At 72.3% G+C, this 55949-nt stretch carries 58 protein-coding genes and 1 pseudogene (2 of these 59 cut by a window edge); 23 read left to right on the forward strand and 36 right to left on the reverse strand.

What is annotated here, in order from left to right:
• Positions 1-53, reverse strand: partial view of an acyclic terpene utilization AtuA family protein gene (locus tag AB0C16_RS04760; protein ID WP_357678895.1) — the 5' portion only. It extends 538 nt beyond the left edge of the window; 53 of the gene's 591 nt are visible here — the first part of the coding sequence; it begins with the start codon at positions 51-53; its stop codon lies beyond the left edge, outside the window.
• Between the two features lie 162 nt (positions 54-215).
• Between AB0C16_RS04760 and AB0C16_RS04765 the strand changes: the two genes are divergently transcribed.
• Positions 216-1070 (forward strand): hypothetical protein, encoded by an 855-nt coding sequence (locus tag AB0C16_RS04765; protein ID WP_357678897.1) that lies wholly within the window; start codon positions 216-218, stop codon positions 1068-1070.
• A gap of 83 nt (positions 1071-1153) precedes the next feature.
• Here the strand turns inward: AB0C16_RS04765 and AB0C16_RS04770 are convergent, their stop codons facing one another.
• The 7 genes from AB0C16_RS04770 to AB0C16_RS04800 form a co-directional block, all read right to left on the reverse strand.
• Positions 1154-1465, reverse strand: coding sequence for a DUF6401 family natural product biosynthesis protein (locus AB0C16_RS04770; RefSeq protein ID WP_357678899.1), 312 nt, complete (start codon positions 1463-1465; stop codon positions 1154-1156).
• Between the two features lie 228 nt (positions 1466-1693).
• Entirely contained in the window at positions 1694-2671 is a 978-nt protein-coding gene (locus AB0C16_RS04775; protein ID WP_357678901.1) for a Xaa-Pro peptidase family protein, read from the reverse strand.
• On the reverse strand, positions 2668-3585 hold the full coding sequence (locus AB0C16_RS04780) for an ABC transporter ATP-binding protein (protein ID WP_357678902.1): 918 nt from the start codon (positions 3583-3585) through the stop codon (positions 2668-2670). Before AB0C16_RS04780 ends, AB0C16_RS04775 begins: the two co-directional genes overlap by 4 nt.
• Positions 3582-4508 carry an ABC transporter ATP-binding protein gene (locus tag AB0C16_RS04785; RefSeq protein ID WP_357678904.1) on the reverse strand — a complete coding sequence of 309 codons (927 nt, stop codon included), beginning with the start codon at positions 4506-4508 and terminating at the stop codon, positions 3582-3584. Before AB0C16_RS04785 ends, AB0C16_RS04780 begins: the two co-directional genes overlap by 4 nt.
• The gene (locus AB0C16_RS04790) at positions 4505-5371 is read right to left on the reverse strand and encodes an ABC transporter permease (RefSeq protein WP_357678906.1); all 867 of its coding nucleotides are present in this window, start codon (positions 5369-5371) and stop codon (positions 4505-4507) included. The genes AB0C16_RS04785 and AB0C16_RS04790 overlap by 4 nt, the downstream gene beginning before the upstream one ends.
• Complete coding sequence (locus tag AB0C16_RS04795) at positions 5368-6396, reverse strand: ABC transporter permease (protein ID WP_357678908.1); 1029 nt, start codon at positions 6394-6396, stop codon at positions 5368-5370. The genes AB0C16_RS04790 and AB0C16_RS04795 overlap by 4 nt, the downstream gene beginning before the upstream one ends.
• 11 nt (positions 6397-6407) lie before the next feature.
• Positions 6408-7982, reverse strand: a complete 1575-nt coding sequence (locus tag AB0C16_RS04800) for an ABC transporter substrate-binding protein (protein ID WP_357678910.1) — start codon at positions 7980-7982, stop codon at positions 6408-6410.
• A 108-nt stretch (positions 7983-8090) separates the two neighbouring features.
• Here AB0C16_RS04800 and AB0C16_RS04805 point away from each other — a divergent pair, with 108 nt between their 5' ends.
• Positions 8091-8726 carry an Lrp/AsnC family transcriptional regulator gene (locus AB0C16_RS04805; RefSeq protein ID WP_357678912.1) on the forward strand — a complete coding sequence of 212 codons (636 nt, stop codon included), beginning with the start codon at positions 8091-8093 and terminating at the stop codon, positions 8724-8726.
• Between the two features lie 72 nt (positions 8727-8798).
• Here the strand turns inward: AB0C16_RS04805 and AB0C16_RS04810 are convergent, their stop codons facing one another.
• On the reverse strand, positions 8799-9146 hold the full coding sequence (locus tag AB0C16_RS04810; protein WP_357678914.1) for a hypothetical protein: 348 nt from the start codon (positions 9144-9146) through the stop codon (positions 8799-8801).
• Between the two features lie 265 nt (positions 9147-9411).
• Between AB0C16_RS04810 and AB0C16_RS04815 the strand changes: the two genes are divergently transcribed.
• The 4 genes and pseudogenes from AB0C16_RS04815 to AB0C16_RS04830 form a co-directional block, all read left to right on the forward strand.
• Positions 9412-10191, forward strand: a complete 780-nt coding sequence (locus AB0C16_RS04815) for a hypothetical protein (protein ID WP_357678916.1) — start codon at positions 9412-9414, stop codon at positions 10189-10191.
• Positions 10192-10193: 2 nt separating this feature from the next.
• Positions 10194-10700, forward strand: coding sequence for a hypothetical protein (locus AB0C16_RS04820; protein WP_357678918.1), 507 nt, complete (start codon positions 10194-10196; stop codon positions 10698-10700).
• 214 nt (positions 10701-10914) lie between these two features.
• Positions 10915-11916, forward strand: coding sequence for a hypothetical protein (locus AB0C16_RS04825; protein WP_357678920.1), 1002 nt, complete (start codon positions 10915-10917; stop codon positions 11914-11916).
• Between the two features lie 81 nt (positions 11917-11997).
• Positions 11998-12168, forward strand: a pseudogene (locus AB0C16_RS04830) (lytic polysaccharide monooxygenase); the annotation flags it as partial.
• 105 nt (positions 12169-12273) lie between these two features.
• Here the strand turns inward: AB0C16_RS04830 and AB0C16_RS04835 are convergent.
• The 4 genes from AB0C16_RS04835 to AB0C16_RS04850 form a co-directional block, all read right to left on the reverse strand.
• Entirely contained in the window at positions 12274-13188 is a 915-nt protein-coding gene (locus AB0C16_RS04835) for a pirin family protein (RefSeq protein ID WP_357678922.1), read from the reverse strand.
• 105 nt (positions 13189-13293) lie between these two features.
• Positions 13294-14415, reverse strand: a complete 1122-nt coding sequence (locus AB0C16_RS04840; RefSeq protein ID WP_357678924.1) for an MBL fold metallo-hydrolase — start codon at positions 14413-14415, stop codon at positions 13294-13296.
• Positions 14416-14531: 116 nt separating this feature from the next.
• Complete coding sequence (locus AB0C16_RS04845) at positions 14532-15263, reverse strand: DUF3152 domain-containing protein (RefSeq protein WP_357678926.1); 732 nt, start codon at positions 15261-15263, stop codon at positions 14532-14534.
• A gap of 110 nt (positions 15264-15373) precedes the next feature.
• Positions 15374-15805: a type II toxin-antitoxin system PemK/MazF family toxin gene (locus tag AB0C16_RS04850; protein WP_357678928.1), complete on the reverse strand. Its 432-nt coding sequence runs from the start codon at positions 15803-15805 to the stop codon at positions 15374-15376.
• 131 nt (positions 15806-15936) lie between these two features.
• Here AB0C16_RS04850 and AB0C16_RS04855 point away from each other — a divergent pair, with 131 nt between their 5' ends.
• Positions 15937-16707, forward strand: a complete 771-nt coding sequence (locus tag AB0C16_RS04855; protein WP_357678930.1) for an acyl-CoA thioesterase domain-containing protein — start codon at positions 15937-15939, stop codon at positions 16705-16707.
• A gap of 244 nt (positions 16708-16951) precedes the next feature.
• On the opposite strand, the gene gndA is transcribed toward AB0C16_RS04855, so the two are convergent.
• Positions 16952-18376, reverse strand: coding sequence for an NADP-dependent phosphogluconate dehydrogenase (gene gndA / locus AB0C16_RS04860; RefSeq protein WP_357678931.1), 1425 nt, complete (start codon positions 18374-18376; stop codon positions 16952-16954).
• 236 nt (positions 18377-18612) lie between these two features.
• Positions 18613-19302, reverse strand: coding sequence for an HAD family hydrolase (locus tag AB0C16_RS04865; protein ID WP_357678933.1), 690 nt, complete (start codon positions 19300-19302; stop codon positions 18613-18615).
• Positions 19303-19423: 121 nt separating this feature from the next.
• Between AB0C16_RS04865 and AB0C16_RS04870 the strand changes: the two genes are divergently transcribed.
• Positions 19424-19825 (forward strand): hypothetical protein, encoded by a 402-nt coding sequence (locus tag AB0C16_RS04870; RefSeq protein ID WP_357678935.1) that lies wholly within the window; start codon positions 19424-19426, stop codon positions 19823-19825.
• Between the two features lie 158 nt (positions 19826-19983).
• Positions 19984-22464, forward strand: coding sequence for an ATP-dependent Clp protease ATP-binding subunit (locus AB0C16_RS04875; RefSeq protein ID WP_357678937.1), 2481 nt, complete (start codon positions 19984-19986; stop codon positions 22462-22464).
• A gap of 167 nt (positions 22465-22631) precedes the next feature.
• Here AB0C16_RS04875 and AB0C16_RS04880 read toward each other — a convergent pair whose 3' ends face one another.
• From AB0C16_RS04880 to AB0C16_RS04915, 8 genes are read right to left on the reverse strand one after another with little or no spacing between them, the layout of a single operon-like run.
• Entirely contained in the window at positions 22632-24272 is a 1641-nt protein-coding gene (locus tag AB0C16_RS04880) for a putative PEP-binding protein (RefSeq protein WP_357678939.1), read from the reverse strand.
• On the reverse strand, positions 24265-24546 hold the full coding sequence (locus AB0C16_RS04885) for an HPr family phosphocarrier protein (RefSeq protein ID WP_357678941.1): 282 nt from the start codon (positions 24544-24546) through the stop codon (positions 24265-24267). Before AB0C16_RS04885 ends, AB0C16_RS04880 begins: the two co-directional genes overlap by 8 nt.
• 12 nt (positions 24547-24558) lie before the next feature.
• Positions 24559-25563, reverse strand: coding sequence for a zinc-dependent dehydrogenase (locus tag AB0C16_RS04890; RefSeq protein ID WP_357678943.1), 1005 nt, complete (start codon positions 25561-25563; stop codon positions 24559-24561).
• A complete protein-coding gene (locus AB0C16_RS04895; RefSeq protein ID WP_357678944.1) occupies positions 25560-25985 on the reverse strand; it encodes a PTS sugar transporter subunit IIA in 426 nt (141 codons plus the stop codon). The genes AB0C16_RS04890 and AB0C16_RS04895 overlap by 4 nt, the downstream gene beginning before the upstream one ends.
• Positions 25978-26286 carry a PTS lactose transporter subunit IIB gene (locus tag AB0C16_RS04900; protein ID WP_357678946.1) on the reverse strand — a complete coding sequence of 103 codons (309 nt, stop codon included), beginning with the start codon at positions 26284-26286 and terminating at the stop codon, positions 25978-25980. The genes AB0C16_RS04895 and AB0C16_RS04900 overlap by 8 nt, the downstream gene beginning before the upstream one ends.
• Before the next feature lie 2 nt (positions 26287-26288).
• Positions 26289-27473: a PTS mannitol transporter subunit IICB gene (locus AB0C16_RS04905; RefSeq protein WP_357678948.1), complete on the reverse strand. Its 1185-nt coding sequence runs from the start codon at positions 27471-27473 to the stop codon at positions 26289-26291.
• Between the two features lie 53 nt (positions 27474-27526).
• Positions 27527-28501 (reverse strand): 1-phosphofructokinase, encoded by a 975-nt coding sequence (gene pfkB / locus AB0C16_RS04910; protein WP_357678950.1) that lies wholly within the window; start codon positions 28499-28501, stop codon positions 27527-27529.
• A 37-nt stretch (positions 28502-28538) separates the two neighbouring features.
• Positions 28539-29300 carry a DeoR/GlpR family DNA-binding transcription regulator gene (locus AB0C16_RS04915; protein ID WP_357678952.1) on the reverse strand — a complete coding sequence of 254 codons (762 nt, stop codon included), beginning with the start codon at positions 29298-29300 and terminating at the stop codon, positions 28539-28541.
• 88 nt (positions 29301-29388) lie between these two features.
• Between AB0C16_RS04915 and AB0C16_RS04920 the strand changes: the two genes are divergently transcribed.
• Complete coding sequence (locus AB0C16_RS04920) at positions 29389-30345, forward strand: hypothetical protein (protein ID WP_357678954.1); 957 nt, start codon at positions 29389-29391, stop codon at positions 30343-30345.
• Between the two features lie 184 nt (positions 30346-30529).
• Here AB0C16_RS04920 and AB0C16_RS04925 read toward each other — a convergent pair whose 3' ends face one another.
• Positions 30530-31135 (reverse strand): SAM-dependent methyltransferase, encoded by a 606-nt coding sequence (locus AB0C16_RS04925; protein WP_357678956.1) that lies wholly within the window; start codon positions 31133-31135, stop codon positions 30530-30532.
• A 127-nt stretch (positions 31136-31262) separates the two neighbouring features.
• Here AB0C16_RS04925 and AB0C16_RS04930 point away from each other — a divergent pair, with 127 nt between their 5' ends.
• Entirely contained in the window at positions 31263-31673 is a 411-nt protein-coding gene (locus AB0C16_RS04930; protein ID WP_357678958.1) for a hypothetical protein, read from the forward strand.
• Between the two features lie 5 nt (positions 31674-31678).
• On the opposite strand, the gene AB0C16_RS04935 is transcribed toward AB0C16_RS04930, so the two are convergent.
• The 3 genes from AB0C16_RS04935 to def all read right to left on the reverse strand — a co-directional run bounded on the left by AB0C16_RS04935 (position 31679) and on the right by def (position 33055).
• Positions 31679-32017 (reverse strand): MmcQ/YjbR family DNA-binding protein, encoded by a 339-nt coding sequence (locus tag AB0C16_RS04935; protein ID WP_357678960.1) that lies wholly within the window; start codon positions 32015-32017, stop codon positions 31679-31681.
• Positions 32018-32026: 9 nt separating this feature from the next.
• Positions 32027-32443, reverse strand: a complete 417-nt coding sequence (locus AB0C16_RS04940; protein ID WP_357678962.1) for a CBS domain-containing protein — start codon at positions 32441-32443, stop codon at positions 32027-32029.
• Between the two features lie 87 nt (positions 32444-32530).
• Positions 32531-33055: a peptide deformylase gene (def, locus tag AB0C16_RS04945; protein WP_357678964.1), complete on the reverse strand. Its 525-nt coding sequence runs from the start codon at positions 33053-33055 to the stop codon at positions 32531-32533.
• A 147-nt stretch (positions 33056-33202) separates the two neighbouring features.
• Here def and AB0C16_RS04950 point away from each other — a divergent pair, with 147 nt between their 5' ends.
• Positions 33203-33997, forward strand: coding sequence for a methyltransferase domain-containing protein (locus tag AB0C16_RS04950; RefSeq protein WP_357678966.1), 795 nt, complete (start codon positions 33203-33205; stop codon positions 33995-33997).
• A 417-nt stretch (positions 33998-34414) separates the two neighbouring features.
• Positions 34415-34840 carry an archease gene (locus AB0C16_RS04955; protein WP_357678968.1) on the forward strand — a complete coding sequence of 142 codons (426 nt, stop codon included), beginning with the start codon at positions 34415-34417 and terminating at the stop codon, positions 34838-34840.
• A 171-nt stretch (positions 34841-35011) separates the two neighbouring features.
• Here the strand turns inward: AB0C16_RS04955 and AB0C16_RS04960 are convergent, their stop codons facing one another.
• Together AB0C16_RS04960 and AB0C16_RS04965 are read right to left on the reverse strand one after the other, a co-directional pair.
• Positions 35012-35533: a hypothetical protein gene (locus AB0C16_RS04960; RefSeq protein WP_357678970.1), complete on the reverse strand. Its 522-nt coding sequence runs from the start codon at positions 35531-35533 to the stop codon at positions 35012-35014.
• Between the two features lie 11 nt (positions 35534-35544).
• Positions 35545-36516 carry a hypothetical protein gene (locus AB0C16_RS04965; RefSeq protein WP_357678972.1) on the reverse strand — a complete coding sequence of 324 codons (972 nt, stop codon included), beginning with the start codon at positions 36514-36516 and terminating at the stop codon, positions 35545-35547.
• A 139-nt stretch (positions 36517-36655) separates the two neighbouring features.
• Between AB0C16_RS04965 and AB0C16_RS04970 the strand changes: the two genes are divergently transcribed.
• Positions 36656-37582 (forward strand): GNAT family N-acetyltransferase, encoded by a 927-nt coding sequence (locus AB0C16_RS04970; protein ID WP_357678974.1) that lies wholly within the window; start codon positions 36656-36658, stop codon positions 37580-37582.
• A 133-nt stretch (positions 37583-37715) separates the two neighbouring features.
• Here AB0C16_RS04970 and AB0C16_RS04975 read toward each other — a convergent pair whose 3' ends face one another.
• Genes AB0C16_RS04975 through AB0C16_RS04985 form a run of 3 tightly spaced genes read right to left on the reverse strand, consistent with a single transcriptional unit; the run spans position 37716 to position 38816 of the window.
• Complete coding sequence (locus tag AB0C16_RS04975; RefSeq protein WP_357678976.1) at positions 37716-37985, reverse strand: hypothetical protein; 270 nt, start codon at positions 37983-37985, stop codon at positions 37716-37718.
• Positions 37957-38181 (reverse strand): nucleotidyltransferase domain-containing protein, encoded by a 225-nt coding sequence (locus tag AB0C16_RS04980; protein ID WP_357678978.1) that lies wholly within the window; start codon positions 38179-38181, stop codon positions 37957-37959. The genes AB0C16_RS04975 and AB0C16_RS04980 overlap by 29 nt, the downstream gene beginning before the upstream one ends.
• Positions 38178-38816, reverse strand: coding sequence for a nucleotidyltransferase domain-containing protein (locus tag AB0C16_RS04985; protein ID WP_357678980.1), 639 nt, complete (start codon positions 38814-38816; stop codon positions 38178-38180). Before AB0C16_RS04985 ends, AB0C16_RS04980 begins: the two co-directional genes overlap by 4 nt.
• Before the next feature lie 62 nt (positions 38817-38878).
• Between AB0C16_RS04985 and AB0C16_RS04990 the strand changes: the two genes are divergently transcribed.
• Both AB0C16_RS04990 and AB0C16_RS04995 read left to right on the forward strand, forming a co-directional pair.
• Positions 38879-40735 (forward strand): propionyl-CoA synthetase, encoded by a 1857-nt coding sequence (locus AB0C16_RS04990; RefSeq protein WP_357678982.1) that lies wholly within the window; start codon positions 38879-38881, stop codon positions 40733-40735.
• Positions 40736-40937: 202 nt separating this feature from the next.
• Positions 40938-44066 (forward strand): hypothetical protein, encoded by a 3129-nt coding sequence (locus AB0C16_RS04995; RefSeq protein ID WP_357678984.1) that lies wholly within the window; start codon positions 40938-40940, stop codon positions 44064-44066.
• 129 nt (positions 44067-44195) lie between these two features.
• On the opposite strand, the gene AB0C16_RS05000 is transcribed toward AB0C16_RS04995, so the two are convergent.
• A complete protein-coding gene (locus AB0C16_RS05000) occupies positions 44196-45353 on the reverse strand; it encodes a HAMP domain-containing sensor histidine kinase (protein ID WP_357678986.1) in 1158 nt (385 codons plus the stop codon).
• The gene (locus AB0C16_RS05005; RefSeq protein WP_357678988.1) at positions 45350-46006 is read right to left on the reverse strand and encodes a response regulator transcription factor; all 657 of its coding nucleotides are present in this window, start codon (positions 46004-46006) and stop codon (positions 45350-45352) included. The genes AB0C16_RS05000 and AB0C16_RS05005 overlap by 4 nt, the downstream gene beginning before the upstream one ends.
• A 153-nt stretch (positions 46007-46159) precedes the next feature.
• Here AB0C16_RS05005 and AB0C16_RS05010 point away from each other — a divergent pair, with 153 nt between their 5' ends.
• The 6 genes from AB0C16_RS05010 to AB0C16_RS05035 all read left to right on the forward strand — a co-directional run bounded on the left by AB0C16_RS05010 (position 46160) and on the right by AB0C16_RS05035 (position 53719).
• Positions 46160-47581 (forward strand): hypothetical protein, encoded by a 1422-nt coding sequence (locus AB0C16_RS05010; protein WP_357678990.1) that lies wholly within the window; start codon positions 46160-46162, stop codon positions 47579-47581.
• Between the two features lie 23 nt (positions 47582-47604).
• A complete protein-coding gene (locus AB0C16_RS05015) occupies positions 47605-48678 on the forward strand; it encodes a sensor histidine kinase (protein ID WP_357678992.1) in 1074 nt (357 codons plus the stop codon).
• The gene (locus AB0C16_RS05020) at positions 48675-49325 is read left to right on the forward strand and encodes a response regulator transcription factor (protein WP_357678994.1); all 651 of its coding nucleotides are present in this window, start codon (positions 48675-48677) and stop codon (positions 49323-49325) included. The genes AB0C16_RS05015 and AB0C16_RS05020 overlap by 4 nt, the downstream gene beginning before the upstream one ends.
• 75 nt (positions 49326-49400) lie before the next feature.
• Positions 49401-51434 (forward strand): MMPL family transporter, encoded by a 2034-nt coding sequence (locus tag AB0C16_RS05025; RefSeq protein WP_357678996.1) that lies wholly within the window; start codon positions 49401-49403, stop codon positions 51432-51434.
• A gap of 48 nt (positions 51435-51482) precedes the next feature.
• Positions 51483-52373, forward strand: a complete 891-nt coding sequence (locus AB0C16_RS05030) for a hypothetical protein (RefSeq protein ID WP_357678998.1) — start codon at positions 51483-51485, stop codon at positions 52371-52373.
• Between the two features lie 461 nt (positions 52374-52834).
• Positions 52835-53719 carry a hypothetical protein gene (locus AB0C16_RS05035; RefSeq protein ID WP_357679000.1) on the forward strand — a complete coding sequence of 295 codons (885 nt, stop codon included), beginning with the start codon at positions 52835-52837 and terminating at the stop codon, positions 53717-53719.
• Between the two features lie 6 nt (positions 53720-53725).
• On the opposite strand, the gene AB0C16_RS05040 is transcribed toward AB0C16_RS05035, so the two are convergent.
• Together AB0C16_RS05040 and AB0C16_RS05045 are read right to left on the reverse strand one after the other, a co-directional pair.
• The gene (locus AB0C16_RS05040) at positions 53726-54859 is read right to left on the reverse strand and encodes a UDP-N-acetylglucosamine--N-acetylmuramyl-(pentapeptide) pyrophosphoryl-undecaprenol N-acetylglucosamine transferase (protein ID WP_357679002.1); all 1134 of its coding nucleotides are present in this window, start codon (positions 54857-54859) and stop codon (positions 53726-53728) included.
• 4 nt (positions 54860-54863) lie between these two features.
• The gene (locus AB0C16_RS05045) at positions 54864-55916 is read right to left on the reverse strand and encodes a formylglycine-generating enzyme family protein (RefSeq protein ID WP_357679004.1); all 1053 of its coding nucleotides are present in this window, start codon (positions 55914-55916) and stop codon (positions 54864-54866) included.
• Between AB0C16_RS05045 and AB0C16_RS05050 the strand changes: the two genes are divergently transcribed.
• On the forward strand, positions 55915-55949 hold the 5' portion of the coding sequence (locus AB0C16_RS05050; protein ID WP_357679006.1) for a Ppx/GppA phosphatase family protein. 916 nt of this gene lie beyond the right edge of the window; only the first 35 of its 951 coding nucleotides appear in the window; it begins with the start codon at positions 55915-55917; its stop codon lies beyond the right edge, outside the window. The two genes, AB0C16_RS05045 and AB0C16_RS05050, sit on opposite strands and share 2 nt — an antisense overlap.

The raw sequence follows: 55949 nt of genomic DNA on the forward strand, positions 1-55949 counted from the left end.
CAGGCGACGATGTCCCTCGATTCGGCGACGCCCCAGCGGCCGATCCGCAACATGGGGCATGACTACCCGTTGACCGATGCGATCACACACGGTGACCATTATTTGACCACGTGAGGGGCCGGATGGCGGCTCGGAAACCTCGCCTCGTCGCTGTGCGTGTGTGAGATATCGCCCTCGGGGTAGCGCGGTGCGGTGAAGCCTCGAAGGAGGAAACCGTGGATATCAACATAGGCCAAGGCCTCACGGATGTTTGGCGGCAGATTGCCACTTTCGTCCCGAGGCTGGTCGCCTTTCTCGTCATACTCGTCATCGGCTGGTTCATCGCCAAGGTGCTGGGCAAACTCGCCGAGAAGATCCTGGAGAAGGTCGGCTTCGAGCGGGCGGTGCAGCGCAGCGGCATGAGCCGCGCGCTGGAGCGCAGCAAGTACACCGCCAGCGGCCTGGTCGCGAAGGTGGTCTACTACGCCATCCTGCTGGTCACGCTGCAGATAGCGTTCAGCGTCTTCGGGCCCAACCCGATCTCGTCGCTGCTGAACGCCGTGGTGGGCTGGCTGCCGTTGGCGATCGTGGCCATCATCATCGTGGTGATCGCCGGCGCGATCGCCAGCGCGGTCAGGGACGTCGTCTCCGGCGCGCTGGGCGGCCTGTCCTACGGCCGCTGGCTCGGGGCGGCCGCCGCGGTGTTCATCTGGGCGCTGGGCATCATCGCCGCCCTCAACCAGATCGGCGTGGCCACCACCGTCACGACGCCGGTGCTGATCACCGTGCTCGCCACGGTCGGAGCCATCGCCGCGATCGGCTTCGGCGGCGGCCTGGTGCGGCCCATGCAGCAGCGCTGGGAACGCTGGCTGGGCACCATCGAGCAGCAGGTCCCACAGGCCAAGGCTCATGCCGAGGCCTACCAGAGGGGACGGCAGGACGCCCGGCAGATGGCGCCGGTCAGTGAGCCTGCCGGTGAGCCTGCCGCACCCGTCCACGGCGAGCCGGGCGGCACCCGCACCGAGCCGGGGAGCACGACCCCCCGCACCGATCCGGGGAGCACGACCACCCGGGACCGCCCGGACTTCTGAGCCGCCTGACAGTGACCGGGACACACCAGTCCCGGTCACTTCCATGTCGCCCTCCGGCAGCGAGCGTCTGGCCGGAGATGGGATCAGGCGGGAGACTCGTCGGCCAGCAGGCTCAGCTCGCGGGCCAGCCAGCAGATCGCGGTCAGCCGCACGGCGACCGCGTCGTTCTCGCCGATCGGCCTCCAGTTCAGGTGACGCAGCTCGTCGGCGAACCCCAGCAGGTAGTCGCCGAGCGTCTCGCGGTCGAGCGGGATCGTGTCGCGGAGCGCCGCGGCGTGCTGGTCCACCGCCGCCACCAGACCGGGCTCGACGGCCATCCGGGCCAGCTGCCCGTGCCCCACCGTGTCCATCAGCCACCGCAACGGCGAAGTCGCCCATCCATCCTCAAACAACACCCAAATAACCATAATGTCCGGTTATGGGTGCTCACCCCAGTCCGCGACCGCCGGGGCCGCTGCGAGCGCGAACGCCGGGCCGCTTCCTGGCGCGGATGACCCGGCCGGCACGGGGCAGCGGCGGGGCGGATGACCGGCCGGCACGGGGCAGCGGCGGGGCGGATGACCGGTCGGCACGGGGCAGCGGCGGGGCGGATGACCGGTCGGCACGGGTCAGCGGTGGCACGGTCAGCGGTCGAGGACGTGCAGCGCGTGCGGGGTGGTGGTGAGCGCGAGTGGACCGTCCGGGGTGCAGGCGACCACGTCGGCCAGCCGGGCGCCGAACAGGTCGGGCACGTAGATCGCCGGTTCGAGGCAGAGCGTCATCCCGGGCTCCAGCGCGGTGCCGTCGCCCGGCCGCAGCTCCGGGCCCTCGTCGTGCCCCAGGCCGATCCCCCTGCCGAAGCGGGCCGCCGCGAAGTGGCCGTAGCCGCTGCCGTCGATCACGTCCCTGATCGTGACGGCCACCTCGGCGGCCGTGGCGGATCGCCCGACCGACCGGAGGGCCGCGCCGTGGGCGGCGAGCACCACCGAGTACATCGCCTCGAAGTCCTCCGGCGGCTCGGCGACGGCGAAGACGCGGGCCACCTCCGCGCAGTAGCCGTCCCACCGGGCGCAGAGCGAGACCAGCAGCGCGTCACCCGGGTTGATCACCCGCTCGTCCGGCAGGTGGTCCGGCCGGGCGGTGTGCTCGCCCGCCGCGACCCGCAGCGACAGCACCTCCTCGCAGCCCGTCTCCAGCAGCAGCATCCGGAGCCGGGCCGCCATCGCCCGCTCGGTCGCCCCGAACCACGCCAGCTCCCGCACCTGCCCGAGGACCGCCTCCGCCGCCCCGGCCGCCCGCCCGATGGCCTCGACCTCCCGTGGCTCCTTGCGCAGCCGCAGCGGCTCCAGCACGACCGCGGCCGGCACCAGCTCGGCCTCGATCGCCAGCGCGAACAGCTCGCGAACCCGCATCTCCGGATCCACCCCCACCCGCCGCACCCCGGCCGGGAGGAGCCGGCCCGGGTCGGCGGTCTCGGCGAGCGCGTCCGCGGTGACCACCAGGTACGGGCCGTGCCGACCGCCCAGGAACCTGAAATCGGGGGAGGGGCGCAGCACCAGCGCGTCGAGACCGGCCTCGGCCATGGCCGCGCGCACGGCGGCCACCCGCGTCCCCGTCGTCATTCGGTCGCGTGGTCCGGCTCGTGCAGCCAGCAGGCGACCGGGCCGAAGTCGGGCTCCTTGTCCCGGCACACGTCCATGACGAGCGGGCAGCGCGGGTGGAACCGGCACCCTCCCGGCGGATTGGCCGGATCGGGCACGTCGCCCGGCAGCTCGGCGGGCAGCACGCCCATGCCGTCGGGCCGGGGAATGGCCCGGAGCAGCGCCCGCGTGTACGGGTGCCGGGGGTCGGCCCACACCTCTGCCGTGTCGCCCACCTCGACGATCTTGCCGAGGTACATGACGGCGATCCGGTCGGCGATCAGCCGCACCACCGACAGGTCATGGCTGATGAACAGCAGGCCCGCGCCCGCGTCCACCGCCAGATCCCGCATCAGGGTGGCGACCTGCGCCTGGGCCGAGGCGTCCAGCGCGGAGATGGGCTCGTCGCCGATCAGCAGCCGCGGCCTGGCCGCCAGCGCCCGGGCGATGGCGATGCGCTGCCGCTGCCCGCCGGAGAACTCGTGCGGGTGCCGGTCGGCGAAGTCACGCGGCAGCCCCACCCGCTCCAGCAGGTCGGCGGGGGTGGCGGAGGTGTCACGCGCGGTTCGCAGCCCGTCGGCGATCTGGTCGCCCACGCGGCGGCGCGGGTTCAGCGACGCGTACGGGTCCTGGAACACCATCTGGATGCCCGTCTCCCGCCTGCGCCGCAGCCCCAGCGGGCTGACCGGCCGGCCCTCGAAGGCGATGGAGCCCTCGGTGACCGGGTTCAGCCCGCAGACCGCGCGGGCCAGCGTCGACTTGCCGCAGCCCGACTCGCCGACCAGGCCGACGACCTCGCCCGGGCTGACGGTCAGACTCGCTCCCGCCACTGCCCGCACGACCGGGCGGCCGGGGGAGCGGTGCTCCACGACCAGGTCCCTGATGTCCAGCGTCATACGGTCTCTCCCGGCGGCGAATCGGGCGGCAAGTCAGGCGGTGAGTCGGGCAGCGAGTCGGGCAGCGAGTCGGGCAGCGAGTCGGGCAGCGCGCCCGGCAGTGAGTCGCGCAGCGAGTCGGGCGGCGAGTCGGGCGGCGAGTCGGGCAACGCGTCGGGCAGTGAGGCCAGCAGCGAGCGGGTGTAGGGGTGGGCGGGCTCGCGCAGCACCCGGCCGCGCGGCCCGGTCTCGACGACCAGGCCCTCCCTCATCACGCTCACCTCGTCGGCGATCGCCGACATCACGCCCAGGTCGTGGGTGACGAGCAGCACCGCCAGCCCGAGCTCGTCGCACAGGCCGCGCAGCAGCCGCAGCACGCCCGCCTGCACGGTCACGTCCAGCGCGGTCGTCGGCTCGTCGGCGATCAGCACCTTGGGCGAGCAGGCCAGCGCGACGGCGATCGCGACGCGCTGGCGCATGCCGCCGGAGAACTGGTGCGGGAACCGCCCGTACGCCTCCTCGGCGCCCGGGATGCGCACCTTGGCCAGCAGCTCGATGGCCCTGGCCCTCGCCTCGGCCTTGTTCACTCCGAGGTGGTGGCGCATGTGCTCGGTCAGCTGCCTGCCGACCGTGAGCATCGGGTGCAGGCTGGTCGCCGGATCCTGGAAGACCATGGCCACCTCGCCGCCGCGTACCCGGTTGAGCTCCTTGGGCGGCAGCGCCAGCAGGTCGCGGTCGCCGAGCGCGACGCGGCCGGTGGCCCGCGCGCCGTGCGGCAGCAGCCCGAGCACGGCCAGGCCGGTCATGGTCTTGCCCGATCCGCTCTCCCCGGCCAGACCGTGCACCCGGCCCTCCGCCAGGGACAGGTCGACGCCCCGCAGGATCTCCCTGCCGCCGATCGACACCTTCAGCCCGCTGATGTCCAGCGCACTCCGGGAGGTCACAGCGCACGCTCCTTGATGGCTCGGGCCGTACGCGGGTCCAGGGCGTCGCGCAGCGTGTCGCCGAGGAAGTTGAACGCCAGCACCACGGTCAGGATCGCCAGCCCGGGGAACGTCGCCACCCACCAGCTGTCGAACACCTCCACGCCGCCTGCCACCATCGCCCCCCACTCGGGGGACGGCGGCTTGGCGCCGAGGCCGAGGAACGACAGGCCCGACAGCAGCAGCAGCGCGGTGCCGATGTCCAGCGTGGCCAGCACCAGCACCGGGCCGGTCACGTTCGGCAGCACGTCGACGCGGAGCGAGCGCCAGGCCGAGAAGCCCAGCAGCCGCCCGCTCAGCACGAACTCCCGCTCCCGCACGCCGAGCACCAGCCCCCGGGTGACCCGGGCGTAGGACGGCCAGGCGACCACCAGCACGGCCAGCACCGCGTTGGTCAGGCTCGCCCCCAGCGCCGCGGCCACCACCATGGCCAGGATGACCGTGGGGAAGGCGAACACCAGGTCCGCCACCCGCATGATCGTCTCACCCACCCATCTACCGAAATATCCGGCGCAGGCGCCGAGCAGGCCGCCGATCAGCACCGACAACACGACCAGCAGCAGCGTCAGCGGTATCGACACCCGTGCGCCGTACATGACCCTGCTGAGCACGTCGCGGCCGAGCTGGTCGGTGCCGAACCAGTGACCCGGGCCCGGCGCGGCCAGCCGCGGCAGGTCCTGGGCCAGCGGGTCGTGCGGCGCCAGCACCGGCGCGGCGATCGCGATGACCAGCCAGGCCACCGCGACCGCGGCCCCCACCACGGCCAGCGGCTGCCGCCACGCCTCCGGGAGCCGTCCGAGCAGCCCCTTGCGATCCCGTCTCACTGCAACCTCACGCGGGGATCGATGACGCCGTACAGGATGTCCACGATCAGGTTGATGACCAGGTACACCACCCCCACGACCAGGCCGACGCCCATGACGGCGGGCAGGTCGAGGGTGGTGGCGCTCTTGTAGGCGTACTGGCCGATGCCCGGCCAGGCGAAGATCGCCTCGACCAGCACCGTGCCGGACAGCAGGCTGCCGAAGGCCAGGCCCGCCACCGTGATGATCGGCACCAGCGCCGAGCGCAGCACGTAGCGGAACAGGATCACCCGGCCCGGCAGCCCCTTGGCCCGGGCGGCGCGCACGTAGTCCTGGCCCAGCACCTCCAGCACCGCCGAGCGGGTGAACCGGGTGAGCAGGCCGATCGTGTAGAGCGCCAGCACCAGGGCGGGCGTGACCAGGTGACCGGCCGCCGAAACGAAGATGTCCCACCGGCCCGCCAGCAGCGCGTCGATCGTCTGCAGCCCGGTCACCGGCGGCGCCCCGCCGAGCGCCGGATCGACGCGCCCGCTGCCCGGGGTGATCTGCAGCCGGTAGAAGAAGACGTAGAACGCCACCAGCGCCAGCCAGAACGTGGGCACCGAGATGCCGACCAGGCTCAGCACCCGCAGCGCGTGGTCGGCGAACCGGTCCCGGCGCAGCGCCGCCACGACGCCGAACCCCACGCCGAGGACCAGCGAGACGGCGATCGCCGCCCCGGCCAGCTCCAGGGTCGCCGGCACGTACTCGGCCAGGTCCTGGCCGACCGGCCGGTGACTCTGCTGGCTGGTGCCCAGATCGCCCTGGACGAGGCCCTGCAGATAGAGCACGTACTGCTCCCACAGGGGCTTGTCCAGGCCGTGGTCGGCCCGCCACTGGGCGACGATGGCCGGGTCGCCCAGCGCCCGCTGGCCCAGGTTGGCGGCCACCGGGTCGCCCGGCACCAGGTTCGTCAGCACGAACGTCACCAGCGTGATGCCCCAGGCCAGCAGGACGGCCGTGAGGATCCGCCGGATCAGGAACCGGGCGAGCGGGTTCTTCGGCACGTCGCGAGACCCTACTTGGCGCCGAGGTCGGAGACGTCGACCGTCCACACCGGGTGGTACTCCACGCCCGTCACGGAGGCGGCCGTCACGATGTTCTGGCTCGGCTGGAAGAGCGGGATGAACGGCCCCGCCGCGTTGAGCTTGTGCTGCATGTCGGCGTAGGCCTCCTTGCGCGCGTCGTCGCCGACCGCGGCCGCCGCCTTCTCACCGGCCTCCTCGATCGTCTTGTCCGAGCCGGCCTTCCAGCCGGCCCGCTCGCCGACCGTCTTGCCGGGCAGGAACACGAGGTAGTCACTCGGGTCCGGGTAGTCCGGGCCCCAGTACCACAGCCCCATCTCCTCCTTGCCGTTGCGGTAGTTGTCCAGCGCGGTGCTCACCGGCGCCGGCGCCAGGTCGACCGTGATGCCGACCTCCTTGAGGTTGGCCTGGACCCGCTCGGCCAGCGGCTGGAAGGACAGGCCGTTGACGGTCAGCTCCGACGGGTACTCCAGCTTGACCGTCGGGTTCGACAGCCCGCTGGCCGCCAGCGCCGCCTTGGCGCCCTCGAGGTCGCGCTTCGGCGCCTGGTCCGCGGGCAGCGCGCCGAGCAACTGCGACGGGATCACGCCCGGAGCCAGCGAGGCGCCCTCGCCGGCCAGCTCCATCAGGCCGTCGTAGTCGACGCCCTTGCGGACGGCCTCGACGAACTTCGGGTTCGGCGTGGTCTTGCTGATGGCGGAGTTCTGGTTGGCCAGCAGGAAGATCACGTTGGCCGAGGCCGTCTTCTTGACCTGCAGGGCCGACGGCATGCCGGTCACCTGGTCGCCGGACAGGTTGAGCGCCACCTGGCTGTCGCCGCGCTGCACGTTCAGCTTCTGCGTGGCCGCCTCGACGTTGCGGATCACGACCTTGTCGTAGACGGGCTTGGTCCCGTAGTACTTCGGGTTCGCCTTGAGCACGACCTGGCTGCTCACGTTGAACGACTCGATCGTGTACGGGCCGGAGCCCGCGGAGTTGGCGTTCAGGTACTGCTCGGCCTTGTCCTGGGCGTCCGCGGTCGCGCCGTTCGCCTTGGCGACCTTGCTGTTGATGATGCCGAGCGCGGGGTTCGGCAGGATGTACGGCAGGGCCGGGTTCGACGCCTTCGAGGTGAGCGTGACCGTCGAGTCGTCGGTCTTGGCCACCTCGACGCCGTCGAGCAGGAACGACGGGGTGCCCTTCATGTCGCGCACCCGGGTGAGCGAGAACACCACGTCGTCCGCGGTGATCGGGGAGCCGTCGGCGAACGTCGAGCCCTGCTTCAGCTTGAGCGTGACGACCTTGCCGTCCTTCGACAGCTCGTACGACTCGGCCAGGGCGGGCACCGGCTTGGTCACGTCGGCGCCGTCGAAGGTGAGCAACGTCTCATAGACGGCCTTGCCCACGATCAGGCCGGTGGGCTCGTACGTGCGGCCGGGGTCGGCCGTCTTGAGGTCGAAGGACGTGTCGATGACGAGCGTCTTCGCGCCGCTCTGGGCGGCGGGCGCCTGGGTGCCGCCGCTTCCGCAGGCGGCGAGGGCGAGTGCACCGGCGAGCAGCACAGCCGCCGTCTGCGAGCGGGTCGCCATGTGAGTCCTCCAGATGGACGATCGGACGATATATGCCGAGGATTGTCCGGCAGATCGTCCAGGCATTGTCTGCTCAGCAAGACGTATATAAATGGGCAAGGGGTAACAGTGAGTGAAAGTTCCAGGAATGCTGGCAGTGGTGGTGCTTCGTCTGGACGGATCGGCATCGGTCTCGAGCTGGACGCCATCCATCTGAAGATCCTCGAGGTGCTGCGCGAGAACGGCAGGATCTCGGTGTCGGCGCTGGCCGAGCGGGTGGGCATCTCCCGGGCCAGCGCCTACACCCGGTTCGAGGCGCTGCGCGCGGACGGGGCGATCAAGCGGTTCACCGCCGAGGTCGACCACGTCAGGACCGGACTCGGCATCACCGCGCTGATCTTCGTGACCGTGCGCCAGCAGATGTGGAAGCAGTTCAGGGCCGAGCTGGCCAGGATGCCCGAGGTCGAGTACTGCGCGATCACCACCGGCCAGCACGACGCGATGATCCTGGTGCGGATGGCGGACGTGGCCGAGGTGCACGCCATGGTGACCGACCGGCTGGCCAACATCCCCGCCGTGAAGGCGACGGAGACCGTGTTCATCCTGGACGAGGTGCTCAAGCGGCCGTACGTGCTGCCGAGCGACCGCCGCCCGGCCCGGCCCGCGCGGCGGGCCGCGCAGGAGGCCCAGGGCGACGTGCCGCTCGGCAAGATGCGCTTCGTCGGCGCCGCGGAGGGCCGCGCCGCCCTGCGCAAGGACGGCTGAGGGGACGGGTGAGCGGGGGCCGGCCTGGGTGAGAGGACGGGTGAGCGGGCGCCGGCCCCGGTGCGGGGGTGGTCAGCGCTGGGCGGCGGCCTCGGTGCACACGCTGACGTGCAGGGTGTCGTCGCCGTCGAGCCGGAACTCCTCCACCAGTCGGAGCCTGCCGTCGGCCTCGGTCTCGATGCGGCTGCTGCTCCGGCCGCCCGCCTTGCCGCCCGCCTTCAGCGCGTGCGCGTACGCGATCGAGACCACGTCGCCGTCCCTGGTGCCGACGAACCGGCCGTGGATGACGGTGTCGCCGGTGTAGCTGCCCCACACCACGCCGTCCGCCTCCCGGTAGCTGAACTCGGTGGGCCGCTCCGGGTCCACCGCGCTCGCCGTCGAGCTCACCATCACGAATCTGCGGTCGTTGAGAAGGTTCACGGGTAGTCATGGTCCCGGTATTTCCCGGCCACGCGAACGCGGCTGGACGAATGGCGCGGCCTGTGGACCTCGCCCGGGCGATCCGTCCAGCCGTCCCGGCGCCGAGCGCCGGCTCGCCGCCCACCCGTCGGTCTCCACGCCCCGAAGCGCCCCGAAGCGGCCCGAAGCCCTGCCTCAGCGGTTCGGCTCTGTTTTACCCGCGTAGTGCCGACACTTCAGATGCGGACTGTGATAGTCAAGTAACGGTCAGTGTTCGCATCCGGCTTTGGAGATCTTCATGATGGCGTACGTGCTCGCGGTCACGGCGGCAGTGGGCGTGGTGGCGCTCGCCGCGTTGCTGTTCAGGCTGGCCGGGAAGGGCAGCGAGGACCACGAACCCGGCGGGCCCTCGGCGGGTCACGCGGGCTCGATGCTGTCGGCCCTGTTCCTGCTGGTCTTCGCCATCGCGATCATCGTGCCGTGGACCACGGCCGACGCCGCCAGGCAGAACACCCATGCCGAGAGCCAGGCGGCGATCGACGCCTACTGGTCGGCCACCGACCTGCCCGACACCGCGCCCGACCTGGTCCGCACGGGGCTGCGCGACTACGTCGCCTTCGTGATCAGGGACGAATGGCCGGTCATGGGCCAGGGCCGGATGGACCCGGTGGGCACCGAGCGGATCGAGGCGCTCCGCACCCGTGTCACCGCGATCGAGGCGACGGAGGACGACGCGAAGAACGCCAAGGCCGAAGTGCTGCAACACCTCGCGGCCCTGGCCTCCGCCCGCGCCCAGCGCACCGCCGACGCCACCACGACCCCGCCCTCGGGGCTGCTGGTCCTGACCATCCTCACCGGCGTCGTGGTCATCGTGTTCCCGTTCCTCGCCGGCGCCAGGCCGCGCGGAGCGGCGATCCTGCCGCTGGTCGCGATGGCCGCCATGCTCGGCTTCGGCACCTACCTGACCTGGGACATCTCCCATGCCTTCGACGGTCCGCTCGCGGTCGAGCCCGACGCCTTCCGCGGCGCGCTCCAGCAGTTCGCCCGGATCTCCGGAGGCGTGTGACCGTGGGCGTCAGGCGCACGCCGCTGCTCCTCGCCGGCACCCTGCTCGTCCTGTGCGCGAGCGGCCCGGCCGCGGCCGACCCCGACGGCCGGCCCCGCTCCTCCGGCCTGCTCGGTGTGACGCTCTGCCTCGATCTGCCCCTGGTCAGCGTCCATCTCGGATCGTGCGACGCGCCGCCGGAGATCGTGCCGCCGGAGATCGTCACCCCGACCCCCTCTCCGGTCCCCTCGCCCACGCGCAAACCGACTCCCCGGCCCACTCCCACGCCACGGCCCACACCCACCGTGGTCCCCACACCGCGCCCGGTGCGGGCCGAGGTCCCGGCGCCGGTGCGCACCACCCGCTCCCCGAAGCCGACTCCCCAGCCCGTCCGCGTCGAGGCGGCGCGCCCGCGGATCGCGCCCGCGGAGCCGCGACCCCAGCGGCGGAACCCGCTGCGCACCGTGCTCATCATGGTCGTGCTGACGACGGTGATCGCCTCCACCACCGCCATCGCGTTCGCCCGCTGACCCGGTCGCCCACCCTCGGGCGAGACGGTGGGAGGCGGGCGGGGAGATGGGTTTCCGGGTCGCGGAGGTCCCAACGGCAATCAGCCCATGTCACCAAAGATGCGGTAATTGCCAGTGAAGACGCATGATCCTCTACTATCAGCTCCGAAAGAGGGCGCCTCCGGCCTGTCACGACCGACGGGGATCCGCCCTGTCGTACGGGCGAAGGAGAAGTGTGGCGGTTGCGTCCCCCGCCGGCCGGCGGTGCGGTCCGCTCCGAGCCCTCACCATGACGGTGATCGCGGTGCTTGTGGTGACGACGACCGCGACGCCCGGCCAGGCGGCGCCCAAGCCCACGGTCAACCAGCTCAGGAAGGAACTCGCGGCCCTCCAGAAAGAGTCGGACAAGCTGATCACCGACTACTACAACGGCCGCATCGCCCGTGAGAAGGCGGAGAAGGCGGAGAAGGCCGCGCGGGAGAAGCTGGCCGCGGCGCAACTGGTCTACGACGACCAGTCCACCGAGCTGAGGGCGATGGCCGTCACCCTCTACACGGGCGGCGTCTCCAACGAGGCCGTGATGATCTCGCGCATCGAGGACCCGAGCCGGGTGCTCACCAGGCTGGCGCTCACCCGCCACCTCGTGGACCTCCAGAACGCCAGGCTGCGCGGATTCGCCCAGGTCAGAGACGGTCACGAACAAGCCAGAGCCGAGGCCGCCGCCAGCGCCGAGGAGCTCGGCAAGCAGGTGAAGGACCTCGACCGGCGCAGGGCGAAGGCCGAGAAACTGATCGAGAAGATCAGGGACAAGATCGACCAGCTGCACAAGGCGCCCGGCGTGCGGCGCTCCGACGGCACCTGGGTCCCGCAGCTCCCAGGCGGGCCCGACCACGTCACACCCCGGATGCGCCTGGTCAAGATGCTCATCCAGGAACGGTTCGCCGTGCCGTACGGGATCGGGTGCTACCGGGTGATCCAGGACGGCGGCGAACACCCGCTGGGGCGGGCGTGCGACTTCATGCTGAGCCGCGGCGGCGCGATGCCGACCGCCGACGAGGTGCGGCGCGGCGACCAGATCGCCGCCTGGGCGATCAAGAACGCGAAGCGGCTCGGCATCATGTACATCATCTACCGGCAGCGGATCTGGCATGTCCGGACCGGTGCCTGGCGCACGATGTCAGACCGGGGCGGCGCCACCGCCAACCACTACGACCACCCGCACATCTCGGTCTACTGACGGCACGGCAGGCCGTGCCGGGTGAACCTCTGCGCCCGGCGGTCCGCCTGCGAGGCCGCCGCGGCGGTGAGCGGCGCGGCCATGCGCGAGGAATGGGACAACCTCAGGGTGGCGAACGTCGCGGGCAGGGACCGTGAGGTGATCCCCGACGGCAGGCTGTGCAGCGGCGGCCTCGACGAGTTCAGGGGCCTCGACCTGGCGCGCGCCGACTGGCCCGCCACCACGCTGACCCCCGGGGCGGTCTTCACCTTCCGATATCGGGGCACCATCCCGCACCAGGGAACCTTCCGGATGCACGTCACCACGAACGAGGCGTGGTTCGGCGAGCACCACTCAGGAGGAACGCGAGCCGAGCGACTAGCGGACCCGGCCCCTCGGCCGCAGCCGGGTGCCCGGCATCACGGGCGCGGGGAGCGGGTCGCCGTCGAACCCGGTGACCGTGCCGAACGCGTCGCCCTCCATCCACTCCTTGCGGAAGGCGGCGATCTCGTCGTGGGTGCGCCCGACGAAGTTCCACCACATCACGATCTCCTCGCCGAACGGCTCGCCGCCGATCAGCAGGACGCGGCCGTTCCCGCGCAGCCGCAGGCTCGCCCCGCCCGGCGGCAGGTAGCGCAGCGGGCCGGGCTCCAGCGGCTCCACCACGCCGTCGAGCAGCAGGACTCCGTGCTCGAACGCGGGATCGAGGGGGAGCTCGGCGTCGCCGGCGACGGTGACCTCGGCGCCCACGAGCGGGCTGTAGGCGGTCGCCGGTGACGTCACCCCGCCCAGCGATCCCATGATCACGGTCGCGGCGAAGCCGGGACCGGTGAGCGCGGGCAGCGACGGATGGTGCTCGAACGCGGGGGCGACCTGCCGGTGCTCGCCGGGCAGCGCCACCCACAGCTGCACCCCGTGCAGGACCGCCTCGCCCGACTCCTCCGAGTGGGAGATGCCGCGCCCGGCGGTCATCAGGTTGAGCTGCCCCGGCCGGATCCGCTGGAGGCTGGCGAGGCTGTCACGGTGCAGCACCTCGCCCGCCACCAGCCAGCTCACGGTCTGCAGCCCGGTGTGCGGGTGCGGCGGCACCCGCATCGCCGTGACCTCGGGCCCGTAGGCGTCGACGAAACACCACGCGCCGATCATGCGGCGGCGCACGCCGGGCAACGTCCGGCTCACCTTCATCGCGCGCGGCCCGCCCAGCGGCACGTCGCGCCCGGCCAGCGACTCGCTCGCGGTCGCCGCGTCGGCATGGCACCGGATCTCGCGGGGGTCCTGCTCCAGGTTGCTCACCCCACGACTGTACGGCGGCGCGGGGGCCGGGGTGTCGGCCCGTGTCTCCCCGCGAGCCGTCCGACCACCGGCGCGTCTCCCGCCGAGCACTCGACCGCCGGGGTGTCAGCCCAGCGTCTCCCACCAGCCGTCGACCGCCGGGGCGGCGTCGGTGTCCACCGCCTCGCCCGGCCGGGGCACCACGATCGAGACGTCGCGGGCCTTGGCCTCCCGCCACAGCCGCTCGACCGGCTCCGCCCACGGGTGCAGGGCGAGCGTGAACGTCGCCCAGTGGACCGGCAGCAGCAGCCTGCCGCCGAGGTCGAGATGGGCGTTGACCGCCTCCTCGGGGTCCATGTGGATGTCCGGCCAGGCGGGACTGTAGGCCCCGATGGGCATCAGGGTGAGGTCGAACGGGCCGTGCGCCGCGCCGATGCCCCGGTAGCCCTCGAAGTAGCCGGAGTCGCCCGCGTAGAACACCCGCCGGGACGGCCCGGCCACCACCCACGACCCCCACAGCGTGTCGTTGCGGGTGAGCGAGCGGCCGGAGAAGTGACGGGCGGCCGTCGCGACGAAGCGCAGCCCCGCCACCTCGGCCTCCTCGTCCCAGTCGAGCTCGATGATCCGGTAGGCAGGGACGCCCCAGCGCTCCAGGTGCGCGCCGATGCCCAGCGGCACCAGGAACGGCGCCTTCTGCTTCGCGGTCAGCGAGCGCACCGTGGCCCGGTCGAGATGGTCGTAGTGGTCGTGTGAGATCGCGATCGCGTCCACCTGTGGCAGTTCGCCGAGCGGCACCGGCAGTGGATGGTGCCGCTTGGGGCCGAGGAGCTGCGAGGGGGAGGGGCGCTTGCTCCACACCGGGTCGAACAGCACCCGCCGCCCCTCGATCTCCACCAGCGTGGACGCGTGGCCGTACCAGATCGCGCGGACACCGGTCCGCGGGGGCTCGCCGGCCGGCGGGACGCGCAGCGGCACGGGACCGGCCGGACGGCGCTGCTCCCGGTTCCTGGCCAGCTCGCGCACCAGGCTGGGCGGCGGCGTGTTCATCACCGTGGTCGGCTCCGCCATGGTGTTGACGAACGTGCCGTCCCTGAACTGCGGCGAGCGGCGCATCCTGGCCGCCCGGTCCGGCCCCGAGGTCAGCGGCCGCACGCCCAGCTCGGCCGGGACGTCGCGAAGGGCCAGCCCCGCCGCCGCGAGGGCTGCCCCACCGAGGAGGATCCGCTGCGCCGTCCGAATTCCTGCCATCACCCACACTCCCCTGAAGTCGGTTTCCCTTGTGCTCAACTGGTCACGTCGTTCCCGGTGTTCCCGATTTCGACGATATATCGCGATAGTTTTTGATCGGACGGTCAATCCGCAGCTCAGCGGTCCCGTCCGGTACGCCGGTCCTTCAGCCGCGAGGGGAACGGCCACGGGTTGGGGCGGCAGCCGCCGAGCGACTTCGACTGCTGCGCCATCACCGGGGCGGGCAGCCCGGGCCCGGGGCAGTCGGCGTGACCGTGGCCGAGGCTGTGCCCCACCTCGTGGCTGATCATGTAGTCGCGGTAGGCGGCCAGGTCGCCGTCGTACTGGGGGACGCCGGTGGCCCAGCGCCGCGCGTTGATGAGCGAACGGGTGCCGTTCCAGCAGGACAGGCCGCCGCCGGTGCGCAGCGGCAGGCACAGCCGGTCCGTCATGGCCGGGCTGGACAGCGCCACGCGGACCCGCACCGGACCGTGGTCGACGCGCTGGAACCGCGCCCAGCCGCGCGGGTCGTTGAGGGTGCGGTGCACCGCGGCCGCGAACGTTTCTCCGTCGAACGGCAGGCCGCCCTCCACCTCGACCAGGTAGCGCACCACGTCCCCCTGCCCCGCCCGCGCCGGAGCGCCGCCGCGCACGACCGTGTAGCTGCCCGAGCCCGCGTACGGCACCTCGTGCGCCTTGGCCTCGGCCGCCGGCGACGGCTTGCCGGCCGGGTGGCGCGGGGGCGTCGGACGCGACGCCGAAGGCAGCCGGGACGGGGTCTCGGACGCCGGCGGCGGGGGCACCGGGGGAGTCTGCGTGCCGCAGCCGGTCGCCAGCAGGATCAGGACCAGCACCACTGACTCACGCAACGCGCCTCCCCGCTCGATCATCGTGGGGAGGTGTCGATCATACGTCCGCCGGGCCGCCCGGGGCGTGCTCGTGCCCGTCTGATCGCGGCCGAGTCAACGGCAGGGTCCCCCTAACGCCCGGCGCTCCAGCCGTACGTCTTGATCAGCTGGGCCGCCACGCGGGCGAAGCGGTCGCCGTCGAGGACCGCGCCCTCACGGCGGATGTCGTCCTCGTCGAGCACGAAGACACGGTCGAGCCGCAGGTGGGACGCCTTGCCGTCGCGGCCCCACGCGCCCAGCTCCAGCCAGTCGGGGCCGTCGCCGCCGCGGCTGGACAGCATCATGGCGACCAGCCTGCGCCCCGTACGGCCGACCACCAGCAGCGGACGGTCCTTGCCGCGCTCCGGGTCCTCCTCGTAGGGCACCCAGGCCCAGACGATCTCACCGGGGTCGGCGAGGCCGTCGAGGTCGGGGGAGTAGGACAGCCTGGTGGCCGCGTCGTGCGAATGGATCTCGCGCACCGCGCCTGTGGCCGGCCTGGGGTCCTCACCTGAATCACGCACGCAGGGATCTTACGCGGACCCGCGCCGGACTGGGAACCGTCCCCCGTGACCGCCTGCTCCGCGCGGCGGTGATCGGGACGTCAACGGTCTTGGGCGGCTCTTCCGGGGAAGAGCAACTAGAATCTGATTCTGTGACGTCAGCGTTCTTCACGCGTAAGCAGGGCGAGTTCGTGCCCGAGCCACACGCCCGCAGCCCCTGGTCCCCCGACATGCTCCACGGCCGCCTGCTCGGCGGGCTCGCCGCCCGGGCCATCGAGCAGGAGCACGGCGCTCCCGGCCTGAGCTTCGCCAGGCTCACCGTCGACCTGTTCCGCAACAGCCCGCTGCTGCCGGTGACCGTGGAGACGGAGCTGGTCAGGGACGGCCGCAGGATCAGGGTGGCCGACGCCGTGATCCGCACCGACCAGGGAGTGATCGGCCGCGCCAGCGCCGTGCTGCTCAGGAAGGGCGAGCAGCCCGATGGCCAGAGGCGCGCCACCCCGGCCTGGGACGAGCGCCCGCCCGAGGCGCCGCCGGTGACGCTCGGCGGGTGGACGCCGCCGTTCGACCTGTGGTGGCTGAGCGACTGGACGGAGCAGGGCCCGAACCGCGTCTGGCTGCGCGAGAGCCATCCGCTGGTGGACGACGAGCCGACCTCGCCGTTCACCCAGGTGGCGCTGGCGGCCGACTTCGCCAGCCCGCTGAGCAACGGCGGCGCCGACGGCGTCCAGTTCATCAACGCCGACTACACGCTCACCCTGGGCCGTCTGCCCGAGGGTGAGCTGATCGGCGTCGAGGCGACCGGCCACCTCAGCGCCGGCGGCGTCGCCACCGGGCAGTGCACGTTCCACGACGCCGTGGGACCGGTCGGCTTCTGCCTGGTCACCGCCGTCGCCAACACCATGGCGCCTCGGCAGCCGTGACGTCACGCCCGACGTCGTGACGTGTGGTGTCGTGACGCCCGACGTTGTGACGCCCGACGTCGTGACGTGTGGTGTCGTGACGTGTGGTGTCGTGACGTGTGGTGTCGTGACGTGTGGTGTCGTGACGTGTGGTGTCGTGACGTGTGGTGTCGTGACGTGTGGTGTCGTGACGTGTGGTGTCGTGACGCCGTGACGGGCGCCGTGACGGGTGACGTCGTGACGCTTGGCGCGTGGCGGCGGGTGGTCAGGCCGGGTGTTCGGCGCGGTCGCCCGACCAGTCGGTGTGGAAGGCGCCCTCGCGGTCGACCCGGTGATAGGTGTGCGCGCCGAAGTAGTCGCGCAACCCCTGCACCAGCGCGGCGGGCAGGCGGTCGCGCCGCAGCCCGTCGTAGTAGGCCAGCGCGGAGGAGAAGCCCGGCGTGGGCACGCCGATCTGCACGGCGGTCGTGACCACCCGGCGCCACGAGTCCTGGGCGACGTTCAGCGCCGCCGCGAACGTCGGGTCGGCCAGCAGGGTCGGCAGCTCCGGGTCGGCGTCGTACGCGGCGCGGATCCGGTCGAGGAACTTGGCCCTGATGATGCAGCCGCCCCGCCAGATGGTGGCCATCGCGCCCAGGTCGATGTCCCAGGCGTACTCCTTGGAGGCGGCGGCCATCTGGTCGAAGCCCTGCGCGTAGGCGACGATCTTGGAGGCGTACAGGGCCTGCCTGACGTCCTCGACCAGCTCGCGCCCGCCCACCCCGGACAGCTCGGGGCCCTCCAGCCCGGCGGCGGCCCGGCGCTGCTCCGGATGGCCGGACAGGGCGCGGGCGAAGACCGCCTCGGCGATGCCCGTCACCGGCACCCCCAGGTCGAGCGCGCTCTGCACGGTCCAGCGGCCGGTGCCCTTCTGCTCGGCCTGGTCCACCACGATGTCGACGAACGGCTTGCCGGTGGCCGCGTCGACCTGGTCGAGCACCTCGGCGGTGATCTCGATCAGGTAGGAGCCGAGCTCGCCCTGGTTCCACTCGCGGAAGACGCCGGCCAGCTCGGCGGGGGTGGCGCCGAGCGCCTGGCGCAGCAGGTCGTAGGACTCGGCGATGAGCTGCATGTCGGCGTACTCGATGCCGTTGTGAACCATCTTCACGAAGTGCCCGGCGCCGTCGGGGCCGACGTGGACCGCGCACGGCACGCCGTCGACCTTGGCCGCGATGTCCTGCAGGATCGGGCCCAGCACCTCCCACGACTCCGTGGAACCGCCTGGCATGATGCTCGGCCCGAGGAGCGCGCCCTCCTCGCCGCCGGAGATGCCGGTGCCGACGAAGTGGATGCCGAGCTCCCGCAGGGCCGCCTCGCGCCGCCGGGTGTCCGTGAAGCGCGCGTTGCCGCCGTCGACGATCATGTCGCCCGGCTCCATCAGCGTCGCGAGCTGGTCGATCACCGCGTCCGTGCCGGCGCCTGCCTTGACCATGATGATCGCGCGCCGCGGCCGCTTCAGCGACGCCACGAAGCCCGCCATCTCCTCCGACGGCACGAACGTTCCCTCGCCGCCGAACTCCTTCACCAGCTCGTGGGTGCGGCTCGCCGTCCGGTTGTGCACGGCCACCGCGTAACCGTGTCTCGCCAGGTTGCGCGCCAGGTTGCGTCCCATGGTCGCCAGACCGGTGACGCCGATGTCTGCCAAATCCATCTCAGCTCCTCTGTCGTGGATACGCACGATCAAGCCTCGGAGGTTCGCCCGAATATTCCGCGACATCAGCCGCGCCGTGTCCCGCGCCGTGTCCCGCGCCGTCTGCCGCGACATCAGCCGCGCCGTGTCCCGCGCCGTGTCCCGCGCCGTCTGCCGCGACATCAGCCGCGCCGTACGTCGCGCCGTCTGCCGCGCCGTACGTCGCGGCCGTACGTGGCGGGTGGTCGGTCGCGGCGTCAGTCGCTCTGGCGCACGCCCAGCTCGTCGAGCCGGTCCAGCATGTCGGCCGGGTCGGCGTACACCCGGAAGGCGCCGGCCCGTTCGAGCTCGTCCCTGCCGTAACCGCCGGACAGCAGCCCGATCCCCAGCGAGCCCGCGCGGCGGGCCGCGAGCAGGTCCCAGACGCTGTCGCCCACCACCATGGCATGCCGCGGGTCAACGTCGAGCAATGCCGCACCGGCCAGGAACAGGTCGGGATCCGGCTTCGCCCGGCGCACCCGGTCACGGGTGACCATCGGGGTGTCCTCCGGCAGGCCCAGCATGCCCAGGGCGGGCCTGGCCGTGCGGGCGTAGCCGCTGGTCGCGATCGCCCAGGGCACGCCGCGCGCGCTCAGCTCGGCCAGCAGCTCGGGAGCGCCGGGCAGCGGCCGGACGGAGCCGACCTGCTCGGTGTAGGCGTCGGCGTGCGTGGTCTGCAGCTCGTCGATCTGCTCCCGGGTCAGCTTCAGCCCGGTCTCCCGCAGCAGCGCGCTGACGAACAGCCCGCCGCTCATCCCGATGCGCCGGTGGATCCGCCAGACCGACAGGTCGATCCCCATCCCGGACAGCGCCTGCCGCCAGGCGATCACGTGCTGGTAGACGCTGTCGATCAGGGTGCCGTCCAGATCGAAGAGGAACGCCGGGGCGGGTGCGTGCGGGAAGTCCATGACCCCATGACACCATGGCCGGATGCGGATCATCATCGCGGGCGGGCACGGCCAGGTGCCCCGCGACGTTCCGGGGCGACGGTGATCTGCCGGTAGGTCACCTGGGCGGAAAGGACCCGACGTGGGTGAGAACGAGATGCGGGATGACGCGTCCGAGCGTTTGTCAGACGCGCTCACGAAAGTCGTAGCCGATCTGAGTGAGCGCATCCGGAGTAAACACGAATTCAGCATCATCCGGGCACCGGACAGTGGATATCTGTACGTCGGTCTGAAGGACGGCAGGTACTGGAGCGGCGGCTCCATGCTGTACGAGTCAACCGATTTCGACGCCATCGGGTCGGTCGCGGAATGTTTGCAGGACTGCGTGATGGAGGTCCTGTGGATCGTATGGCCGGAATGCCCTTCCCATGGATTCGGGCTTCACGTCAGGCAACGATCCGGCGAAGCGGTGTGGTCGTGCGAAGGCGCGGCATCACATGTTGTCGCGGCCGTCGGAGCGCTGAACTCCAAGAAGGCAGGATGAAGAGGATCGCCGGGGTCCTGGCGGCGGGGTGGCAGCCGCCTGAACCTCAAGGTCCGACGCCGCGTCGTCGCTGATTCTTTGCGCTTCGCCGCCTGAGCGTTGGCTATGTTCTGTGACGTACCGGCAAGGGGTCCTCTAATGCCTGAAGGGGGACAGCAATGTCGGATATGTCATTTTTTGGCGGCGATCCGTTCAGCCGGTTCGAGGAGCTCACGGGCCGCATCTTCGGTGACTCCTGGCCCCCCGCACGGCCGAGCGTGCAGCGGGTGGACATCGGCAAGCTGCTGAGCGACTCGGCGCGGCAGGTGCTGACCGGCGCGATGGAGCACGCGGGCGAGCGCGGCGCCACCGACCTGGACTCCCTCGACCTCCTTCAGGCGCTCACCGAGACGGAGCAGACCCGCGCCCTGCTCCAGGCCGCGGGCGTGGACATCGGCAGGCTGCGCGACCGCGTCGCCGCCGTCGCGAGCGAAGGCACGGGCACCGTCGCGCCGCCGTCGACGCTCTCCCCGGCCGCCAAGCGGACGATCCTGGACGCCCAGCGCATCTCCCGCGCCCTCGGCTCCTCCTACATCGGCCCCGAGCACCTGCTGCTCGCCCTGGCCGCCAACACCGACTCCATCGCGGGCGCGCTCCTGCGGGAGCAGGGCGGCACGATGAACACCCTGCAGAACGCGATCAGCACCGGCGCCGGCAAGGAGCGCCGTCAGGCCGGCGCGGGAGACACCCCCTCACTGGACGAGTACGGCCGGGACCTGACCGAGGAGGCCAGGCAGGGGCGGCTCGACCCGGTCGTCGGGCGTGAGGACGAGATCGAGCAGGCCATCGAGGTGCTGTCGCGGCGTACCAAGAACAACCCCGTGCTCATCGGCGAGCCGGGCGTCGGCAAGACCGCGATCGTCGAGGGCATCGCGCAGCGCATCGTCAACGGCAGCGTGCCCGACACGCTCAAGGACCGCCGCGTCATCGGGCTCGACCTGACCGGCATGGTGGCCGGGACGAAGTACCGGGGCGAGTTCGAGGAGCGCATCAAGAAGGTCATCGACGAGGTGCGCGCCCACGCCGACGAGACGATCGTGTTCATCGACGAGGCCCACACGCTGATCGGCGCCGGCTCGGCCGAGGGCGGCATGGACGCCGCGAACATCCTCAAGCCCGCTCTGGCGCGCGGCGAGCTGCATGTCATCGCCGCCACCACGATCGACGAGTACCGCAAGCACATCGAGAAGGACGCCGCGCTCGAACGCCGCCTGCAGCCGATCCTCGTCTCCGAGCCCACCGTCGAGGAGACGATCGAGATCCTGCGCGGCCTCCGCGACGCCTACGAGGCCCACCACCAGGTGCGCATCTCCGACGAAGCGCTGCGCGCCGCCGCCATCCTGTCCGACCGCTACATCGCCGACCGCTACCTGCCCGACAAGGCCATCGACCTGATGGACCAGTCCGCGGCCCGGGTACGGCTCCGCTCCCGCACCCCCGCGGCCGACGTCCGCGACCTCGAGGAGCGGTTCGACGCCCTGCGCCGCGACAAGGACCAGGCCGTCGCCGCCGATGACTTCGACCGGGCCAAGGACCTGACCGTCCAGCTGGACAAGATCCGCCCGGAGCTGCAGCGGGCCCAGCAGGTCCGCGACGAGGTGCCGGAGGTGGGGGTGGAGGACGTGGCCGAGGTCGTCTCCCGGCGCACCGGCATCCCGATCACGCAGCTGACCGAGCAGGAGCGCGACCGCCTGATGCGCCTGGAGGAGCACCTGCACCAGCGGGTGATCGGCCAGGAGGAGGCGGTCACGGCGATCGCCGAGGCCGTCCGCCGCAGCCGCGCCGGCCTGTCGGACCCGAACCGCCCGATCGGCAGCTTCCTGTTCCTCGGCCCGACCGGAGTGGGCAAGACCGAGCTGGCCCGCGCCCTGGCGGCGGCGCTCTTCGGCGGCGAGGACCACATGGTCCGCGCCGACATGAGCGAGTTCCAGGAGCGGCACACCGTCTCGCGGCTGATCGGAGCCCCTCCCGGCTACGTCGGCTACGAGGAGGCCGGCCAGCTGACCGAGGCGGTCCGCCGGCGCCCGCACTGCGTGGTGCTGCTCGACGAGATCGAGAAGGCCCACCCCGACGTGATGAACATCCTGTTGCAGATGCTCGACGACGGCCGGCTGACCGACGGCCAGGGCCGCACGGTCGACTTCACGCACACGATCGTCATCATGACCAGCAACATCGGCGCCCAGATGATCCTGGAGTCGGAGACGCCGATGGAAGACCAGCTCATGGACCTGCTCCGGCATTCGCTCCGGCCCGAGCTGCTCAACCGCATCGACGAGACGATCATCTTCAAGCGGCTGGAGCCCGAGCAGCTGCGGCAGATCGTCGAGCTGATGCTGGAGCGCACCCGGCAGCGGCTGCGCGGCCAGGACGTGGCCCTGGAGGTCACCGACGCCGCCAAGGACTGGCTGGCCGCGCGCGGCTACCAGCCGGAGTTCGGCGCCCGGCCGTTGCGCCGGACGGTGCAGCGGGAGCTGGACAACCGGCTGTCCACGTTGCTGCTCACGGGTGAGGTCAGGGAAGGCGGGCGGGTGACGGTGGACGTCGAGGACGACCAGCTCACCCTGCGCGCCCACAACCCCGAACCGGTCGGCGCCTGACCCTCGGCCCGGCTCACGAGTGCTGGGACAGGTCTGCCCGGACCGCGGCGATCAGCCGCGCCGGTAAGCAAGATCAAGCCGTTGCGCTGGGGGCTGCAGGACTTCTGACTCGCTCGTCAGCGCCACCGCTCTTTGCCGATCTGAAGCTGCCGGCGTGTCGTTCCGGGTCACCCTTCGGGGGCGGCCAGGCGGCGGCACTCGTCCAGCGTGTGGCGGGCCAGCGCGTCGCGTACGGCGGGCACGCAGACCGCGGCCATCGACAGGCTCGTCACCCCCAGCCCCACCAGGATCGGCGCCAGGAGCGGATCGCCCGCGGCCTCGCCGCACACCCCCACCGGCTTGCCCGCCGCGTGACCCGCCTCGGCGCACATCGCGACGAGCTTGAGGAGGGCGGGTTGGCGGGGGTCCAGGAGGTCGGCGAGACCGGGGTGCTGGCGGTCGGCGGCGAACGTGTACTGGCTGAGGTCGTTGGTGCCGATGCTGAGGAAGTCGACCTCGGCCAGCAGCTCCCGCGCCTGCAGGGCGGCGGCCGGGACCTCGACCATGACCCCGACGCGGGTGATGCCCCGGGAGCGGGCCCGGCCCGCGAAACCGGCGGCCTCGGCGGCGGTGGCGACCATGGGGGCCATGACCCACGGAGTGGCGCCCGTGGCGCGGGCCGCCTCGGCGATCGCGTCCAGCTGGGTGTCCAGCACGTCCGGCAGCACGCGGTCCACGCGCAGGCCGCGGACGCCCAGGGCGGGGTTGGGCTCCGGCGGCAGGCCCAGGAACGGCAGCGGCTTGTCGGTGCCCGCGTCCAGGGTCCGCACCACCACGTGCCCGGTCCCGGCGAACACCTCGATGTAGGCGGCCACCTGCTCCTCGAACGCCGGAGCCTGCCTGCGGTCCAGGAACAGGAACTCGGTGCGGAACAACCCCACCCCTTCGGCGCCGGGCCGCAGGTCGGCGGCCGAGCCGATGTTGAGCAGGAGCTTCACCGGATGGCCGTCGGCCGTCCGGCCGGGACCCTTGCCCGCCGCCAGCCGGGCGCGCTCCCGGCGGTCGTCGCCCACGACCTCCGCCGCCGCCTCCGGGGTGAGGCCGAGGGCGATCTCACCGGTCCGGCCGTCGACCGAGACGATCGTGCCGTCCGGCACGTCCAGGATGCCGGGGCAGGCGACGACCGCGGGCAGGCCGCGGCCCCGGGCCAGGATCGCGGTGTGGCTGGTGGGCCCGCCCAGCGAGGTCACCAGGGCCAGCACCTCCCCGCCCAGGCCGGCCGTGTCGGCGGGGGACAGGTCTTCGGCCACCAGCACGTACGGATGGCCGGGGGCGGGGATGCCGGGCATCGGCAGGCCGAGCGCGGCGGCCACCGCCCGGTGCCTGAGGTCGTCGAGGTCGGCGGCCCGCTCCGCCAGATAGCCGCCGAGCGCGGCGAGGGTCTCGCGGTGGTGGGCGAACGCCGCGTCCAGGGCGTGCGGGGCGTCGTGCCCGCCGTGGGCGTGCCGCTCCGCCTCCTCCCGCAGCATCGGGTCGTCGGCCATCATGGCGAGGGCGTCGAGGATCTCGGCCGCGGTGGCGTCCGCGGTCTCCCGGGCGCGCCGCCGCAGGTCGGCCACCACCGTCTCCAGGGCCTTGGCGATCGTCGCCACCTCCGCCGCCGGGTCGGCGACGGGACGTGGCGAGGGCAGCGCCGGCGGCCCGGCCATGCGGATCAGCGGCCCGGCCGACCGGCCCGGACTGACGCCCAGTCCGACCAGGCCGCCCGGACCGGGCGCGCCGGGACCCGGGGCTGATCCGCGCGGGTTCGGGTGGCCGTCCTCAGGCATCGAGGGCCTCCTCGGCGTCCAGGTCGCGGGAGAGCAGGGCGGCCAGCGCGTCCAGCGCCTCGTCGGCGCCCGGCGCGTCGGACTCCAGGGTCACCTCGGTGCCCTGGACCGCGCCCAGCGACAGCACTCCCAGCATGCTGTTGGCCGGGACGGTCCGCTCGCCGGCCCGGACCCGCACCGGCACCCCCAGCCGCACCGCCTCCTGCACGAACAGCTTGGCCGGCCGGGCGTGCAGGCCGCTGGCCGAGGCCACGGTGACCGTTCGTCGTGCCATCGCCAACCCTCCTCAGGGCTCGATCGTGACCTTGATGGCCGCGCCCCTGCTGACGAGGTCGATCCCGTCGAGCACCTGGGGGAGCGGCAGCCGGTGGGTGATGAGGTCGGCCACCGGCACCAGGCCGCCGGCGATGAGCCGCAGGGCCTCGGCGTTGTGCGCGGGGCTGGAGCCGTTGGCGCCGACGATGGTCAGCTCGCGGTAGTGGACCAGGTTGGAGTCCAGCCGGATGTAGGGGTCGTCCTTCGGCAGGCCGCCGAAGAAGCTGATCCGCCCCTGCCGGGCCGCCATCCGCACGGCCTGCTCCTGGGCCGCGCCCGCCGCCGCCGCGGTGATGACCACGTCGGCCCCCCGGCCGCCGGTCAGCTTGAGCACCTGCTCCACCGGGTCGGAGTCGATCACGGCGTCGGGGGACACCAGGGCGGCGGCCATCGCGAGCCGTTCGGCGTTGACGTCCACCAGGAAGACGCGGGCCGCGCCGCGCGCCCGGGCCAGGCGCACGTGCAGGCAGCCGATCGGGCCCGCGCCCATGACGACCACGTCGTCGCCGTCGCCCACGCGCGCCAGCGACTGGCCGTTGAGGACGCACGCCAGCGGCTCGGCCACCGACGCCTCGGCGAAGCCGACCCCGGCGGGAATCGCGTTGACGCCGTTCACGGCCAGCACCTTGGCGGGGACGATCATGTATTCGGCGAAGCCGCCGTCGTAGTGGTAGCCCATCGACTCCTGGTTCGGGCAGACGGTGAGGCGGCCGCGGCGGCACTCCTCACAGGTGCCGCACGGGATCGCGGCGATCACCTGCACCCGCTCGCCGGTGCCCGCCACCTCGCCGGCGATCTCGTGGCCCATGACCCTCGGCGGGCGGATGTGGTGGTGGCCGAACCTGAAGATCTTGGCGTCGGTGCCGCACGTCGAGCAGTTGCGCACCCGGATCTTCAGCTCGCCCGGCCCGGCGACGGGCTCCGGCGCGTCCTCCACGCGGATGTCGCCGGGGGCGTGGAATCTGGCTACCTTCACATCAGCTCCTTTACCACCTGGTGGACCTCCGTCGCCTCGCGCAGGCCCCTGGCGCGTTCGGGGTCGAGCAGGATGTCGGCGAGCGCGGCCAGCAGCGGCACGTGCCCGTCGCCCTTGGCGGCGATGCCGACGCACAGCGTCACCCGCTCGCCCTCCCAGTCGACGCCGTCGGGGAAGCGCACGACGCAGATCGCGTCGTGCCGGACGACCTCCTTGGCGGCCGCCGTGCCGTGGGGGATGGCGACGCCCTCGCCGACGTACGTGGAGAGGGTCCGCTCCCGCTGGAGCATGGCCTCGATGTACGGCTCGGTCACCGCGCCGACGTCGACCAGGGCGCGTCCGCAGCGGCGGATCGCCTCCTCGCGGTCGGCCGCGCTCTCGTGCAGCAGCACGGCCCGCAGGTCGAGCAGGTCGTCACGCATCGACCGTGCCGCCGTTCCTGATCGCGGCGATCAGCTTCGTCACGGCCGGGTCGCCGAGGAAGATCTGGAACGAGACCAGCACCTTCCCGGGAGCGGACGCCCGGGCCCGGTCGGCGAGCCCGGCGTGGCACAGCACCACGTCGGCGTCGTCGGGGATGGAGTTGACCGGCGTGTGCTCCACGACGACGCCGCTCGCCTTGAGCTGCTTGCGCAGCTGGCTGGCCAGCATCACGCTGCTGCCCATGCCGGCGTCGCACGCCACGATGATCTTGCGGATGTCCTTGCCGTCGATGCCGGCCATGGTCATGCCTCCTTGACTACGGGACGGGCCTGCGAATCCTCGGCGACCTCGCCGTTCTCGCTGGTGTGCGCGCTCTGCGGGGCCGGGGCGACCGGCGTGGACTCGGCCGCCTCGGGGGCGGTCTCGGCGGGAGGCTCCTTCTCGCCCCGGCCGAAGCCGAGCAGGACCGCCGCCACCGCGAACGTCACCACGGTCGCGATCACGATCCCGGCCAGCATGCCGAACCAGCCGCCCCTCGGGGTCACCGCCACGTAGGCGAAGATGCTGCCCGGCGACGGCGTCGAGACCAGTCCCGCCCCGGTGACCAGGAACGTGAACACCCCGGCCGCCCCACCGGCGATGACGGCGAGGATGAGGCGCGGCTTCATCAGGACGTACGGGAAGTAGATCTCGTGGATGCCGCCGAAGAAGTGGATGATCATCGCGGCGGGCGTGCTCGGGCGCAGCGAGCGCGGCCCGAACAGCAGGTAGGCGATGAGCAGGCCCAGGCCGGGGCCGGGGTTGGACTCCAGCATGAACAGGATCGACTTGCCGGTCTGGGCGGCCTCGGCGATGCCGAGCGGTCCGAGCACGCCGTGGTTGATGGCGTTGTTCAGGAAGAGGACCTTGGCGGGTTCGATGAGGACCGAGGCGATGGGCAGCAGGTCGTTGTTGACCAGCCAGCCGACGGCGTTGCCCGCTGCCGCGGTGACCTCGCGGACGACGGGGCCGATGCCCCAGACGCCGGCCACCGCCATGGCGCCGCCGACGATGCCCGCGGTGAAGTTGTCGACGAGCATCTCGAACCCGGCCTTGGTTCGCTGCTCGGTGAACTTGTCGACATATTTCAGGATGTACGCGGCGAGGGGGCCGACGATCATGGCCCCGAGGAGCATGGGGACGTCCGACCCCACCACGACGCCCATCACGGCGACCGCGCCCACCACCGCGCCGCGCTGCCCGTGGACCATCCGGCCGCCGGTGTAGGCGATCAGGACGGGCAGCAGGATCTTGACGATCGGGCCGACCATGGCCTCCATGGCCGGGTTCGGCAGCCAGCCGGTGGGGATGAACAGCGCGGTGATCAGGCCCCAGGCGATGAACGCGCCGATGTTCGGCATGATCATGCCGGCCAGGTGGCCGCCGAGTCGCTGGACGGTGGCCTTGACTCCGGTTCCGTAGACCGGGGGCGTGTAGGTGTCGGCCATTGCACGTGCTCCTTCAGGGGGGTGAGCAGGCTCTCCGGGGGGTGGTCGGGGGATCAGGGAGCCGGCAGGGGATCCCGGCCGGCGGCGGGCTGGTGGGTGGTCAGCGGACGGGTCAGGTCGGGCGCGCCGGTGCGGACGCGCGTGCGGTCGATGTCGGACGGTCCGGGCATCCGGCTGCCGGGCAGGCACACCGCGGCCGCGCCCCAGGCCAGCGCCTCCACCAGGGCCGCCTCGCCCCGGCCGCCGCCGGCCAGGAAACCGGCCAGCATGGCGTCACCGGCGCCGACCGAGTTGCGCGGCTCGCTCACCGCGGCCTCGCCGTACCAGATGCCCTGGCCCTGGACGAGGACGGCGCCGTCGGCGCCGAGGCTGGCCAGCACGGTGCGCGCGCCCGCCGCGCGCAGTTTGCCCGCCGCCTCGACCACGTCGCCGACGCGGCGGATCGGCATGCCGGTGGCGGCGGCGAGCTCGTCGAGGTTCGGCTTGACCAGGGCCGGTCCGGCGCCCAGCGCGGCGACGAGGGCGGGGCCGCTGGTGTCGACGGCGACGTGGATGCCCGCGCCGGCGAACCTGCGGCACAGCCGCGCGTAGACGTCGGCGGGCACCTCGGGCGGCAGGCTGCCGGACGCCACCACCCAGTCGGCCTCGTGCGCGGCGGCCAGCACGGCGTCGGCGACCGTGTCGAGCTCGGCGGGCGTCAGGGCCGTGCCCGGCTCGTTGATCTTGGTGATCGTGCCGTCCGGCTCGGCCAGCGTGACGTTCGACCGGGTGGCGCCCTCCACCGGCACGGTCACCATGTCGAGCCCTTCGAGCGCGAGCAGCCGCACCAGCTGCCTGCCCTCGTCGCCGCCGAACGGCACCACGGCCCGGGAGGCGACCGCGTTGGCGAGCAGGGCGCGGGAGACGTTGACGCCCTTGCCGCCGGGGTCGAGGTGGGCGGCGGCGGCCCGGATGACGGCGCCGCGGGCCAGCGACGCGATCTCGATCGTGCGGTCGAGGCTCGGGTTGAGCGTCAGCGTGAGGATCATGCGCACCGCTCCCGGAGGGAATCGCGGTCGTGCGCGGTCATGCGCGCACCACCTCCGGGCCCGCCGCCGACAGGTCGGCGGCTAGGGCGACGTCCATCCCCGTGTCGGTGATGACGACGTCGATCTCGTTCAGCGCGGCGAACCTGGCCAGATAGGTGTTGGTGAACTTCGTGTGGTCGGCCAGCAGCACGCAGCGCTGGGCGGCCCGCACCATCGCCCGTTTGATCGCCGCCTCGGCCGGGTCGGGCGTGGTCAGGCCCTTGGCGGCCGAGCAGCCGTTGGTCGCCATGAACGCCACGTCCACGTGCAACTGCGACAGGGGCTGCAGCGCCCAGTCGTCGACCGTGGCCAGCGTCCGCCCGCGCAGCCGGCCGCCGAGCATGATGACGTTGAGGTTGCCGCGCGTGGCCAGCACGGTCGCCAGCGGCGGGGAGTTGACCACGACCGTGAGCTCGCGGTCGGCGGGCAGCACCTGCGCCAGGCGGCCCGTGGTGCTCCCGGCGTCGATGATCACCGAGCCGTCCTCGGGCAGCTCGGCCAGCGCGGCTTTGGCGATGCGCTCCTTCTCCGCGGTCATCACCTCGTCGCGGGTGGCCAGCGCGGGCTCGAACCCCAGCCGCTCCACGGGGATGGCGCCGCCGTGCACCCGGCGCAGCACGCCGGCCCGCTCCAGCACGGTGAGGTCGCGGCGGATGGTCTCGGTGGTCACGTCGAGCTCGTCGGCCAGCGACACCACATCGACACGGCCCGCGGCCCGTGCTCTGCGGAGGATCTCCTGGTGCCGCTCCTCGGCGTACATGATGTTGATTCACCGCCGTTTCCAGTTGGTTTCCTCTGTGTTTATACCCGTTTCTGTGGTCTGGTCAAGGGTCTGGTAGGTATGTCGGATGCGAATCAAGCCGTGGGCCGCCATGGCGGCGGCCGTGCCCCTCGCCGCGGGATGTGTCGCCACCCCCTTAGCCGGTCCCGTCTCGGCCGCGAGCGCCGCGCCCGCGCCGAGCGAGGAGGTGGGCGTCCCGGCGCCCGGCGCGGCGGCCTCCCCTTCGGCCAGGCCGCCGCGCGTCCCGGCCGGCACCACGGCGGCCTGGGTGGTCTTCGACCGGCGGCAGCGCAAGATCGTGGCGCACCGCAACGCGCACCGGAAATACCGTTCGGCCTCGGTGGTCAAGATCCTGATGGCGATCGACTACCTGGAGACGCACCAGACCGTCCCGGCGGCCGACGCCCGGCTGCTCAAGGTCATGCTGCGCTCCAGCGACGACGGCGCCGCCACGAGGTTCTGGTCCCGCTACGGCAAGGGCGCGATCATCGTGCGGGCGGCCCGCAGGCTGGGCCTCTCCGACACCGCCCCGCCGCCCGCGACCCACCCCGGCTTCTGGGGCTACACCTCGCTCAGCGCGTACGACGTCGTCCGCGTCTACCGCTACCTGCTCGACAGGGCCGAGCCCAGGGTCAGGGACACCATCCTGGGCCACCTGCGCCAGGCCACGCCGTGCGGCAGCGACGGCTTCGACCAGACCTTCGGCATCCCACGCGCCATGCCCAGACCGTGGGCGGTCAAGCAGGGCTGGTCCGGATTCGGCACCCGTCCCCCGACCAGATGCGGCGGCTCGGCCTTGATCGGTTCGGCCTCGGGCGGATCGATCTCCACGGCCGCGCTCCGGGCGGCCGGCTCGGGCGTGCCCGACTACGGCCGGCCGGTGCTGCACACGACCGGCCTGGCCGGCAAAAGCGACCGCTACGTCCTGGCCGTCCTGACCGCACACCCCGCCGGAGGCACATGGAACGGCTCGGTCCAGCGCATCACAAAACTGACCACCGACCTCTACCGCGGCATCTCCTAGCCAAATCCCCCAAGCGAATCCCCTCAGCGGGTCCCTAACCGGGCCCCCTGAGGGAATTCCTAACCGGGTTCCCTGAGGGAATTCCTAACCGGGTCCCTTCACCGGGCCCACAAGGGAATTCCTAACCGGGTCCCTTCACCGGGCCCACAAGGGAATTCCTAGCCGCATCCCCTCATCGGGTCTCCTAGCGGAAGGTGAACATGCGCCCCCCGGGCTCCAGCCCTCTCGGCGGTCCGGTGTAGCGGTGCACGCCGACGCAGTGGCCGGCGCCACCCTCCAGGTGGACCCGCTCGAACCGTTCCCGTTCGAACCACGCGCAGATCGCCGGCACCAGGTCGGGCTCGCGCCGGTGCCGGGTCCAGATCACGGTCGCGCCGGGCGCGCACAGCTGGGGCAGCACGGTCACCGTGCGTTCGACGTCGTCGTCGCAGAGGTTGCCGAAGATGCCACACGCGATGACCAGGTCGGCGGGCACGGCCCCGAGGTAGGCGCTCGTCAGCGCGGCGTCGGCGCACACGACCTCGACGCCCTCGGGCGCGCCGGCCCTCGCCAGGCGGACGTTGCGGTCGTCCAGCTCCACCAGCCGCGCCCGCACCAGGCCGCGTCTGGGGTGCTCGGCGAGCACGGGCAGCAGGTCGCGGCCCTGCCCGGCGCACAGGCTCACCACCCGCTCGGCCCCTTCGTCGAGGGCCAGCCGGACCCACCGCCGCACGACGAGCAGCCGCTCCCGCAACGGCGAACCGGGCCGGTCGTAATCGTCGTGCCAGCCAACCCAATCGTGATCCGTCATGATCATGATAGTGGTGGAGGATGGCAGACGAATCAACCGCCCTCCGCAGGGTGCTGAGGCAGGCGGGCGGCCCCGGCATCCTCGACGCGCTCACCGCCCGGCTCTCCGGCGCCGACCTCACCACGCGGTGCGGCTGGCCACGATCCAGCGGGTCGTACGAGCCCAGCCCTTCCCCGGGGGCTCGGCCCACTTCACCCTCTTCGGCCTGGCGACGGCCGGCCGAGACTCCGGCGACCTGGCCTTCGAACGCCTTCACGCCGCCGAACACCTGAGCCTGCTCACCCGGGCCGTACGCGCCGCCGGCGCCACGCCGGAGGTCCGCGTCACCCTGCTCGACCCGCGGTTCTCCCGGGTGTCGGAGGGGCTGGACGCCGTGGACGACCCCGGCCGGAAGTCCGGCCGCGGCTACTACTCGGGCCTGTGCTTCAAGGTCTACGCCCGGCGACGTCGAGGTGGGCGACGGAGGCTTCGTCGACTGGACGGCCCGCCTGCTCGGCAACCGCAAGGAACGGTTACTGATCAGCGCCCTCGGCCTTGACCGGCTCAGCTGACGTAGGCGGCGTAGACCTTCTTCGGCACGACCATCCGCCAGGCGTCCAGGACGAGCTCGCGCATCTCCTCCTCGTCGATGGCGGCCAGGCGTACGTGCACCCAGTTGTAACGCAGATCGGACTCCGAAGGCAGCATGAACTTGGCCGGCTCGGCCGCGACCAGGGCGTCGCGCTCCTCCTTGGGGAACGCGAACCCCATCACCGACTCGTCGGGCGAGAACGCCACGTAGACGATCGAGCCGACCCGGAACTTGATCCGGTCTCTGATGAGGTGCTCCGACGAACGGGGGAAGGTCGACGTGAGCCGCCGCACGTCCTCGACTGTGACCACAGGGCCAATCTACGTGTTGCCCTCGGCGGCCGAGATGTCGGCGAGGGCGGAGTTCGGCTCGCTTTCCATCGCCAGGTCGCCCAGGCTGACGATCCCGACGGCGCGCCCGTCCTCCACGACGGGCAGGCGGCGCACGGCGTGTGAGCGCATGAGCCGGACGGCCTGATCGATGGTGGTGTCGGGGCCGACCGCCTCGACCGCCGGAGTGCAGACGTCTCGCACCGGCGTGTCCGGGCTCTTCTCGTCGGCGACCAGCCGCACGGTGATGTCGCGGTCGGTCACGATGCCGCTGATCCGGCCGTTGTCGTTGACGATCACGGCGCCCGTGTCGTTGTCGCGCATCAGTGCCGCGGCCACGGCGACGGGCTGGTCGGCCTCGACCGTCGCGGGGTGGGCCGTCATCACGTCTGCCACGGTGTTCGCCATGAGAGTCCTCCTGATGTCGGTTCCGATCGATTTGTCATCGATCGGCCCCACCTACCCGATTTGCCGGGTATCTCACCGCGAGGATTCTCAGACCGTCTGGGTGCGGGACTGCTCGTACGCCGTGAGGACCTGCTTGCGGCGTTTGGCCGGGAGCCGGTCGATGTAGAGGTGGCCGTCGAGGTGGTCGGTCTCGTGCTGGAGGCAGCGGGCCAGCATGCCGGTGCCCTCGACGGTGACCGGAGCGCCCTCGGCGTCGAATCCGTGGACGATGGCGTGGTCGGCGCGGGGGAGCGGGGCGTACTGGCCGGGCACCGACAGGCAGCCCTCCTCGCCCGCGTCCAGCTGCCGCTCGCCCAGCGGTGGCAGCTCCAGCGACGGATTGACCACCACGCCCTTGTGCCGCACGTCGTCGGCGTCGGGGCAGTCGTAGACGAACACCCGGAGCGCCACGCCGATCTGGTTGGCCGCCAGGCCCACGCCCTCGGCGGCGTACATGCTCGCGAACATGTCGTCCACCAGTGCCGCCAGCTCGGCGTCGAACCGGGTCACCGGCTCGCACGGCGCGTGCAGCACCGGGTCGCCCACGTAAACGATCGGCCGGACCTCTCCCACGACCAACGCCTTTCCCGCCCGCGAATGTGTCCCAGCAAGTCTACGGCGTACCGCGAAGTCCCTGACGTCTCATATATCAAGACAAACCTTCTCTTATTCTGAGACGCGAAGTAGAGTCCTGGCATCGTACCGGGACAGGGAGTTGTGATGGACGCCGTATACACGCATGGCCACCACGAGTCCGTGCTGCGCTCGCACAGGTGGCGCACCGCCGCCAACTCGGCCGCCTACCTGCTGCCCCACCTCGGTCCGGAGACGAACCTCCTCGACGTGGGCAGCGGCCCCGGCACCATCACGGCCGATCTCGCGACCAGGGTGGGGCACGTGACGGCGTGCGAGGTGACCGAGGAGGCTCTGGCGCTCACCAGGGCCGAACTCGCGGCCAGAGGCACGGCCAACGCGAGCTTCGCCGTCGCCGACGTGCACGCGCTGGAGTTCGCCGACGACACCTTCGACGTGGTGCACGCCCACCAGGTCCTCCAGCACGTCGGCGACCCGGTCCGGGCCCTGCGCGAAATGAGGCGCGTGACGAAACCGGGCGGCCTGGTCGCGGCCAGAGACAGCGACTACTCCGCCTTCGCCTGGTATCCGCGCCTGCCGGCGCTGGACGAGTGGCTGGCGCTCTACCAGCGGCTCGCCCGAGCCAACGGCGGCGAACCGGACGCCGGCCGGCGCCTCCTGTCCTGGGCCCAGGCCGCCGGCTTCACGCACATCACGCCCACCTCGTCGACGTGGTGCTTCGCCACCCCGGAAGACCGCGCCTGGTGGGGCGGCATGTGGGCCGACCGCATCCTCCACTCCGCCATGGCGCGGCAAGCCCTCAGCACAGGCACGGCCACCCCCGCCACCCTGCGCCGCATCTCCGACGCCTGGCTCGAATGGTCCGGCACCCCCGACGGCTGGCTCTCCATCCTCCACTCCGAAATTCTCTGCACCGCCTAGCGGATCACCCGTAGGGCGGAAATCGGCGGAGGACCAGCAGCGTTTCTGGCGGAAGATCGCTGATCGGCGCGACCGGTGTGGCGACGCGTCACCATGGCGGGGTACCGCCCGATCAAGCTGATCGAACGGAACTTTTGCGAAGCACCGGCAATGCCCCCTTCATCGATTAACACCCCTGTTTGGTCAGAACCGTCCGAAGGGTTACAAGAGGGCGGCGACTGGGGCTCTTTTACATCGTTGATCTCAAACCCGGCTCACCCGTAGTCGCCGAGGCCGATGGATCCACCTGCGCTGTCACCTGGATGCCCCTATCCGGTCCGGAGGAATCGCTGCCGTCGCCGGCAGCGATCGACGGCCTGGGGGTGATCGGGCGCGCGGCACTTTCCAGCGCCAGGGATTGCTGATGGAGTGGACAGGGTGAGCAGGGGTCACAGGGCGGTCCCCCGCGCGGCCGACATCGCGCTGGAGGCGTGGGCGGACAGCCGGGAGGAGTGCCTGGCCGAAGCGGCGCGGGCGCTGGTGGAGACCTTCGCCGACATCGGCGAGGCAGTGCCGGACGACAGCGTCACGATCGCCCTGGCCGAGGAGACCGACGCAGGGCTCCTTGTCACGCTGCTGGACGAGGTGGTCTACCAGGTCGAGGTGCCCGGCCGGGTGGCGGTGGACGTATCGATCGACGAGCGAACGGGCGTTACCAAGGGGCAGGTCGAGATGAGGCTGGCGACTGTCCCGGTAGGGGCGGTCGACCGGGTCGGCGCGTTGCCCAAGGCGGTCGCGCTGCACGGACTGCGGTTCGGCCGTGAGGCCGGGATGTGGCACGCCCACATGGTGGTCGACGTCTAGTTTCCGGCGCCTGGCATTCGGGCTGCGGAAACCAGCCCTTGACCATGCCGACAGGCGTCAGCTTGGCCCCTTTCGGGCGTGTCGCCGGTAGCCGAGCACTCGACCTCAAGAGCTGGCACTTCCGCTCGGACGACAACCACCGCGCATCACGGGAGTCAGCCGAGCGCCAGACTAAAGCCCCAGGGTGCGCACCCGCTGCCACTGCGGATCCCGATAGAGCACGACATCAGTGCCGTCGATGAGCTCGTCAGGCGCGGACAGCATGGTGATCTCGCCGGCCCCCTGCAACTCCAGCAACAGGTCCCGGACCCGCGGCCCGACGGGCAGCCGCCCGGCCTGCAGCCCGAGCCCGGCCCGTACCAGGTCAGCGATGTGCGACAGATGGAAGGGCCCGTCGAGATCGCCCACCACACCCCGCACGACACTCATCGTGATCAGCCGCTCGGCCTCGGTGTGGGCCAGCTGCCAGGTGATCTGCTCGCGCCGGCCGCCGGTCCCGGCGCAGGCGGTGCAGCCACGCGAGAGGCCCGGCGCCACGAGCTCCTCGGCGGACCCGAGACAGACCGTGCACTGCTGGTGCTCGGCGGCGTGCACCTCGGCCGTCATGCGGTCGGCCAGATGGACACCGCAGTCGCAGGTATGGGCATCGCCCAGGATGGCGCCGGGTTGCGGGGTGATCGTGTGCTTTGTCATCCCGGCCGACTCTACCTGCGAGCGTGGGCGAGGCCGTGCAGCCGGCGCAGCGCCTTACGGGCGGCCGCCGACACCTGCCCGTCCGGATGCCGGTCGATGAACACGCGCAGCACCCGCTCGGTCCACGGATGGTCGCCGAGCGCCAGGAGCGCGATGGTGCCCGCCTGGTCGTCCGGCTCCATCCCCATCCCGACCGACTCGATGACCTCGTCCGACTCCCCGCCGAACTCCAGCAGCGTCGCCGCCATGTCCACCAGCACCCAGGCGATCTCGTCGGGCGTCGGCTGACGGTCGTCGCGACCCAGCCGGGCTCCGATCACGGCCCCCAGCCGCGGCACGTCGAGCAGCCCGTCGAGAACCTCCCGGCCTTCGTCACCCAGGTCGGTGGCGAGCAACTCCACACCGATCGCCCGCCCCAGCGGGCTCGCCTCGGCGATCGCGGCGCCGATCTCCTGCGCCGCCTTGCCCCGCTCGCGGGTGGCCAGCCAGCCGGTGAGCTCTTCGAGCCGTTCGCGCTCGGGGTAGGAGCGCAGGCCGTGCAGCAGCGCGGTGGCGTCCTCGGTGGCGAGCGACCCCATCACGGGAATCTCCTGCCCGGTGACCTCGGCGATCATCTGCCTCCCGGCCCACAGCCCGAGGGGCGTCAACACGTGCGGCTCCGCGGGCCGTACCAGACCGAGGGCGAACAGCTCGGCGGGCGGCTCGCCCGCCGCCTCACGGCCGAGGAACAAACGCACGACCCGCAAGAGGTGCTCCTCGCCGAGCCGCCGGCGGCAAAGGTCCGCCCAGACCCGCAGCACCTCCTCGTCGTCCTCCTGCCGCAGGGCCCCGGCCACCTCGGATTCGTCAAGTGGTGCGGGGCCGGAAGGGCGGAGGAGATCCACCGCCAGGGGAGCGGCGCGGACGGCCGCCGCCAGTTCGGCCGTGGCCGGCAGGCGGATCGGTGGCTGGAGGGGAAGCGTGTCGTCGTCGTAGGTGCCCACGGCATCAATCCTGTCGCACCCAGGCCAGGTTTACGTTAAAGTCCGCCGTACCCGAAAAGTCGGAAGAAAGGAGGCGCTGAGATGTCCCGCAACGACGACCGGACGCTCACCGCGTCCGCTCCCACTCTTCGGAGGAACCATGCTTTTCCGCCCCACGGTCGAGGCTGACCTCGATCGCCTGCTCGGCTGCGTCGTCGACGAGTCCATCAGCTGGGCCCACCCCGACCGTCTGCTCACCTTCCTCGAGGACCGCCAGTACCGCCACGAGCGCATCTGGGTCGCCGAGGAGGACGGCGAGATCAAGGCCCGTGCCGTCTGGTGGGGTTTCCCCGACGGCGACCGGCCGCTCGCGCTCGACTGCCTCTACGTCCATCCCTCGGTCGAGGACCGCGTGAGCCTCGCCGCCGACCTGCTGCGACACGCCCATGACGAGTACGGCCAGGCGCCCGCGTACCACGTGTTCCTGCGGAAGGAGTGGCGGGACGACCCGAAGGCGTCGGCCGCCATCGCCTGGCGCCAGGAGGCCGGGCAGAGGGCCGGCCTGACCGAGGAACTGGAACGGCTCCGTTACCAGTGGACGCCGGGCTCGCCGGTGCCCGAGCCGTCGGGCAGGCTCGTCTTCGGGCCGGACCCCGACGACGAGGTGTTCGTGGCGGTGTTCCGCCGGGTGGCCGTCGGCTCGCTCGACGCGCACACGCGGCAGGCCCTGACCACGATGGACGGCGACGCGCAGGCCCGCGACGACGTGGCCGACTACCGCAGTATGCCGGGCGACCGTTCATGGTGGCGGCTCGCCCGCACCCCGGACGGCGACCTGGTGGGCGTCGCGCTGCCGTCCGCGAACAACCAGGGCCCGGTCGTCGGCTATCTCGGCGTGGTGCCGGAGCGCCGCGGCCAGGGGTACGCGGACGACCTGCTGGCCGAGATCACCCGCTTCCACGCCGAACGTGGCGTCGGCCGGATCATCGCCGACACCGACGTCACCAACGTTCCCATGGCCCGGGCCTTCGACCGGGCCGGCTACGAGGTCTTCGCCATCAGGCTCGTCCTGTCACCGAAGCTCTGATCACGTACCGTCACGACCGGTAGGAACCCGGCCGCAGATCGCCGAGACCCGGCGGAGCCGCGACACCGCAGCTCCGCGCGGGGTCCCGCGAGGGGCACGAACCTGGGGTCCCGCGAGGCTCGCGGGCATCAGGTCACGGACGGCCCAGCCGGGTGCGGACCACGAGATCGTGCAGCGCCGGGCCGGCCGTGGCCGTCTCGGGCAGGGCCGACGTGTCCCGGGCCTCCTGGAGCTCGGCGGTCAGCCGCGCCACGTCGTCGCCGGCCGTGGGCACGGGCGGCGCCCCGCCGTGCTCGGCCTCGCGCTTGGCGGCCACCAGCTCCGGAAGGTACGGCGGCCCGTACCGGAACAGGTGTGTCAGGTCGGCGTCGAGCTCACCGGTGCGCATGAGGTGTATGCCCATCACCAGCACCCGGAAGGTGTAGAGCATCGGAGTCGTCCGACGGGAAACCGTACAGGTGCGCTCCGCTGACCGTGGCGAACACCAGCGGATGCGGCTGCTCACCGGGGATCTCGGGCAGCCAGGCGGGCAACCAGGCGGGCAACCCCGCGGGCAGCCCGGCGGGCAGCCGGGTGGGCAGCCGGGTGGGCGGGTTCACAGGTGCCCCCTGCGTACGTCGATGAGGTAATCCTCCACTTTCTCCCGATCAGGTACGGCCGGCAGCACGCTTTCGGCGTCGGCCAGTTCGGCGGTCAGCGAGCGGCGCCAGGCGTCGACCTCGGCCCACGGCACCTCGCCGCGTCTGACGGCGAGCAGCCGGTCGCGGTGCGCGCCCACCCTCACCTCCAGGTCGCCGTGCCGGACCAGGTGCAGCCCGCTGAGCAGCAGCCTGATCATGTGCATGGCCTGCTTCCACCTGGGCGCTTCCGGGTCGAGGCGGCGGAATTGGGCGTCGGCGTAGCCTATGAACGTCTCGTGCGCGCGCTGTGACAGGAACGCGCCCCGCAGCTCGCGCAGCCGCTCGCCGAACGGGGTGGCGACCTCCACGAGCGGCGACCACAGGCACTCCAGCACCGTCGGGTTGGCGTCGAGGGCGAGCACGCAGAACCGCTCGACCTCCCACGAGAACTGCTCGGGCAGCGGGCCGTCGCGGTGCGTCGGCGGCTTGGTCAGCCGCCAGAAGTCCTCCGTGGGCGCCACGAACACCCCGCGCCGGTCGGTGTCGGATCCGCCGGTCTCCAGCCCGTACGCCCGCGACCCCACCACGACGGACAGAATCAGATCATCGCTCACCCTCCCACCCTGGCAGGCGCGGGGGGTTGCGCGTACGGCCGGGGCGCTGGTCTGATCGATGGGTGAGTGGTTTCGACGCCGTCTACCGGCGCAGCATCGACGAGTCCGAGGGTTTCTGGGCGGAGGCGGCGAGGGGCATCGACTGGGAGGTTGCGCCCGAGACCGTCCTGCGTGACGGGCGGTGGTTTCCCGACGGCCGGCTCAACACCTGCTTCAACGCGCTCGACCGGCATGTCGAGGCGGGCCACGGCGACCGGATGGCGCTGATCTACGACAGTCCCGTCACCGGCACCGTGCGCGCCTACACCTACGCCGAGCTGCTCGACGAGGTGGCGCGCACCGCCGGCCTGCTGCGCGACCTGGGCGTCGGCACGGGCGACACCGTGGTGATCTACATGCCGATGGTGCCCGAGGCGGTGATCGCCATGCTGGCCTGCGCGCGGCTGGGCGCCGTGCACTCGGTGGTGTTCGGCGGGTTCGCCGCCAGTGAGCTGGCCGTGCGGATCGACCACGCCCGGCCGGTGGTGGTGCTGTCGGCCTCGTGCGGCATCGAGCCGTCCCGCGTGGTCGCGTACAAACCGCTGCTGGACGCCGCCCTGGAGGAGGCCACGCACCGGCCGGAACGCTGCGTCATCCTGCAGCGGCCGCAGTCGCCCGCCGCGCTGGTGCAGGGGCGCGACCTCGACTGGGCGTCGGCCGTGCGCGACGCGGAGCCGGCCGCCTGCGTGAGCGTGGCCGCGACCGACCCGCTGTACGTCCTCTACACCTCCGGCACCACCGGCGCGCCCAAGGGCGTGGTCCGCGACAACGGCGGTCACGCGGTGGCGCTGCACTGGAGCATGTCCAACGTGTACGGCGCCGCCCCGGGCGAGGTCTACTGGGCCGCCTCCGACGTCGGCTGGGTGGTGGGCCACTCCTACATCGTCTACGGGCCGCTGCTGGCCGGCTGCACGACCGTGCTGTACGAGGGCAAGCCGGTCGGCACGCCGGATCCGGGGGCGTTCTGGCGGGTGGTGGCCATGCACGGGGTGCGGACGCTGTTCACCGCGCCGACCGCGATCAGGGCCATCAAGAAAGAGGACCCGTCCGGAGATTTCGCGCAAAAGTGGGATCTGTCGACGCTGCGCTACCTCTTCCTGGCCGGTGAGCGGCTCGACCCCGACACCTACCACTGGGCGAGCGACCTGCTCGGCATCCCGGTCATCGACCACTGGTGGCAGACCGAGTCCGGCTGGCCCATCGCCGCCAACTGCGTGGGCATCGAGGTGCTGCCGATCAAACCCGGCTCGCCCACCAAGCCCGTCCCCGGCTACGACGTGCGCATCCTCGACTCCTCGGGCGAGGACTGCCCGCCCGGCGCCGAGGGAGCGGTGGCCATCAGGCTGCCGCTGCCGCCCGGCAACCTGCCCACCCTCTTCCGCGACGAGGCCCGCTTCACCGAGTCCTACCTGTCGCGCTTCCCCGGCCACTACCTGACGGGCGACGGCGGCTACCTCGACGACGACGGCTACCTGTACGTGATGGGCCGCATCGACGACGTCATCAACGTGGCCGGCCACCGGCTGTCGACCGGGCAGATGGAGGAGGTCATCGCGGGCCACCCGGACGTGGCCGAGTGCGCGGTGATCGGCGTGGCCGACGAGCTCAAGGGGCAGCTGCCGGTCGGTTTCGTAGTGCTCAAGGCGGGCGCCGAGCGCGACCCCGCCGAGGTGGAGCGGGAGCTGGCCGCGCTGGTCCGCGAGCGGATCGGCCCGGTCGCCGCCTTCCGCCGGGCCGTGGTGGTCGGCCGGCTGCCCAAGACCCGGTCCGGCAAGATCCTGCGCGGCACCATGCGCGACATCGCCGACGGGCGCGACTACCGCGCCCCGTCCACGATCGAGGATCCGGCGGTGCTGACGGAGATCGCCGACGCGCTCTGACCGGCGGCTCGACCCGCGCGCCCTGGAAAGGCATTCTGGCGAATGGAACGCGCCATCAGATCCAGCGAGGGACGGCCGGCTTCACCCGGCAGGGGGAAGCGAGAAGCCGCTCTCTTCAGGGAGTGGAGGAGTCACGACGCAGACCCTGAGCTACGCCGACGCGCTGAAGATCCTCGGCTGCAACGACAACAGGCTCGCCAAGGTGGCCGGATTCGCCTCGAACGCGGCGCTGACCGGATGGGCGCTGGCCGGTGGCGCACGGATGATGTTCACCCTGTCCGACCTGCGCGACGACATCGTGCGCTACGGCGAGGACGTGCTGCGGCGGGTGCCGGAGCGCAAGGGCGGTGACAGCCGGTTCGCCCGCACCCAGCGGCTGGCCGCGGCCCACGCCGTGGTCGTGGCGTCGGCCTACTTCGAGGCGCTGGGCGAGGCGCGGTTACCGTTCGAGTTGCGCCGGCTCGGCACCGACCGCGGCGACCAGGCCGACCTGGCGCTCGGCGGCCCGTCGGCCGGCGGGTTCGCCGAGTTGCTGCGCGAGCTGCTGGCCCAGCCGCTGCCGATGCCCGGGCCGCACCGCCCGCACGCCGAGACCCGGGAAGCCGTGGCGCGGACCTACCGGGAGATGTCGCAGACCCTGGCGCGCTACGTGCGCGGGCAGCCGGTGTGGGAGCGGCTCTCCGCCGACGACCAGGTACGGCTGCCGCTGCTGCTCGCCGAGGGCCCGCCGGCGCGGGCGCTGCGGATCTACGACGAGGACTACCTGCTGCTGGCCGCCGCCACCCCGGAGTTCAGGGTGTGGAGCTTGGTCACGGAGTCCCAGTCGCTCGACGCCGGGCTGTCGCGGGTGGCGCGGTTGCTGGCCGAGCTGGCGCCGCCCCGGGTGGGCGACCGGCCGAGGATCCACCTGATCAGGCTGGCCGCCAGTGCCCTCGACCAGCCGCTGACGGCCGCCGGCAAGGCGCCGGGCGACGTCACGCTGCCGCTGCTGGGGGAGGGGTACATCACCCCGCGCTGCCGGGTGGCGGAGATGACCCGCGAGTCCGCGCCCGCGCTGAAAGGCTGGTGGGAGGGCCGGGCCGGGCTGCCCGACACCGAGGCGTTCCTTGTCGGGCACCTCACGTCGCCGCACGCCACGCGGGCGCCGCTGGTGGTGCTCGGCGAGCCCGGCTCGGGCAAGTCGAAGCTGACCGAGGTGCTCGCGGCGCGGCTGGCGACGTCGGAGTTCCTGCCGATCCGGGTGGAGCTGCGCGACGTCGCGCCGCACTCGACCGTCACGTCCCAGATCGAGCAGGGCATCTCCGCCGTGCTCGACGAGGACGTGAGATACCAGGAGCTGGTGGACGCGGGCGACGGGGCGCTGCCGGTCATCATGCTCGACGGGTTCGACGAGCTGGTCCAGGCGGCAGGCACCGGCCGCTACGACTACCTGGAGCAGCTCCAGGAGTTCCAGAGCGGGCAGGCCAGGATCAACCGGCCCGTCGCGGTGATCGTGACCAGCCGGACCGTGGTGGCCGACCGGGTGAGGTTCCCCGAGGGAGTGCTGGCGCTCCAGCTGCGGCCGTTCGACGACGACCAGGTGCGCAGGTGGCTGGAGATCTGGGACCAGACCAACCACGGCCTGCTCGCCCGGCACGACCGCAAGCCGCTGTCGGCGGACGTCGCGCTGGCGCAGGGCGAGGCGGCCAGGCAGCCGCTGCTCCTGCTGCTGCTGGCCCTCTACGACGCGTCCGGCGACGCGTTGCGCGATGGCTCCGAGCTGGGCCGGGCCCGCCTCTACGAGTCGCTGATCCGCGACTTCGCGGCCCGGGAGATCGACAGGGAGCCGGAGGCGCGTTCGCTGCCGGCCGCCCGCAGGCGCAGGCTCGTGGAGCGCGAGCTGGTCCGGCTGGGTGGTGTCGCGCTGTCGATGTTCGCGCGCGGGCGCTCGACCGTCACCGAGTCCGCGCTCGGCGGAGACCTCCCCGCGCTGTTCGAGCAGGGCTTCGAGCAGCGCGAGCAAGGCTCAAGGAAGGGCTTCGAGCAGCGCGAGCAAGGCTCAAGGAAGGGCTTCGAGCAGCGCGAGCAAGGCTCAAGGAAGGGCTTCGAGCAGCGCGAGCAAGGCTTCGGGCACGGCTTCGGGCAGCGCGAGCAGGGCTTCGAGCGGGGTGACGGCGAGGAGTGGGCGCGCAGCGCCGCCGCCCGGTTCTTCTTCGTCCACGCGAACGAACCGCGCCCCGGCGGCGGCCGCGAGCGCGGCTACGAGTTCCTGCACGCCACCTTCGGCGAGTTCCTGGTGGGCTCGCTGGTGGTGACCGCCGTCCAGGACCTGGTCAGGCGGCAGCTACTGGCCGAGGAGGAGCTGGTCGCCGCCGTCGGGCAGGAGACCGACGACGACCTGCTCTACGCCGTCACGTCGTTCTCCTGCCTGGCCGAGCGGGGCCCGATCGTGGGCTTCTCCATGGAACTGCTGCGGGCGCTGCCGCCCGACGTCCGCGCCCGGAGCGTCGCCCTGCTCACGCGGCTGCTGCGCGGCTCCCTGTACGAGCGGCGGCGGCGCTCCTGCACCGGGTTCGCGCCGGTGCGGCATCCGGTGCCGCGGCGGCTGGCGGCCTACTCGGCCAACCTCACGCTGCTGATCGTGTGCGCCTCGGAGGAGCCGGTCAGCGTCGCGGCGCTGCTGCGCGACACACCCGCCTTCGACCGGTGGCGCTCGTACACGCGGCTGTGGAAGAGCCAGCTCGGCGACGAGGGATGGCAGGGACTGGTCAGGGCGCTGTCGGCGCGGCGCGTCGTCGGCACGAGCCGTGACATCCTGCTGGGCGGGCCTCCCGAGCCGGCCGACTTCGACGCCACCGACTGGTGGTTCGGCGACGTGGAGGCGGGCCGGAGCGCCCGGCGGGCGCCCGCCGGGAACGAACGGCCCTACCTGCTGAACGCCGATCTCGACGCGCTGCCGCACGCCGCGCCGGGCGACGGCGACGACGTCGTCGTGCGGCCGCGGGGCCGCGTCACCACGTTCGGCCGGCTGGTGCGGGAGGCGCTGATGACCGAGTCCCCGGGCGACCGGCTCGCCCGCTACCTCGACGCGGTCGCCGCGCTGCCCGCGGCCTCCGCCGCCGGCCGGGGCAGGCCGCTGCGGCTGCTCCTGCGCGCGCTCACGCTCGACGGCCCCGACCTGCCCTTCCAGGACCGCGCCCGGATCCTGCGCGAGCTGCTGGAGGCGCGGGCCGACCGCGAGGCACTGCTGCCGTTCGTGGAGTCACTGCTGTTCGAGCGGTCCGGCAGCTGGACGGCCCTGCTCGAGGCGGGCATCCCCGAAGAAGTGCTCCGCGACGTACGCAGATCCTGACCGAGCTGACCTGCGCGGACCGTGACCGGGCGCAGAGCATGACCGGTGTGCGCAGAGCATGACCTGGCGGGGACCATGGCCGGCGTGCGCGGCCTGGTGGCGCGGTCACCGGCGCGTACGCCGTAAGCCCTAGTCGGCCGCAGGGAGCTCCACGGTGATCGTGAGCCCGCCCTCGTCCCGTGGCCGGGCGGTGACCGTGCCGTCGTGCGCCTCGGTGATGACCCGCACGATCGACAGCCCGAGCCCGCTGCCCCGGTCCGACCGCAGCCGGTCGCCGTGCAGCCGCCGGAACGGCTGGAAGATCGACTCGATCTCGTACGGCGGCACCTGCAGCCCGGTGTTGGCCACCACCAGCTCCACGCGTTCCGTGCGTTGCCGGGTCGTCACCCACACCTCGCCCTTGGGATGGTTGTGCCGGATCGCGTTCTCCACCAGGTTCTGCACCAGCCGTTCCACCAGGACCGCCTCCCCGGTGGTGGGCGCCGAGTCGAGCAGCCGGTGGATGGTCACCTCCCGCTCGGCCGCCTCCCCGCCCACCTGGTCCAGCACGTGCTCGGCCACGTCGGTCAGGTCGAACGGGCGGTGGTCCAGCACCGCCTGCTCGCCCTCCGCCAGCGCCAGCAGCCCGTCGATGAGCCGTTCGTGCCGGGTGTTGACCAGCAGCAGCGACTCGCCGAGCCGTTTGACGTCGTCGGTCGCGTCGGGCCGGCGCACCGCCACGTCCACCAGCGTGCGGTTGATCGTCAGCGGCGTGCGCAGCTCGTGGGAGGCGTTGGCCACGAACCGCCGCTGCCCCTCGAACGAGCGGGCCAGCCGGCCGAGCATGGTGTCGAAGATGTCGGTCAGCTCCTTCACCTCGTCGCGCGGCCCGTCGTAGCCGATGCGCTCGGTCAGGTTGTGGCTCTGCGCGACCCGGCGCGCGGTCTCGGTGACGTCCCTGACCGGCCGCGACACCCAGGCCGCCGCCCGCCAGCCGAGCCCGAACGCCGCCCCCGTGCCGCCGAGCACGACCAGCCCGCCGAGGTTGCGCACGTTGGCGAGGACGCTGTCCCTGTAGGTGGCGTGCACCTTGAGCGCGAACCCCCGGGCCAGCTCATACCCGTCCGAGAACCGCGCGCCGTAGATGCCGTAGCCGTCCCGCTCGATGTCGATGCGGTCGGGGGTGAACACGGAGGCCCGGTACTGGAGACTCGTCTGGACGACGAGGTAGATGGCGGCCTGCGCGAGCCCGGCGATCACCAGGAACACGCCCGCGCAGGCCAGCGCGAACCGCAGGCGCAGGCTCATGGGATGCGGTACCCCGATCCGGGCACGGTCTCGATGACCTGGGGCTCGCCCAGCTTCTTGCGCAGTTTGGCCATCGTGGTCCGCACCGTGTTGGTGAACGGGTCGATGTGCTCGTCCCACACCTTCTCCAGCAGCTTCTCGGCCGAGACGACGGCCCCCTGGGCGCGCAGCAGCTCGGCCAGCACGCCGAACTCCTTGCGGGCCAGCGGCACGTACCGGCCCTCGCGGAACACCTGCCGGTGCGCCCAGTCGAGCCGCACGCCCGCCCGCTCCAGCATCGGCGGGTCGGCCGGCCTGGCCCGGCGGCCGAGCGCGTGCACCCGCGCGACCAGCTCCTCGAACGCGAACGGCTTGGGCAGGTAGTCGTCGGCCCCCAGAGACAGCCCCGCCACCCTGGAGCGCACGTCGCCCGCGGCGGTCAGCATCAGCACCCTCACCGGCCACCCTCGCTCGACCACCGTGCCGCACACGTCGTCGCCGTGCACCAGCGGGAGGTCCCGGTCGAGGATCAGCACGTCGTAGTCGTGGACGCCGAGCCGTTCGATCGCCGCCTCGCCGTCGTAGGCGACGTCAACGGCCAGGGCCTCACCCCTCAGCCCCTCGACGATCGAGTCGGCGAGCATCCGCTCGTCCTCGGCGATCAGAACACGCAACCTTGCCCCCAAAAGATCATGAATGCCCGTCAGTGTGCCCGCAACCACATAACGCGGGCATAACCACAATTGGTGACGCCGACGTTATCGCGCGATCGGTGGACTTCGTCCCCTACGGCCGGGATCCGCCCGGTCCATCCTCGGGGGACCACCATGGCCACCACCCTCACGGTGTTCAGCCGGTCACGCCCGCACGGCGTGACCGCGCGGAGGCACCAGGGGCACCGGCTGTTCGTGTTCGTGCTCGCGCTGGCCGCCGCGCTGCGCGTGCTCGTCATGCTCGGCTATGACACCGCGCAGCTCTACTGGTACGACTCCTTCACCTATCTCGACACCGCCGTCCACCTGCGACCGCAGGGGGCTCTGCACCCGGCCGGCTACTCCTGGTTCCTGTGGGTGATGCGGCCCTTCCACAGCGTGGAGCTGATCGCCGGGGTGCAGCACGTGATGGGCCTGGGCATCGGGGTGATGATCTACGTGCTGCTGCGCCGCCGGTCGCTGCCCGGCTGGGGCGCGAGCCTGGCCACGCTGCCGGTGCTGTTCGACCCGTCGTTCGTGCGGCTGGAGCACGCCATCCTGTCCGACTTGCAGGTCATCTTCCTGGTCGTGGCCGCGCTCCTCGTCGTGATGTGGCGTGAGCGGGTGTCCACGCGGGCGGCCGCGCTCGCCGGGCTCCTTCTCGCGCTCGCCGGCCTCACCCGCACGGCCGCGGTGCCGCTGCTCGGCCTGCTCGTGCTCTACCTGCTCATACGGCGGGCCGGCCGGCGCAGGATCGTGGCCGCGGTCGTCGCGGGCGCGCTGCCGCTGCTCGCCTACGCCACCTGGTACGCCCAGCACCACGGCCGGTTCGCGCTGAGCGGCTCCGACGGGGTGGCGCTGTGGGCGCGGACCATGACCTTCGCCGACTGCTCGGTCATCCGGCCGCCCGCGAAGGAGGCCGTGCTCTGCCCGAACGGCACCGTCGTGGACGCCGCCTCCGAGTACGTCTGGGCGGCCGGAGCCTCGCTCAACCGGCTGCCCGGCGACCGCTTCGGCTACAACGACCTGGCCAGGAGCTTCGCCCTGCGGGCCATCGCCGCCCAGCCGCTGGACTACCTGGGCGAGGTGGTCGGGGACACCTCGCTCGCCTTCACCTGGGAGCCGGTGCCGCACCCGAAGCGGGTCACGCCCATGTCCACCTTCCCGCACGGCTCGTGGACGCTGCCGGAGGAGCACTCGCTCATCGGGAAGGTGCGCAGGGAGTACGACCCCGGCATCCGCGGCATGAGCTCGGTCGAGCCGTGGGGCACGATCCTGTCCGCCTACCCCTACCCGTGGTTCCTGCACGGGACGCTCTTCGGCGTGCTGCTGCTGGCCGGCGGGGCGGGCTCGATCGGCCGCCGCCGCCCGGCGCTGCTGCCGTGGACGTTCTCGATGTTCCTGCTCGTCGCGCCGGTGGCCGCGCTCGACTTCGACCACCGCTACGTGCTGCCCGCCATCCCGTTCGCCTGCGTCGCCGCCGCGCTGGCCGTGCACGGGTACCGCATCGGCGATATCGCGCCGGTGAGGCGAGCGGATTATCGTGTGCCGGTGTGAGGACGTTCGGGCTGGTATGCGGCATGGCAGTGATCGACGTCTATTCGACGTTCCTGGCGTACGGCAATCAGCCGTACGCCACGCCGCTCGACCTGCCCGGCTACGCGCTGCTGGTCCTGTCCGCGCTCGGGCTGGCCTGGCTGCGCGGGCGGCCCGAGCTCGCCTTGGCCGTCTGCGTGGGGGCGGCGGTCGTCTGCTTCGCGCGCGGCTACGCCTACGCGTTCTGGCCGGCGCCCGCCCTGGTCGCGGTGTTCGCGACCATCTCCTCCGGCAGGCGGGCGGCCGGCTGGGCGGGCGTGGCGTTCCTGATCGGCGTGCCCGCCGCCGCGGTGGCGCTGCACCCGGAGCCGGACCGGGTGGTCGGGGTGGTCATCTGGGCGCTGCTCGTGCTCGTCGTCGCCCAGCCCGCCGAGGTGTCGCGGGCCAGGCGCGCCTACACGGCCGAGGTGGAGCGGCGGGCCGCCGACGCCGAACGCACCCGCGAGGAGGAGGCGCTGCGCCGCGCCCAGGAGGAGCGGCTGCGCGTCGCCAGGGAGCTCCACGACGTCACCTCCCACACGGTGTCGGTGATCGCGCTGCATGCCGCCGTCGCCGCCGAGGCCGTCGAGCGCGCGGGCGGCCCGCCGGAGGCCAGGACCGCCCTCCAGGTCATCCGTACGTCCAGCCGCCAGGCCCTGGCCGAGATGAAGGGCGTGCTCGGCGTCCTCCGCCCCGACTCCCGGCAGCCGCTGCCCGGCACCGGCAGGTTGCCCGGCCTGCTGGACGGGGCCGGGCTGCCGGTCGGCCTGTCCGTCGTCGGCGACCGGCGCCCGCTGCCGCCCGCCGTCGACCTGGTCGTCTACCGGGTGGTGCAGGAGGCGCTGACCAACACCATCCGGCACGCGGCCGCCACCAAGGCGGTGGTCACCCTGACCTACGAGCCGGACGCCGTGACCGTACAGGTGGACGACGACGGCGGCGGCGATGCCCCGCACGGCCACCTGTACGGCCACGGCCTGACCGGGATGGCCGAACGCGTGGCCGCCGTCGGAGGGCGGCTCACCACCGGCGACGGCCCCTCGAACGGGTTCCGCGTCGTGGCGAGACTGCCCGCGTGATCACGATCCTGCTGGCCGACGACCAGCCGCTGGTCAGGGCCGGGCTACGGGCCCTGCTGGACACCGAGGACGACCTGAGTGTCGTGGCCGAGGCGGCCGACGGCATCGAGGCGGTGCGACTGGCCGGCGGGCTCTCGCCGGACGTGGTGCTCATGGACATCCGGATGCCCGGCCTCGACGGCCTGGAGGCCACCCGCCGGATCGCCTCCGGCCGCACTCGGGTCGTCGTGGTCACCACCTTCGACCTCGACGAGTACGTCTACGAGGCGCTCCGTTCCGGGGCCAGCGGCTTCCTCGTCAAGGACGCCGAACCGGCCGAGATCCGCCACGCCGTGCGGGTCGCGGCCCGCGGCGACGCGATGCTCTCCCCGGGCGTCACGCGCCGGCTCATCGAGGAGTTCGCCGCCCGGTCCAGCGCGGTCAGCACCGACCGCCTGGCCCCGCTGACGGGCCGCGAGCGCGAAGTGCTGGTCCAGGTCGCCCAGGGCCTCACGAACCTCCAGATCGCCGAGCGGCTGGTGATGAGCCCGGCCACGGTCAAGACGCACGTCAACCGCATGATGAGCAAACTGGCTGTACACGACCGGGCGCAACTCGTGGTGCTCGGCTACGAGACCGGCCTCGTCCGCCCCGGCCGCCACGCCTGATACCGCGCGCGGTGTACTGCGTCGTCCGCGGTGGGTGGACGACCTGGCGGGCCCGCGGTTTCTACCGTCGGCGGCATGATCGCCTTCTGCACCCGCCACCGGCGCCTCGTCCTGATGCTCTGGCTCGCGCTGACGGCCGCCCTGGTCGCCGCCGCGACCGCCTGGCCCGGCCCGGCGAACGACGACTTCACGCTCCCCGCCTCCGAGAGTCAACGGGCCGCCGAGATGCTCGGCGACCTGCCGGCCGAGCCCCCGGGCACGCTCGTGATCTCCGCCTCGTCCGGCGTCGGCGGCCCGGCGGTACGCCAGGCCGTGGCCGGACTGGTCGACCGCCTGAACAGCGTCCCCGGCGTGCGCGCGGGCACGGCCGAGAGGCCGTCCGGGGACGACGAGCTGTTCGGTCAGATCACCCCCGACGGGACGATCGGCACCATCCCCCTCGAATTCTCCGGAGCCGGCGCCGCCGAGCGGATCAGGCAGCTGCGTGACGACTTTCATGCGCCCGGCGTGACCGCGGAGCTGGCCGGCGACGACCTGGCGGACTTCACACCTGGGGGAGCCGTCGAGGGCGCCGGGCTGGTGGCCGCGGCGGTGGTGCTGCTGGTGGCGTTCCGGTCGCTGGTCGCCGCGGCCCTTCCACTGATCATCGGCATCATCGGCGTGACCGGCGGCGTCGCGCTGCTCACCGTGCTGCGGAACGTCGTGCCGGCGCCTGACTTCGCGGTCTATCTCACGATCATGCTGGGGCTCGGCGTGGGCATCGACTACGCGCTGCTCATCGTCACCCGGTTCCGCTCCTGCCTCGACGAGGGGCTCGGCGTACAGCAGGCGGTCGAACAGGCCATGCGCACGGCGGGCAGGTCCGTGCTGTTCGCCGGGATCATCGTGATCACCACCGGGGCGGGCATCCTGTTCCTCGGCCCCTCGCTCGGCGGCGGCGTCGCGCTGGCCGCGGGCTGCGGGGTGCTCATGGTCATGCTCGCCTCCCTCACCCTGCTGCCCGCGCTGCTGCGGATGATCGGCACCGGGGTCGACAGGTTCGCGCTACCCCGCCGTACCGGGAAGGAGCCGCTGGCCTCGCGGTGGAGCAGGGTCGTGCAACGCAGGCCGTGGCCGGCCGGCCTGCTGGCGCTCGGCCTGCTCCTCGTGCTGGCACTGCCCGCGACGCAACTGCGCGCCGGCTGGTCCGACGCGGGCGACCGGCCGGTCACCGACACCACCAGGCGAGCCCACGACCTGCTGGCCAAGGGCTTCGGACCCGGCGCGCAGGGCCCGCTGGTGCTGGCGATCGCCGGCCCGGACGCAGCGTCGGACGGCGGCGCGATCGCCGTCGGGCAGGTCGTCGAGCAGGCACGCCGGACGCCCGGGGTGGCGCGGGCGTACGCCGTGGGGGAGCGGGCCGCGCTGGTCGTGCCCGCCGGCGGGCCGCAGGACGAGGCCACCACCGAGCTGATCCACCGCCTGCGCGCCGAACTGCCCGCCCCCGTCCTGGTGACCGGCTCCACCGCGGCCGCCGGCGACTTCGCGGAGTTCTCCGCCGAGCGGCTGCCGTGGACCGTGGCCGCCGTGCTGCTGGCCTCGTTCGCGTTGCTCATGGCCGTATTCCGCAGCCTGCTGCTGCCGGTGAAGGCCATCGTGGTCAACCTGCTATCCATCGGCGCCGCGTACGGGGTGGTCGTCGCGGTCTTCCAGTGGGACGTGCTCGGCCGCGGCAGCGCCGGGCCCATCGACGCCTGGGTGCCGATGATGCTGTTCGTCATCACGTTCGGGCTGTCGATGGACTACGAGGTGTTCCTGCTCTCCCGGGTCAGGGAGGAGTACGAGCGGACCCGCGACAACGGGCGGGCCGTCACGGCCGGGCTGGCCAGGACGGCCAGGGTCATCACCGCCGCCGCCACGATCATGTTCTGCGTGTTCGCCGCGTTCGGCGCGTTCGACGACCGCGCGCTGCAGATCATGGGCGTCGGGCTCGCCGCCGCCGTGCTGGTCGATGCCACCGTGGTCCGCCTGGTCCTGGTGCCCGCCGCCATGGAGGTGCTCGGCGAGCGCAACTGGTGGTTTCCCGGACTGTCCTCCGCGAGGCTGACGCACGGGCGAAATGTTCCGTAGTCTACGGGCATCACGAGCGTTGGGGGCGCCAGGGTGCCAAGACAGAGCGTGGGTGTGGTGGTGGACCCGGGCGTGCCCCGGGAGGTCTCCGGACTGCTGCGCTCCAACGCCCTGCTGCTGTCCAGGATCCGGTCCGGGTGGGTGCCGCCCGCCACGCCGCCGCCCGAGCGCCGCCGGCGCGCCACCTCCAGCGTGGTGCTGCTGGCGGCCACGCCCCTGGTGCTCGCCGTGATGGCGGTGCTGCTGGAGTCGCCGGCGGCGCCGGTCGGGTTCGTCGTGCTGGGCATGTTCGTCTTCGTCGTGCTGGTCAAGATGGCCTCCCTGAACGAGCTGCCCGTGACCGACCGGCCCCGGGAGCGCGGCGTCTACGAGCAGGCCCGCTGGTACGACGGCCGCTACCTGCTGCCGGAGGACTTCGACGAGGAGGCCGCGGCGGTGCTCACGCGGGCGCAGCGGGCCATCGGCTCGGTGCTGCGCTCCCACGTCAACGCCGAGGGCCTGCTCGACGGCGCCCGCAACGCGATGATGCTGCCGGAGCAGGAGTGGGAGATCGCCCGGCTGCTCGCCAAGCTGTCCGCGCTGCGCGCCGAGCACCACGAACTGCTCGCCCGGGGCGTCGCCCCGGAGGTGGCCGCCGTGGTCGAGCCCCTGGAGAAGGCGCTGGTCAACAGCGAGGCGGCCGTGGTGGCGCGGGTCGAGGCGCTGGAGCGTTACGCCGGGCACGTCGCCGACGCCGAACGCGCCTACCACGCCAGAAGCCAGATCGAGGAGCTGCGGGCCCGGCTGCCGCGCTACGAGGAGCTGCTGGCCGAGTCCGGCGCCGACGCGCTGGCCGTGCCCGAGATCGAACGGCTCGCGGAGGACGCCGACGCGCTGGAACGCGTGCTGCGGCGCAGCGTGAGCTCCGCGCACGAGGCGTTCCGCTACCTGGAGGGCTGACACCGAGACAGACCGCTACATAGGATCCATAAGGTGGCCGGCCGTCATGCGAAGGTGGTAGTGGACCCGGCGGTGCCCGACGAGATCGCCGAACTTCTCCGTGACAATCGCAAGCTCCTGCTGAGGATGCGCGCCGGGTGGACGCCCCCGCACCGGCGGCAGGTGCCGATCCCGGGAGCCGTCGTCCCACCAGATCGAACGGCTCAGCGCCCGGCTGCCGCGCTATGAGGAGTTGCTGGCCGAGTCGGGAGCCGGGGAGGCGGCCGTGCCCGAGCTGGGCAGGCTGGGCGAGGACGCCGACCTGCTGGAGCGGGCGTTGCGCGACAGTGTCCGCTCCGCCCACGAGGCATTCCGCCAATCTGGAAGGCTGACCCCGCCGGGGCGCGTAACGCGACAGTGGCGCCCGCGCCAACGGGTCGTTTCGCGGCATACGCGGATGACATCCCATATGATCCGGATTCGTGGTGGACGTCGTGGTGGATCCAGAGGTACCGCCGGAGGACGCTCGGCTGATCAGGGAGAGCCTGCAGGTTCTGATCAGGATGCGGGACGGCTGGACCCCCCATGCAGAGGCGTCGCGGGCGAACATCCCGGCCCGCGTCGCCATGGCGGTCGTCATCCTGGGAGTGATGCTCGGGCTGATGCTCACCGTCGGGCGCGGCGGCGCCGGCCTGATGGTGATCCTGCTCATCGCCGTCCCCTTGCTGGTTCTGATCTTCGTCAAGAGCGACCTGGGAGACGAGCACGAGCAGACGGCCGTCGACCGGGGGATCTACGAGCAGCTGCGCTGGTACGAGGACCGCTATGTGCTGCCCGACGACCTCGACGAATCCTCCCGCAGGCTGCTCGCCCGCGCCCAGCGGGCCATCCGCACCGTGTCCGGCTCGGCCGTCAACAACGAAGGGCTGCTGGACGACGTGCGCAACGCGGTGATGCTGCCCGCGCAGGAATGGGAGATCGCCCGGCTGCTCGCCAAGCTGTCCTCGCTGCGCGCCAAGCACCGGCGGACCGTGTCGGAGGGCGTCACGCCCGAGGTCGCCGCCGTGGCCGAGCCGCTCGCGCAGGCCCTGGACAGCAGCGAGGACGCCGTCGTCGCCAGGGTGGAGGCGCTGGAACGTTACGCGGCGCACGTCGCCGACGCCGAACGCGCCTACCGGGCCCGCCACCAGATCGAGGAGCTGCGCGGCAGGCTCCACCAGTACGAGGAACTGGTGGCCGAATCCGGGGCCGACCGGTTCGCCGTGCCCGAGATCACCCGGCTGGCTCAGGACGCCGACCAGCTGGAGCAGGCGCTGAGGCGGAGCGTGAGCTCCGCCCACGAGGCATTCCGGCACCTCGAGCCCTGAGCCCCGCTAACGCGGCCAGTGGGCCGCCTCGAGCAGCAGGTCGCAGAGCGCGTCGGCGGCGTCGACCCGGCCCAGTTTGTGCGCCGCCTCGGCCATCGACGCGCGCAGCCCCGGGTCGGCCAGCAGCGGCATCAGCTCGGCCAGCAGCAGCTCCGCCGTCGGACGTGGCTCCAGCAGCGCCCGGGCCGCGCCCGCCGAGGCCAGGTAGGCGGCGTTCTTGCGCTGCTCGTCGCCGCCCGTCGGGATCAGCGGGATCAGCACCGACGGCCTGCCGACGGCGGTCAGCTCCGACACCGTGCCGGCTCCGCTGCGCGCGATCACCACGTCCGCGGCGGCGTACAGATCGGGCAGCTCCGAGCCGACGTAGGGCACCGGGTGGTAGCGGTCGGCCAGCTCGGGCGGCAGCTCGATGGCGCGCATCTGCTCGATCCAGGCGGGCCCGCACTGGTGCACCACCTGCGCGTGCGGCAGCAGGCCGGGCAGGATCTCCGCGATCAGCGTGTTGATCTGCTTGCTGCCCTGCGCGCCGCCCGTCACGTAGATCAACGGCACCTCGAACGTCAGCCCGAACAGGTCGTAGGCCGCGGCCTGGTTGCCCCGCAGCAGCTCCGGCCTGACCGGGTTGCCGGTCACGACGGCCTTGTCGCGGGCCGAGGCGGGCAGGTGCTCCAGCGACGACTCGTGGGACAGCGCGATCCGGGTCGCGAGCCTGGCCAGCATCCGGTTGGCCAGGCCCACCACCGTGGTCTGCTCGTGCATGACCAGGGGGCGCCGGATCAGCTTGGCCGCCACCCCGATCGGCACCGCCACGTAACCCCCGGTCGACAGCACCACGTCGGGCAGGTATCGGGCGGCGTGCACCACCGCCTGGATCACGCCCACCGGGATGCGGAACACGTCGGCGATGTTGGTGCCGAGCTCGCGGAGGTTGGGCCGGCGGCGCAGCTTGCCGGTGGTGATCGCCTTGAACGGGATGCCGTGCTCGGCCGTGATCCTCGCCTCCAGGCCGCCGGCCGTGCCCACCCAGAGCACGTCGTGCGCCACCTGACGTCGCTGGATGGCCGTCAGGGTCGTCAGGGCCGGATAGGTGTGACCGCCGGTGCCGCCTCCGGTGATCAACAGTCGCAGGGTTCGTGACATGCGATCAGGGTATGGCCGCGCAGCGGAAACCCGTGTGCCCGGTCGAGGAGTCGGGAGTGTTGGCGGTGCGCGCGGCGACCCGGTAGCGGTTGCAGTAGGAATCGTGACACAGGTAGGACCCGCCGCGGAGCACCCTGGCCGTGCCCTCCGCCGGACCGGCCGGGTCCGTGGCGGACGGCTCCCACGTGGTGGCCCACCAGTCGGCGGTCCACTCCCAGACGTTGCCCGAGACGTTGTAGAGGCCGTAGCCGTTGGGCTGGAACGACTTCACCGGCATCGTGCCCCTGCTCGGCGCGGCCGGGAAGGGGCCCTGCCAGATGTTGCACCTGGGGCGGCCCTTCGGCGCCAGCTCGTCGCCCCACGGGTATCTCCTGCGCTCCAGACCGCCGCGCGCCGCCATCTCCCATTGCGCCTCGGTCGGCAGCCGCTTGCCCGCCCAGGAGGCGTAGGCGTGGGCGTCGTGCCACGACACGTGCACCACCGGGTGGTTCTGCCGGTCGCCCACGGAGGAACCGGGGCCCTCGGGAGAGCGCCACGCCGCCCCCTCGACGCCCACCCACCAGGGCGCCCCCGGCACCGTCGCGTCCATGACGCCGTGCCGGGCGAACTGCCGGAACACGAACGACCAGCCGATCCGCTCGGCCTCCGTGACGTAGCCGGTCTCCTTGACGAAGGTGGCGAACTGCGCGTTGGTGACGCAGGCGGGGTCGATCAGGAACGCCGCCAGCCGCACCTCGCGCACCGGCCCCTCGCCGTCGTCCGGCCAGCCGTCCGGATCGTCGCCGCCCATCAGGAACGTCCCGCCGGGCACCCGCGCCATCCCGCGCGGCGGCTCGCGCCGCACCGGCGCCGGCTCGGGCGGCCGTCCCCGCTCCCGATCCTGGACCGGAGACGGCGGAGCGGCAGTGCCCCTGCTCGGGCCGCAGCACGCGCCCACGATCCCCCCTCGTGTCGTAACCACCTGGAAGGGTAGTCGCTCGGCCATGACCTCGTTGCCCCCGACGTCGGTCATGTCCGGTTTCGCCGTGCCGGTCGCGGACCGGTAGCGTCGTTCCATGCGACTCGGCGTGCTGGACATCGGCTCTAACAC

The sequence above is a fragment of the Nonomuraea sp. NPDC048916 genome (assembly GCF_040649575.1).
Lineage (GTDB): Bacteria > Actinomycetota > Actinomycetes > Streptosporangiales > Streptosporangiaceae > Nonomuraea.

Coding starts and splice junctions, on each gene's coding strand:
- AB0C16_RS05000 (WP_357678986.1), bottom strand. CDS start 45,353: ATGAGCCTGCGCCTGCGGTTCGCGCTGGCCTGCGCGGGCGTGTTCCTG.
- AB0C16_RS04895 (WP_357678944.1), bottom strand. CDS start 25,985: ATGCGTGACGACCTGCTCGACCTGCGGGCCGTGCTGCTGCACGAGAGC.
- AB0C16_RS04905 (WP_357678948.1), bottom strand. CDS start 27,473: ATGGCCGACACCTACACGCCCCCGGTCTACGGAACCGGAGTCAAGGCC.
- AB0C16_RS04800 (WP_357678910.1), bottom strand. CDS start 7,982: ATGGCGACCCGCTCGCAGACGGCGGCTGTGCTGCTCGCCGGTGCACTC.
- AB0C16_RS04840 (WP_357678924.1), bottom strand. CDS start 14,415: ATGGCAGGAATTCGGACGGCGCAGCGGATCCTCCTCGGTGGGGCAGCC.
- AB0C16_RS04875 (WP_357678937.1), top strand. CDS start 19,984: ATGTCGGATATGTCATTTTTTGGCGGCGATCCGTTCAGCCGGTTCGAG.
- AB0C16_RS04915 (WP_357678952.1), bottom strand. CDS start 29,300: ATGTACGCCGAGGAGCGGCACCAGGAGATCCTCCGCAGAGCACGGGCC.
- pfkB (WP_357678950.1), bottom strand. CDS start 28,501: ATGATCCTCACGCTGACGCTCAACCCGAGCCTCGACCGCACGATCGAG.
- AB0C16_RS04865 (WP_357678933.1), bottom strand. CDS start 19,302: ATGGACTTCCCGCACGCACCCGCCCCGGCGTTCCTCTTCGATCTGGAC.
- AB0C16_RS04880 (WP_357678939.1), bottom strand. CDS start 24,272: ATGCCTGAGGACGGCCACCCGAACCCGCGCGGATCAGCCCCGGGTCCC.
- AB0C16_RS04940 (WP_357678962.1), bottom strand. CDS start 32,443: ATGGCGAACACCGTGGCAGACGTGATGACGGCCCACCCCGCGACGGTC.
- AB0C16_RS04975 (WP_357678976.1), bottom strand. CDS start 37,985: ATGGGCATACACCTCATGCGCACCGGTGAGCTCGACGCCGACCTGACA.
- AB0C16_RS04960 (WP_357678970.1), bottom strand. CDS start 35,533: ATGACAAAGCACACGATCACCCCGCAACCCGGCGCCATCCTGGGCGAT.
- AB0C16_RS04900 (WP_357678946.1), bottom strand. CDS start 26,286: ATGGCCGGCATCGACGGCAAGGACATCCGCAAGATCATCGTGGCGTGC.
- AB0C16_RS05040 (WP_357679002.1), bottom strand. CDS start 54,859: ATGTCACGAACCCTGCGACTGTTGATCACCGGAGGCGGCACCGGCGGT.
- AB0C16_RS04970 (WP_357678974.1), top strand. CDS start 36,656: ATGCTTTTCCGCCCCACGGTCGAGGCTGACCTCGATCGCCTGCTCGGC.
- AB0C16_RS04920 (WP_357678954.1), top strand. CDS start 29,389: ATGCGAATCAAGCCGTGGGCCGCCATGGCGGCGGCCGTGCCCCTCGCC.
- gndA (WP_357678931.1), bottom strand. CDS start 18,376: ATGGATTTGGCAGACATCGGCGTCACCGGTCTGGCGACCATGGGACGC.
- AB0C16_RS04780 (WP_357678902.1), bottom strand. CDS start 3,585: ATGACGCTGGACATCAGGGACCTGGTCGTGGAGCACCGCTCCCCCGGC.
- AB0C16_RS04925 (WP_357678956.1), bottom strand. CDS start 31,135: ATGACGGATCACGATTGGGTTGGCTGGCACGACGATTACGACCGGCCC.
- AB0C16_RS05025 (WP_357678996.1), top strand. CDS start 49,401: ATGATCGCCTTCTGCACCCGCCACCGGCGCCTCGTCCTGATGCTCTGG.
- AB0C16_RS05010 (WP_357678990.1), top strand. CDS start 46,160: ATGGCCACCACCCTCACGGTGTTCAGCCGGTCACGCCCGCACGGCGTG.
- AB0C16_RS05045 (WP_357679004.1), bottom strand. CDS start 55,916: ATGGAACGACGCTACCGGTCCGCGACCGGCACGGCGAAACCGGACATG.
- AB0C16_RS04950 (WP_357678966.1), top strand. CDS start 33,203: ATGGACGCCGTATACACGCATGGCCACCACGAGTCCGTGCTGCGCTCG.
- AB0C16_RS04775 (WP_357678901.1), bottom strand. CDS start 2,671: ATGACGACGGGGACGCGGGTGGCCGCCGTGCGCGCGGCCATGGCCGAG.
- AB0C16_RS04885 (WP_357678941.1), bottom strand. CDS start 24,546: ATGGCACGACGAACGGTCACCGTGGCCTCGGCCAGCGGCCTGCACGCC.
- AB0C16_RS05015 (WP_357678992.1), top strand. CDS start 47,605: ATGGCAGTGATCGACGTCTATTCGACGTTCCTGGCGTACGGCAATCAG.